This is a genomic window from Bradyrhizobium sp. 21 (assembly GCF_023073335.1).
Classification (GTDB): Bacteria; Pseudomonadota; Alphaproteobacteria; order Rhizobiales; family Xanthobacteraceae; genus Bradyrhizobium.
This window is the reverse complement of record NZ_JADPJG010000035.1, coordinates 314,341-371,436: the sequence shown is the minus strand read 5'-3', so window position 1 is coordinate 371,436 and position 57,096 is coordinate 314,341. Positions and strand designations below refer to the sequence as shown.

51 protein-coding genes, 2 tRNA genes and 1 pseudogene (1 of these 54 only partly in view) are annotated in these 57,096 nt (G+C 64.9%); 27 read left to right on the top strand and 27 right to left on the bottom strand.

The genetic code is table 11. From position 1 onward, the window contains the following. On the bottom strand, positions 1-562 hold the 5' portion of the coding sequence (gene mutM, locus IVB31_RS30430) for a bifunctional DNA-formamidopyrimidine glycosylase/DNA-(apurinic or apyrimidinic site) lyase (RefSeq protein WP_247331526.1). Its footprint begins 320 nt before the window's first position; 562 of the gene's 882 nt are visible here — the first part of the coding sequence; its start codon is at positions 560-562; its stop codon lies off the left edge, out of view. A gap of 80 nt (positions 563-642) precedes the next feature. On the opposite strand from mutM, the gene ubiE reads away from it, so the two are divergent. The 11 genes from ubiE (at position 643) to trxA (ending at position 17,724) form a co-directional block, all read left to right on the top strand. Further along, the gene (ubiE, locus tag IVB31_RS30425; protein ID WP_247331523.1) at positions 643-1,404 is read left to right on the top strand and encodes a bifunctional demethylmenaquinone methyltransferase/2-methoxy-6-polyprenyl-1,4-benzoquinol methylase UbiE; all 762 of its coding nucleotides are present in this window, start codon (positions 643-645) and stop codon (positions 1,402-1,404) included. Then, a complete protein-coding gene (gene ubiB / locus IVB31_RS30420; protein ID WP_247331521.1) occupies positions 1,401-2,975 on the top strand; it encodes a 2-polyprenylphenol 6-hydroxylase in 1,575 nt (524 codons plus the stop codon). Before ubiE ends, ubiB begins: the two co-directional genes overlap by 4 nt. A 71-nt stretch (positions 2,976-3,046) precedes the next feature. Continuing rightward, positions 3,047-4,492, top strand: a complete 1,446-nt coding sequence (gene coaBC, locus IVB31_RS30415; protein ID WP_247331518.1) for a bifunctional phosphopantothenoylcysteine decarboxylase/phosphopantothenate--cysteine ligase CoaBC — start codon at positions 3,047-3,049, stop codon at positions 4,490-4,492. Then, positions 4,489-4,947, top strand: coding sequence for a dUTP diphosphatase (gene dut / locus IVB31_RS30410; RefSeq protein ID WP_247331516.1), 459 nt, complete (start codon positions 4,489-4,491; stop codon positions 4,945-4,947). The genes coaBC and dut overlap by 4 nt, the downstream gene beginning before the upstream one ends. Before the next feature lie 191 nt (positions 4,948-5,138). After that, the gene (locus IVB31_RS30405; protein WP_247331513.1) at positions 5,139-7,652 is read left to right on the top strand and encodes a PAS domain-containing sensor histidine kinase; all 2,514 of its coding nucleotides are present in this window, start codon (positions 5,139-5,141) and stop codon (positions 7,650-7,652) included. Beyond that, on the top strand, positions 7,649-9,193 hold the full coding sequence (tsaE, locus tag IVB31_RS30400) for a tRNA (adenosine(37)-N6)-threonylcarbamoyltransferase complex ATPase subunit type 1 TsaE (protein ID WP_247331511.1): 1,545 nt from the start codon (positions 7,649-7,651) through the stop codon (positions 9,191-9,193). The genes IVB31_RS30405 and tsaE overlap by 4 nt, the downstream gene beginning before the upstream one ends. An 89-nt stretch (positions 9,194-9,282) precedes the next feature. Then, a complete protein-coding gene (locus IVB31_RS30395; RefSeq protein WP_247331508.1) occupies positions 9,283-9,600 on the top strand; it encodes a PilZ domain-containing protein in 318 nt (105 codons plus the stop codon). 139 nt (positions 9,601-9,739) lie between these two features. Then, positions 9,740-10,462, top strand: coding sequence for a nucleotidyltransferase family protein (locus IVB31_RS30390; protein ID WP_247331506.1), 723 nt, complete (start codon positions 9,740-9,742; stop codon positions 10,460-10,462). Positions 10,463-10,689: 227 nt separating this feature from the next. After that, positions 10,690-13,836 carry a double-strand break repair protein AddB gene (gene addB, locus IVB31_RS30385; protein WP_247331504.1) on the top strand — a complete coding sequence of 1,049 codons (3,147 nt, stop codon included), beginning with the start codon at positions 10,690-10,692 and terminating at the stop codon, positions 13,834-13,836. Further along, complete coding sequence (gene addA, locus IVB31_RS30380) at positions 13,830-17,339, top strand: double-strand break repair helicase AddA (protein WP_247331502.1); 3,510 nt, start codon at positions 13,830-13,832, stop codon at positions 17,337-17,339. Before addB ends, addA begins: the two co-directional genes overlap by 7 nt. A gap of 64 nt (positions 17,340-17,403) precedes the next feature. After that, positions 17,404-17,724 (top strand): thioredoxin, encoded by a 321-nt coding sequence (trxA, locus tag IVB31_RS30375; RefSeq protein ID WP_092027458.1) that lies wholly within the window; start codon positions 17,404-17,406, stop codon positions 17,722-17,724. Positions 17,725-17,776: 52 nt separating this feature from the next. Here trxA and IVB31_RS30370 read toward each other — a convergent pair whose 3' ends face one another. Next, on the bottom strand, positions 17,777-18,205 hold the full coding sequence (locus IVB31_RS30370) for an SRPBCC family protein (RefSeq protein ID WP_247331499.1): 429 nt from the start codon (positions 18,203-18,205) through the stop codon (positions 17,777-17,779). Positions 18,206-18,388: 183 nt separating this feature from the next. Between IVB31_RS30370 and IVB31_RS30365 the strand changes: the two genes are divergently transcribed. Further along, positions 18,389-19,396, top strand: a complete 1,008-nt coding sequence (locus IVB31_RS30365; RefSeq protein WP_247331497.1) for an ATP-dependent DNA ligase — start codon at positions 18,389-18,391, stop codon at positions 19,394-19,396. A gap of 133 nt (positions 19,397-19,529) precedes the next feature. On the opposite strand, the gene IVB31_RS30360 is transcribed toward IVB31_RS30365, so the two are convergent. From IVB31_RS30360 to aroA, 12 genes are all read right to left on the bottom strand, one after another. Further along, complete coding sequence (locus IVB31_RS30360; RefSeq protein ID WP_247332321.1) at positions 19,530-20,270, bottom strand: metallophosphoesterase family protein; 741 nt, start codon at positions 20,268-20,270, stop codon at positions 19,530-19,532. A gap of 132 nt (positions 20,271-20,402) precedes the next feature. Continuing rightward, positions 20,403-21,746 carry a folylpolyglutamate synthase/dihydrofolate synthase family protein gene (locus IVB31_RS30355; protein WP_247331494.1) on the bottom strand — a complete coding sequence of 448 codons (1,344 nt, stop codon included), beginning with the start codon at positions 21,744-21,746 and terminating at the stop codon, positions 20,403-20,405. Beyond that, on the bottom strand, positions 21,743-22,684 hold the full coding sequence (gene accD, locus IVB31_RS30350; protein WP_247331492.1) for an acetyl-CoA carboxylase, carboxyltransferase subunit beta: 942 nt from the start codon (positions 22,682-22,684) through the stop codon (positions 21,743-21,745). Before accD ends, IVB31_RS30355 begins: the two co-directional genes overlap by 4 nt. Before the next feature lie 162 nt (positions 22,685-22,846). Beyond that, positions 22,847-23,683 carry a tryptophan synthase subunit alpha gene (gene trpA, locus IVB31_RS30345; protein WP_247331490.1) on the bottom strand — a complete coding sequence of 279 codons (837 nt, stop codon included), beginning with the start codon at positions 23,681-23,683 and terminating at the stop codon, positions 22,847-22,849. After that, positions 23,680-24,897 carry a tryptophan synthase subunit beta gene (gene trpB / locus IVB31_RS30340; protein WP_247331487.1) on the bottom strand — a complete coding sequence of 406 codons (1,218 nt, stop codon included), beginning with the start codon at positions 24,895-24,897 and terminating at the stop codon, positions 23,680-23,682. Before trpB ends, trpA begins: the two co-directional genes overlap by 4 nt. Continuing rightward, a complete protein-coding gene (locus IVB31_RS30335) occupies positions 24,894-25,565 on the bottom strand; it encodes a phosphoribosylanthranilate isomerase (RefSeq protein ID WP_247331485.1) in 672 nt (223 codons plus the stop codon). The genes trpB and IVB31_RS30335 overlap by 4 nt, the downstream gene beginning before the upstream one ends. A 67-nt stretch (positions 25,566-25,632) precedes the next feature. After that, positions 25,633-26,025 (bottom strand): lipopolysaccharide assembly protein LapA domain-containing protein, encoded by a 393-nt coding sequence (locus IVB31_RS30330; protein ID WP_247331483.1) that lies wholly within the window; start codon positions 26,023-26,025, stop codon positions 25,633-25,635. Positions 26,026-26,098: 73 nt separating this feature from the next. After that, on the bottom strand, positions 26,099-26,404 hold the full coding sequence (locus IVB31_RS30325; protein WP_007598410.1) for an integration host factor subunit beta: 306 nt from the start codon (positions 26,402-26,404) through the stop codon (positions 26,099-26,101). Between the two features lie 172 nt (positions 26,405-26,576). Further along, positions 26,577-27,557: a signal peptide peptidase SppA gene (gene sppA / locus IVB31_RS30320; RefSeq protein ID WP_247331481.1), complete on the bottom strand. Its 981-nt coding sequence runs from the start codon at positions 27,555-27,557 to the stop codon at positions 26,577-26,579. Between the two features lie 217 nt (positions 27,558-27,774). Further along, positions 27,775-29,481: a 30S ribosomal protein S1 gene (gene rpsA, locus IVB31_RS30315; protein WP_247331479.1), complete on the bottom strand. Its 1,707-nt coding sequence runs from the start codon at positions 29,479-29,481 to the stop codon at positions 27,775-27,777. Positions 29,482-29,747: 266 nt separating this feature from the next. Then, positions 29,748-30,386, bottom strand: coding sequence for a (d)CMP kinase (gene cmk / locus IVB31_RS30310; RefSeq protein ID WP_247331477.1), 639 nt, complete (start codon positions 30,384-30,386; stop codon positions 29,748-29,750). Continuing rightward, the gene (gene aroA, locus IVB31_RS30305) at positions 30,383-31,720 is read right to left on the bottom strand and encodes a 3-phosphoshikimate 1-carboxyvinyltransferase (protein WP_247331474.1); all 1,338 of its coding nucleotides are present in this window, start codon (positions 31,718-31,720) and stop codon (positions 30,383-30,385) included. The genes cmk and aroA overlap by 4 nt, the downstream gene beginning before the upstream one ends. Positions 31,721-31,892: 172 nt before the next feature. On the opposite strand from aroA, the gene IVB31_RS30300 reads away from it, so the two are divergent. The 3 genes and pseudogenes from IVB31_RS30300 (at position 31,893) to IVB31_RS30290 (ending at position 32,868) form a co-directional block, all read left to right on the top strand. Then, the gene (locus IVB31_RS30300) at positions 31,893-32,303 is read left to right on the top strand and encodes a TIGR02300 family protein (RefSeq protein WP_247331472.1); all 411 of its coding nucleotides are present in this window, start codon (positions 31,893-31,895) and stop codon (positions 32,301-32,303) included. A gap of 95 nt (positions 32,304-32,398) precedes the next feature. Further along, a tRNA-Ala gene (locus IVB31_RS30295) sits at positions 32,399-32,474 on the top strand. A gap of 158 nt (positions 32,475-32,632) precedes the next feature. Beyond that, positions 32,633-32,868: pseudogene (locus IVB31_RS30290) on the top strand (GIY-YIG nuclease family protein). Positions 32,869-32,870: 2 nt separating this feature from the next. On the opposite strand, the gene IVB31_RS30285 reads toward IVB31_RS30290, so the two are convergent. After that, positions 32,871-33,332 carry a MarR family transcriptional regulator gene (locus IVB31_RS30285; RefSeq protein WP_247331469.1) on the bottom strand — a complete coding sequence of 154 codons (462 nt, stop codon included), beginning with the start codon at positions 33,330-33,332 and terminating at the stop codon, positions 32,871-32,873. A 153-nt stretch (positions 33,333-33,485) separates the two neighbouring features. On the opposite strand from IVB31_RS30285, the gene IVB31_RS30280 reads away from it, so the two are divergent. From IVB31_RS30280 to IVB31_RS30245, 8 genes are all read left to right on the top strand, one after another. Next, positions 33,486-33,911, top strand: a complete 426-nt coding sequence (locus IVB31_RS30280) for an organic hydroperoxide resistance protein (protein WP_247331467.1) — start codon at positions 33,486-33,488, stop codon at positions 33,909-33,911. 177 nt (positions 33,912-34,088) lie between these two features. Next, positions 34,089-35,306, top strand: coding sequence for a CaiB/BaiF CoA-transferase family protein (locus tag IVB31_RS30275; RefSeq protein WP_247331464.1), 1,218 nt, complete (start codon positions 34,089-34,091; stop codon positions 35,304-35,306). Positions 35,307-35,689: 383 nt separating this feature from the next. After that, on the top strand, positions 35,690-37,006 hold the full coding sequence (gene ugpB / locus IVB31_RS30270) for a sn-glycerol-3-phosphate ABC transporter substrate-binding protein UgpB (protein WP_247331462.1): 1,317 nt from the start codon (positions 35,690-35,692) through the stop codon (positions 37,004-37,006). 45 nt (positions 37,007-37,051) lie between these two features. After that, positions 37,052-37,933, top strand: a complete 882-nt coding sequence (gene ugpA, locus IVB31_RS30265; RefSeq protein ID WP_247331460.1) for a sn-glycerol-3-phosphate ABC transporter permease UgpA — start codon at positions 37,052-37,054, stop codon at positions 37,931-37,933. Then, complete coding sequence (gene ugpE / locus IVB31_RS30260; protein ID WP_247331457.1) at positions 37,933-38,781, top strand: sn-glycerol-3-phosphate ABC transporter permease UgpE; 849 nt, start codon at positions 37,933-37,935, stop codon at positions 38,779-38,781. Before ugpA ends, ugpE begins: the two co-directional genes overlap by 1 nt. A gap of 34 nt (positions 38,782-38,815) precedes the next feature. Then, entirely contained in the window at positions 38,816-39,895 is a 1,080-nt protein-coding gene (locus IVB31_RS30255) for a sn-glycerol-3-phosphate import ATP-binding protein UgpC (protein WP_247331455.1), read from the top strand. Between the two features lie 294 nt (positions 39,896-40,189). Continuing rightward, positions 40,190-40,615 (top strand): Hsp20 family protein, encoded by a 426-nt coding sequence (locus IVB31_RS30250; protein ID WP_014438749.1) that lies wholly within the window; start codon positions 40,190-40,192, stop codon positions 40,613-40,615. 50 nt (positions 40,616-40,665) lie between these two features. Continuing rightward, positions 40,666-40,938: a DUF1150 domain-containing protein gene (locus IVB31_RS30245; RefSeq protein ID WP_247331453.1), complete on the top strand. Its 273-nt coding sequence runs from the start codon at positions 40,666-40,668 to the stop codon at positions 40,936-40,938. A 381-nt stretch (positions 40,939-41,319) separates the two neighbouring features. Here IVB31_RS30245 and ptsN read toward each other — a convergent pair whose 3' ends face one another. The 10 genes from ptsN to IVB31_RS30195 form a co-directional block, all read right to left on the bottom strand. Continuing rightward, the gene (ptsN, locus tag IVB31_RS30240) at positions 41,320-41,781 is read right to left on the bottom strand and encodes a PTS IIA-like nitrogen regulatory protein PtsN (protein ID WP_027514736.1); all 462 of its coding nucleotides are present in this window, start codon (positions 41,779-41,781) and stop codon (positions 41,320-41,322) included. Between the two features lie 222 nt (positions 41,782-42,003). After that, positions 42,004-42,603 carry a ribosome-associated translation inhibitor RaiA gene (raiA, locus tag IVB31_RS30235; RefSeq protein ID WP_247331451.1) on the bottom strand — a complete coding sequence of 200 codons (600 nt, stop codon included), beginning with the start codon at positions 42,601-42,603 and terminating at the stop codon, positions 42,004-42,006. A gap of 83 nt (positions 42,604-42,686) precedes the next feature. After that, positions 42,687-44,300 carry an RNA polymerase factor sigma-54 gene (gene rpoN / locus IVB31_RS30230; protein WP_247331449.1) on the bottom strand — a complete coding sequence of 538 codons (1,614 nt, stop codon included), beginning with the start codon at positions 44,298-44,300 and terminating at the stop codon, positions 42,687-42,689. A 91-nt stretch (positions 44,301-44,391) separates the two neighbouring features. Next, the gene (gene lptB, locus IVB31_RS30225) at positions 44,392-45,393 is read right to left on the bottom strand and encodes an LPS export ABC transporter ATP-binding protein (protein ID WP_247331446.1); all 1,002 of its coding nucleotides are present in this window, start codon (positions 45,391-45,393) and stop codon (positions 44,392-44,394) included. A gap of 249 nt (positions 45,394-45,642) precedes the next feature. Continuing rightward, complete coding sequence (locus tag IVB31_RS30220; RefSeq protein ID WP_247331444.1) at positions 45,643-46,380, bottom strand: LptA/OstA family protein; 738 nt, start codon at positions 46,378-46,380, stop codon at positions 45,643-45,645. Between the two features lie 5 nt (positions 46,381-46,385). Next, positions 46,386-47,108 (bottom strand): LPS export ABC transporter periplasmic protein LptC, encoded by a 723-nt coding sequence (lptC, locus tag IVB31_RS30215; RefSeq protein ID WP_247331442.1) that lies wholly within the window; start codon positions 47,106-47,108, stop codon positions 46,386-46,388. Between the two features lie 141 nt (positions 47,109-47,249). After that, positions 47,250-47,864 (bottom strand): ribonuclease D, encoded by a 615-nt coding sequence (locus tag IVB31_RS30210; RefSeq protein ID WP_247331439.1) that lies wholly within the window; start codon positions 47,862-47,864, stop codon positions 47,250-47,252. Positions 47,865-48,071: 207 nt separating this feature from the next. Further along, positions 48,072-49,592 (bottom strand): 4-amino-4-deoxy-L-arabinose transferase, encoded by a 1,521-nt coding sequence (locus tag IVB31_RS30205; RefSeq protein ID WP_247331437.1) that lies wholly within the window; start codon positions 49,590-49,592, stop codon positions 48,072-48,074. Then, positions 49,589-51,112 (bottom strand): hypothetical protein, encoded by a 1,524-nt coding sequence (locus IVB31_RS30200; protein WP_247331435.1) that lies wholly within the window; start codon positions 51,110-51,112, stop codon positions 49,589-49,591. Before IVB31_RS30200 ends, IVB31_RS30205 begins: the two co-directional genes overlap by 4 nt. Before the next feature lie 311 nt (positions 51,113-51,423). Further along, positions 51,424-51,510, bottom strand: a tRNA-Leu gene (locus IVB31_RS30195). A 150-nt stretch (positions 51,511-51,660) separates the two neighbouring features. Here IVB31_RS30195 and IVB31_RS30190 point away from each other — a divergent pair. Beyond that, the gene (locus IVB31_RS30190; protein ID WP_247331433.1) at positions 51,661-52,626 is read left to right on the top strand and encodes a complex I NDUFA9 subunit family protein; all 966 of its coding nucleotides are present in this window, start codon (positions 51,661-51,663) and stop codon (positions 52,624-52,626) included. Positions 52,627-52,799: 173 nt separating this feature from the next. On the opposite strand, the gene IVB31_RS30185 is transcribed toward IVB31_RS30190, so the two are convergent. Then, a complete protein-coding gene (locus IVB31_RS30185; protein ID WP_247331431.1) occupies positions 52,800-53,606 on the bottom strand; it encodes an undecaprenyl-diphosphate phosphatase in 807 nt (268 codons plus the stop codon). Between the two features lie 168 nt (positions 53,607-53,774). Here IVB31_RS30185 and IVB31_RS30180 point away from each other — a divergent pair, with 168 nt between their 5' ends. The 3 genes from IVB31_RS30180 to IVB31_RS30170 all read left to right on the top strand — a co-directional run bounded on the left by IVB31_RS30180 (position 53,775) and on the right by IVB31_RS30170 (position 56,573). Further along, the gene (locus IVB31_RS30180; RefSeq protein WP_247331428.1) at positions 53,775-54,467 is read left to right on the top strand and encodes a glutathione S-transferase family protein; all 693 of its coding nucleotides are present in this window, start codon (positions 53,775-53,777) and stop codon (positions 54,465-54,467) included. After that, the gene (queG, locus tag IVB31_RS30175) at positions 54,416-55,591 is read left to right on the top strand and encodes a tRNA epoxyqueuosine(34) reductase QueG (protein WP_247331425.1); all 1,176 of its coding nucleotides are present in this window, start codon (positions 54,416-54,418) and stop codon (positions 55,589-55,591) included. The genes IVB31_RS30180 and queG overlap by 52 nt, the downstream gene beginning before the upstream one ends. A gap of 184 nt (positions 55,592-55,775) precedes the next feature. Then, positions 55,776-56,573, top strand: a complete 798-nt coding sequence (locus IVB31_RS30170) for an acyl-CoA thioesterase domain-containing protein (protein WP_247331423.1) — start codon at positions 55,776-55,778, stop codon at positions 56,571-56,573. A 10-nt stretch (positions 56,574-56,583) separates the two neighbouring features. Here the strand turns inward: IVB31_RS30170 and IVB31_RS30165 are convergent, their stop codons facing one another. Further along, positions 56,584-57,051 (bottom strand): nuclear transport factor 2 family protein, encoded by a 468-nt coding sequence (locus IVB31_RS30165; protein WP_247331421.1) that lies wholly within the window; start codon positions 57,049-57,051, stop codon positions 56,584-56,586. Between the last annotated feature and the right edge of the window lie 45 nt (positions 57,052-57,096).

Below are 57,096 nucleotides of genomic sequence, written 5' to 3'. Positions count from 1 at the left end.
CATAGATGTTGCCAAGTCCCGCGACCACACGCTGGTCGAGTAGCGCAGCTTTCAAATTCGTCTTCTTGCCCGCGCAGGCCCGCGCCAGCATCGCCGCATCGAATTCATTGCCGAGCGGCTCGGGACCGAGCCCCCGCAGCAACGGCTCCTCGTCGAGCGCACTACGCGCGATCACTTTCATGTAACCGAAGCGGCGCGGATCGTTGAACACGATGTCTGCACCCGAGGACATCCGAAACAGCACGTGATCGTGCGTGGAATCCTTGGCCCGCGGATAGTGAAACTCGCCAGGCTGAACGTCGTTGTCCGGCTTGATGACGCGAAACGAGCCCGACATGCCCAGATGCATCAGCAGCACGTCACCGGAGGCGAGATCGGCCATGAGATATTTTGCACGGCGGCCGAGCCCGGTGACGATCTGTCCCTGCAGCCGGGCCACGAAATCCGGCTGGAAGGGAAAGCGCAAATCGGGCCTGCGGGCCTCCGCAACCAGGATTTTCGCACCCTCCATGACCGGCTGAAGGCCGCGGCGGACGGTCTCGACTTCGGGCAATTCGGGCATGGTCAGGCATTCACCTTATCAGGGCGGTGTGATAGCGCCATTGCGGCGGGCGCGCTATGGTCGCCTCGTGGAGTAGAGTAATGGATCGGCCGGGCGAAACCACGCATTTTGGCTTCAGGGACGTCCCCCTGGGGGACAAGCAGACGCTGGTGAACGATGTATTTCACAGCGTGGCGTCGCGCTATGACTTGATGAACGATTTGATGTCCGGAGGCCTGCACCGGGTCTGGAAGGACATCATGATCACCGCGCTCGACCCGCCCAAGGGGGAGCGGCCGTTCGCGCTGCTCGACGTTGCCGGCGGCACCGGCGACATCTCGTTCCGTGCGGCCAAGGCGGCGGGCTCCGGCTTCCATGCCACCGTCTGCGACATCAATTCCGGCATGCTCGAGGTAGGCCGAGAGCGCGCCGCCAAGCGCCATCTCGAAACCCAGGTCGATTTCGTCGAGGGCAATGCCGAAGCGCTCGCCTTTGCCGACAGAAGCTTCGACGCCTATACGATCGCTTTCGGTATTCGCAATGTGCCTCGCATCGATCTGGCGCTGCATGAGGCCTATCGCGTGCTGAAGCCCGGCAGCCGTTTCCTGTGCCTGGAATTCTCCACTGTCGAGATGCCCGGCCTCGATCGGCTCTATGACCTGTTCTCGTTCAAGGTGATCCCGCCGCTTGGCCGCATGATCACCGACGACGCCGAGTCCTACCAATATCTCGTCGAATCGATTCGGAAGTTTCCGAAACCCAACGCCTTCGCTGACATGATCCGCGACGCCGGCTTCGCCCGCGTGAACTGGCAGACATTGTCCGGCGGCATCGTGGCACTGCATTCGGGCTGGCGTTTGTGATCTCTGCGTTCACCCACATTGCGCGCCTGATCCGCGCCGCGCTCGTGTTTGCGCGCGAGGGCGTGTTCGGCGCGGTCGATCCGAGCCTGGTGCCGCCGCCGGGACAACTTGCGTTGAAGCTTGCGCGCATCGTCGAGCGGCGCGGTCCGAAGCACGGCCCGCGGCTGTCGCGCGCGCTGACCCGGATGGGCCCCGCCTATCTCAAGCTCGGACAATTTTTGGCGACCCGCCCCGACGTCGTCGGCGTCGTCATGGCGCGCGACCTCGAAAGCCTCCAGGACCGCCTGCCGCCATTCTCGCAAACCGAGGCGGAAGCAGTGATCGCGACCTCGCTGGAACGGCCGCTGACGGATGTGTTCGCGAGCCTCGGGCCTCCGGTCGCGGCCGCCTCGATCGCGCAGGTGCATCGCGCGGAAGTCGTGCGCGACGGCATCCGCAAGGCAGTCGCCGTGAAGGTGCTGCGACCCAACGTGGCCGCGCGTTTCCGCCGCGACCTCTCCGATTTCTTCTTCGTCGCGCACAAGGCCGAGGCCCATTCTTCCGAGGCGCGGCGGCTCCGCCTCGTCGAGGTCATCAACACCATGTCACGCTCGGTCGCGATGGAGATGGATCTCCGGCTCGAGGCCGCCGCGATGTCGGAGATGGCGGAGAACACGCGCGACGATCCTGATTTCCGCGTGCCGACCGTCGATTGGGATCGCACCACCCACAATGTGCTGACGATGGAGTGGATCGACGGCATCGCGCTGAACGACCACAAGCGCCTGGCGGAGTCACAGGTCGATTTGCCCGACCTTGGCCGCAAGGTGATCCAGAGTTTTCTGCGCCATGCACTGCGCGACGGCTTCTTCCACGCCGACATGCATCCGGGCAATCTGTTCCTCGACGACGCCGGTCGTCTCGTCGCGGTCGATTTCGGCATCATGGGCCGGCTCGGGATGAAGGAGCGGCGCTTCCTCGCCGAAATCCTGCTCGGCTTCATCACCCGCGATTATCGCCGCGTCGCCGAGGTGCATTTCGAGGCGGGCTATGTGCCTGCGCACCACTCGGTCGAGAATTTCGCGCAAGCCATCCGCGCCATCGGCGAGCCGATCCACAACCGCACGGCCGAAGAAATCTCGATGGCGCGGCTGCTGACGCTGCTGCTCGAGGTCACCGGCCTGTTCGACATGACGACGCGGCCCGAGCTGATCCTGCTGCAGAAGACCATGGTGGTGGTCGAGGGCGTGGCGCGCGCCTTCGATCCCAGGCTCGACATCTGGAAGGTTGCCGACCCCGTGGTGCGCGAATGGATCGAGCGCAACCTCGGGCCGATCGGCCGGGTTCAGGGCGCGATTTCCGGCGGCGGCGATCTCGCGCGCGTGCTGATGCGCCTGCCCGACATCGCGCAGCGCTCGGTCGCGGTGCTCGAACAGCTCGAGACCATGACCCGTGAGGGCATCCGGCTGTCGCCCGAGAGCATCGCGGCAATGGGCCGCAGCGAGGGCCGCAAGAACCGTTGGCGCACCGTCGCGCTCTGGATCATCGCCGCGACCTTCATCGGTATCCTGATCGCCGTCCGGAATCTTTGACTGCTAAAGACTTGATTGCACTGCAATCATACGAGTGATAGCATCGCTATCATTTCGTGCTGGAGGGCGTCGTGGCAAGCCTGACCATCCGCAAGCTCGACGAGGGCGTCAAAACCTATCTGCGCCTCCGCTCTGCCAAGAACCGCAGATCGGTCGAGGAAGAGGTCCGGGTCATCCTGGGCGAGCTGATCGAGGGCCGTGAGGAGCCGCTGACGCCGTTCGCGGTTCCGTCGTCGGCGCCCATAGCCCAGCGCAGCGGCGCCCTGCCCGAGGCCGGCGTGACCCTGATCATCGGCGGCGGGATCGCGGCCTACAAGTCGTTGGATCTGATCCGAAGGCTCAAGGAGCGCCGCATCGAGGTCCGCTGCGTGCTGACCAAGGCGGCGCAGCAATTCGTCACGCCGCTGGCGGTGAGCGCACTCTCGCATGAGCGCGTCTACAGCGACCTGTTCGATCCCCAGAGCGAGTTCGACGCCGGCCATATCCGCCTGGCGCGCGAATGCGACCTGATCGTGGTGGCCCCCGCCACCGCCGATCTGATGGCCAAGATGGCCAATGGCCACGCCGACGACCTCGCCAGCGCCATCCTGCTCGCGACCAATCGCAAGGTGCTGCTGGCGCCGGCGATGAACCCGCTGATGTGGAACAACGCGGCGACGCGGCGCAATGTCGCGCAGCTTCAGCGCGACGGCATGGTGCTGATCGGACCAAATTCCGGCGAGATGGCCGAGGCGGGCGAAGCCGGTGTCGGCCGCATGTCGGAAGCCATCGAGATCGCCACCGCCGCCGAACGCTTGCTGCGGCCGCCGGTGCCGCGCCCGCTCGCCGGCAAGCGCGTGCTGATCACCGCAGGTCCCACCCACGAGCCGATCGATCCGGTGCGCTACATCGCCAACCGATCCTCCGGCAAGCAGGGCTTTGCCATCGCTGCCGCCGCACAGGCCGCAGGCGCCGAGGTGATTTTGGTCAGCGGCCCGGTCGATCTGAGCGATCCCCCGGGCGTGACGGTGAAGCATGTGGAATCGGCCCGGCAGATGCTGGAGCAGGTGCAGGCGGCGCTTCCCGCCGATATCGCGATCTTCGCCGCGGCGGTCGCCGACTGGCGCGTCGCCAATGAAGGCGTGCAGAAGCTGAAGAAGACCTCGGCCGGCATGCCGCCGCTCCAGCTGGTCGAGAACCCGGACATCCTCGCGACGATCTCCAAACTGACCGACCAGCGCCCGCCACTGGTCATCGGCTTTGCCGCCGAGACCGAGCACCTCATCGACAACGCCAAATCAAAGCTTGCCCGCAAGGGCTGCGACTGGATCGTCGCCAACGACGTCTCGCCCGCCACCGGCGTGATGGGCGGGGACCGCAACACCGTGCACCTGATAAGCCGCAAGGATAACGAGATCGAGGTTGATTCCTGGCCAGCGATGACCAAGGAACAGGTCGCCATCGAACTGGTCGCGCATGTCGCTAGAAGCGTGACCGACAAATCCTTGAACGACAAAGCCCCGGAGCCCGCATCTTGAGCACGAACGTCACGGTCGAACTGCAGCGCCTGCCCCATGCGGAGAGCCTGCCGCTGCCGGCCTATCAGACCAGTGATGCCGCCGGTCTCGACCTGATGGCCGCGGTCGCCGAGAACGAGCCGCTGACGCTCGTCCCCGGCCAATATGCGCTGGTGCCGACGGGCCTCGCGATCGCGCTGCCGCCCGGGTACGAGGCCCAGGTGCGGCCGCGCTCGGGGCTTGCCGCCAAGCACGGCGTCACCGTGCTGAACTCGCCGGGCACGATAGACGCGGACTATCGCGGCGAGATCAAGGTGATCCTGATCAATCACGGCCAGGCCGCCTTCGTGATCCAGCGCGGCGAGCGCATCGCGCAGATGGTGATCGCGCCCATGGTGCAGGCCACGCTGATTCCCGTGGCCACATTGTCGGCGACCGACCGCGGTGCCGGCGGATTCGGCTCGACCGGCCGCTAACGCTCGGCATATCCCGCCGAATCATCCCGAACAACTACGTGAGTTGGAACACTCGGCCCGGCATTTTTTTGGGGTCGCCTTTGCGTTCACGATCTGGACTCTTACCGGTGGAGTCGCGGTGAGGGTATTGTCGTTTGATTCGCACGCGACGGGGGTCGTCGCGCGTAAATCCGTGCGGTCTTGGGGCAACTATGTCAGGCGTGATCGTGTCGATGCGTCGGACGCTGCTGTCGTGCACATCGCTCGTGCGCAACGGCGTGTTGGGAAGCGCTCTCGCGGCGCTGCTGCCGGCTGTGCCGGCCAAGGCAGCCGAGAAGGCCGATCTCGTCGACACACTCTCAATATTGCTGGATTTCAACCGGCAGGAGCTCGCGGTGCTGGCCACCGCGCTGGCCCTGCTCGGCTTCTCCGTGGTCGCCGCGATCCTCTTGATGCGCACGCGCGTGCGCACGGCGAAGAACGAGGCGCGGCTGCGCGCACGCATCGGGGAACTCCAGCTCCAGGCCGACCGCTTCGGCGCACTGCTGTTCGCAGAGCCGCAAATCCTGATCTCCTGGCCCGCCGGGGACAATCGCGCGCAGATCTCCGGTGACATCTCGATGGTGCTGCCGCGCGACTCCTCTCCGCAACGCGTGCTCGCATTCGGAACCTGGCTGCCCCCGGAACCGGCGCTCCAGATGGATCACGCGGTCGACGCGCTGCGCGACCGCGGCGACGGGTTCCAGCTGACGCTGACCACCGCGCATGGCCACACGCTCGAGGCCATCGGCCGCGCCATCGGCGGCCAGGCCATCGTCAGAATACGGGAACTCTCCGGGCTCCGCCGCGATCTGGCCGAAACCAATCTGCGCTACAAGGCCCTTTCCGACGAGACGGAAATGCTGCGCGGCTTCGCCACTGCCGCACCTTGGCCAATCTGGGCCAAGGCCGAGAACGGCGCGCTGACCTACGCCAACCCCGCCTATGTCCGTGCGACCGAGGCGGCCAGCATCGCCGACGCCCAGGAGCGCAAGCTCGAGCTGCTCGACAGCGCCGACCGCACCGCGATGGAGCGAGGACTGAAGGAGGTGGCCAATTTCACCTCGCGGCTGCCGATCGTGATCGGCGGCGAGCGGCGCATCTATGACGTCCGTGCCGTCAATGTCGGCAGCGGCAATGTCGGCGTCGCCATCGATGCCAGCGAAGCGGATGGGCTGAGTTCGGCACTGGTGCGGATGGCGGAGGCGCATCGCCGCACGCTCGACCAGCTCTCCTCCGGCGTCGCCGTGTTCGACGGCCAGCGCCGGCTCGCCTTCTACAACGATTCCTACCGCCGGCTGTGGGACCTCGACCGCACCTTCCTCGACGCCAACCCTGATGATTCGAGCGTGCTCGACCAGCTCCGCGCCGGGCGCAAGCTGCCGGAGCAGCCGGACTTCCGCGCCTGGAAGGCCAAGCTGCACGAGGCCTATCGCGCTGTCGAGACCGCCAAGGACACCTGGTACCTGCCCGACGGCCGCGCGCTCTCCGTCGTCACCACGCCGAATCCGGAAGGCGGCGTCACCTATCTGTTCGACGACGTCACCGAGAGCCTCGAGCTCGCCCGCCGCTTCGACGGCATGATCCGCGTCCAGCGCGAGACGCTGGACAGCCTCGCCGAAGGCGTCGCGGTGTTCGGCAGCAACGGCAAGGCGCAGCTGTTCAACCCGGCCTTCGTCCGGATGTGGAAGCTGTCCGCTGATGCCATGCGCGACGAGCCGCACATCCAGACGGTCGAAGGCTGGTGTCATCAGCTGTTCGACGACCCGGTCGTCTGGCGGCAGATCCGCGAGGCCGTCACCTCGATCGAGAGCCGCGCCGACGTGCCGCTGAAGCTCGAGCGCAAGGACGGCAGCGTGCTCGACGGCATGATCCGGCCACTGCACGACGGCGCGACCATGCTGACGTTCCAGGACATCACCGACACCGAGAACGTCGAGCGCGCGCTGCGCGAGCGCAACGAGGCGCTGGAGGCGGCCGACCAGATGAAGGTGGATTTCGTCCACCACGTCTCCTACGAGCTGCGCTCGCCGCTCACCACCATCATCGGCTTCGCGCATTTCCTCAGCGATCCCTCGACCGGGCCGCTGACGCCGAAACAGGCCGAATATCTCGACTACGTCACCAAATCCACCAATGCGCTGCTGGCGCTGACCAATAACATCCTGGATCTTGCCACCATCGACGCTGGCGCCATGAAGCTGGAACTCGGCCCGGTCGACGTCAGCAAGACCATCGAGCTCGCCGCCGAGGGTCTCCAGGACCGGCTCGCCACCGACCGCATCCGTCTCAAGGTCGAGATCGCGCCGGATGTCGGCAGCTTCACCGGCGACGAGAAGCGCGTGGTGCAGGTGCTCTATAACCTCCTCGCCAATGCCGTCGGGTTTTCTCCACAGGATTCCGCCGTCGGCATCAGCGCCCGCCGCACCGAACGCAGCGTGGTCTTCACTGTGACAGATTCCGGGCCTGGAATACCTGCCGACATGAAAGACAAGGTGTTCAACTGGTTCGAAAGCCGCTCGCAGGGCTCGCGCCACCGCGGCGCCGGGCTCGGCCTGTCGCTGGTGCGCTCCTTCGTCGAGCTGCATGGCGGCAAGGTGCGGGTGGATTCGATCGTGGGCAGGGGCACGGTCGTGATCTGCGACTTCCCGACCGACCAGGCGGCGCATCGCGACGCCGCCGAATGACTGGACCTACCACATTCTCCGTCGCGCTTCACAACGAGACGGCGACTGCGCAACTGATGGCCGACCTCGCGCTGCTGGTCGGCCCCGGCGACGTCATCACGCTCACCGGCGATCTCGGCGCCGGCAAGACCGCGGCGGCGCGGGCCATGATCCGCTATCTCGCCGGCGACGAGGCGTTGGAAGTGCCGAGCCCGACCTTCACGCTGGTGCAGGGCTACGAGCTGCCGCCATTCGCGGTGGTGCATGCCGACCTCTACCGCGTCGAGGACGAGAGCGAGCTCGAGGAGATCGGCCTGTCGCCGCTGCCCGATGCCATGCTCGTCCTGATCGAATGGCCGGAGCGCGCGCCGTCGGCGATGCCGCAAGACCGCATCGACATCGCGCTGACGCATCGGCCGGCATTGGGCTCGAATGCACGCGCCGCCGACATCACCGGCCATGGCACGGCTACCGCCACCGTCGCGCGGCTGCAGGCGCTGCGCGAATTCCTCGATGCATCCGGCTACATGGAGGCAACGCGCAAACGGATGGCGGGCGACGCCTCGACGCGCTCCTATGCGCGGCTGCTGCGCGACGACGAGATCGTCATCCTCATGAACTCTCCGCAGCGCCCGGATGGCGCTGCGATGTACAACGGAAAATCCTACAGCGCCGCGGTGCATCTCGCCGAAAACATCAAACCCTTCGTCGCCATCGACGAGGGCCTGCGCGCGCAAGGAATCTCCGCGCCGGAAATCCATCATTGCGATCTCGACCACGGCTTCCTGATCAGCGAGGATTTCGGCAGCGAAGGCGTGGTCGAAGGCGACCCGCCGCGGCCGATTGCCGAACGCTACGAAGCCGCTGCCGATTTGCTGGCCCTGCTGCACGGCAGGACGCTGCCGGAGAAAGTGCCGCTGGCGGATCAGACCTACGCCATTCCCGTCTTCGATACCGACGCGCTGCTCATCGAGATCGGGTTGATGCCGGAGTGGTATTTGCCCGACCGCAACGCGCCGCTGAGCGACGAGAAGCGCGCGGAATTCTTCGCGATGTGGCGCGAGCTGCTGAAGAAGCCGCAGGCCTCGCCGAAGACCTGGATCATCCGCGACTACCACTCGCCCAATCTGATCTGGCTCGCTGAGCGTACCGGCATCGCGCGCGTCGGCGTCATCGACTTCCAGGACACCGTGCTCGGACCGCAATCCTACGACGTGGTGTCGCTGCTCCAGGACGCCCGCATCGACGTGCCTGAAACCCTCGAGCTGACGCTGCTGTCGCGCTACATCAAGGCCCGCCGCACTGATGATGCAGGCTTCGACGCGGCCGGCTTCGCCGAGCTCTACGCCATCATGTCGGCGCAGCGGAACACGCGCCTGCTCGGCACCTTCGCGCGCCTGAACCGCCGCGACGGCAAGCCGCACTATCTGCGCCACCAGCCGCGGATCTGGACCTATCTGCAGCGCTCGCTGGCGCATCCGGCGCTCACCCCTCTGCGCGACTGGTATCTCGCCAACGTCCCGCCGCCCCAAGAGCCGCTCCAAGAGCCCCTCCGAGCCTGATTCGCGGGCCCATTTACCGGCTGTTAGCCATCGAATCGGTATCATTGCCCGCAGGCCGCCGGACAAAAGCGGGGCTGGAGCATGGTCAGATGGCGGTGAAGACGGACCATCGTGGGAACAGCCGCGTTGTTTTCGAACGCGGGATCGCGGCCCAGATGATGGGAATCGACGGCACCTGGCGGCGCGACTGCATCATGGAGGACGTCTCCGAGAGCGGCGCCAAGCTGACCATCGACGGCTCGATCGAGGGCCTGCATCTGAAGGAATTTTTTCTCCTGCTGTCGTCCACCGGGTTGGCGTACCGGCGCTGCGAACTGGCCTGGGTCAATGGCGACCAGATCGGCGTCAATTTTCTCAAGCTCGGCGACAGGAAGAAAAAGACGCGTTCCACAGCCGTCCGGGCGTGACGGCAACACCCGTCGTACAAGCGTCACGGCAGGTGGCTAAGGCGATTAAGACGCGGTGCGGTCGGTCGAACCTCGTGTTAGGCTTGCTGCGAACGCCACATCAATGGGTCTGAGAAAGCCAAGTCTGAGAAAGCCGAGGATGTCCGTCAAACCGACCAAAGCCATGGTGCTCGCCGCAGGCTTCGGCCTGCGCATGCGTCCGTTGACGGATACGATGCCGAAGCCGCTGGTCCCCGTGGCCGGCCAACCGCTGCTCGACCACGTGCTCGACAAGCTCGGCCAGGCCGGCGTGAGCGAGGCGGTGGTCAACGTGCACTATCTGCCGGACCAGATCATCGATCACACCGCATCCCGCCAGCATCCGCGCGTGACCATCTCGGACGAGCGCGACCAGGTGCTCGGCACCGGCGGCGGCGTGGTCAAGGCGCTGCCGCTGCTCGGCGATGCGCCGTTCTTCCACGTCAATTCCGACACGCTGTGGATCGACGGCGTGCGCTCCAATCTGGCGCGGCTGGCCGAAAACTTCGATCCTGCACGCATGGACATCCTGCTGCTGATGGCGCCGACGGCAACCAGCATCGGCTACAGCGGCCGCGGCGATTACGGCATGCTGCCCGACGGCGCCCTGCGCAAGCGCAAGGAAAAGGAGATCGTTCCGTTCGTCTATGCCGGCGCGGCGATCCTGTCGCCATCGATCTTCACCGATGCCCCCCAGGGCGAGTTCTCGCTGACCAAGATGTTCGACCGCGCCAACGAGCAGGAGCGGCTGTTTGGCCTCCGCCTCGACGGCGTCTGGATGCATGTCGGCACTCCCGACGCCGTGCATGCGGCGGAAGAGGCGTTTCTGGAGAGCGTGGCGTAGGGCTGCGCTATTGTACCGGAGGCGGTGCCGTAGGGTGGGCAAAGCGAAGCGTGCCCACCATCTAAGCTGACGCTCGGTGATGCACGGTGGGCACGGCGCAAGTGCGCCTTTGCCCACCCTACGAGACCTGTCCCAGTCCGGCGAACAGCGGGGACTATCTCGCCTCCACCCATGACCAATTGAGTCCGCCTCCCTATATTGGCGCCTGATCCCGAATCAGGCAGCTCATGCGCGTCTTCAGCGTTCCCGTCTCAGTTCCGTTCCTGCGCACGGTCGTCTCGGCCCTGTTGGACGGCCGGCTGGTCAATGGATTCGAGGCGCGCAAGGAGCCGGCGCGACTCGCCGACGCCACGCTCTACCTCCCCACCCGACGCGCCATGCGCGTCGTCCGCGAGATCTTCCTCGACGAGATGAAGGCGGATGCCGTCGTGCTGCCGCGCATCGTCGCGCTCGGTGACATCGACGAGGACGAGCTCGCCTTCGCCGATGAGGGCGAGCAATTCTCCGGCGCAACGCCGCTCGACATTCCGCCGCGGCTTGGCGAGCTTGACCGGCGGCTGACGCTGGCGCAGCTCGTCGCGGCCTGGGCCAAGGGGCCGGTGCTGTCTCCGCTGGTCGTCGGCGGTCCCGCTTCAACGCTGGCGCTCGCGGGCGATCTCGCCCGCCTGATCGACGACATGGTCACGCGCGGCGTCGACTGGAGCGCGCTCGACGGCCTCGTGCCTGATATGCTCGACCGCTATTGGCAGCACTCGCTGGAATTTTTGCGCATCGCCCGCATCGCGTGGCCCGGTCATCTCGCCGAGATCAACCGGATCGAACCGGCGGCGCGGCGCGATCTGCTGATCGCGGCCGAAGCCAGGCGGCTGACCGCGCATCCCCACGGCCCCGTGATCGCGGCCGGCTCGACCGGCTCGATGCCGGCCACGGCAAAATTCCTCCATGCGGTCGCCTCGCTACCGCACGGCGCCGTGGTGCTGCCGGGCCTGGACACCGATCTCGATGAGGACGCCTGGCGCAGCATCGGCGGCGTGCGCGATTCGCTCGGCAAATTCGCGGAGCATCCGGCGTCGAACCACCCGCAATATGCCCTGCATGCGCTGCTGGATCGCTTTGGCATCAAGCGCAGCGATGTCGATATCCTCCGGCCGCCCGCGGAAGGCGGACGCGATCTGCTCGCGTCGGAATCGATGCGGCCCTCGGCCAAGACCGAGATCTGGCACGACCGCCTCAAGCAGCCGGACATCGCCGCGAAGATCGCCGCCGGCATGAACAATCTCGCGGTTGTCGAAGCCCCCAATCCCGAGATGGAAGCGCTCGCGATTGCGATTGCAATGCGCGAGGCCCGGCATCTCGACAAATCGGCGGCACTGGTGACGCCCGACCGCGCACTGGCGCGGCGGGTGATGGCCGCGCTGACCCGATGGGATCTCGCATTCGACGATTCCGGCGGCGACGTCCTGATGGAGACGTCCGCCGGCGTCTTTGCGCGGCTCACAGCGGAGGCAGCGACCAGGGGATTGGAGCCGCCGACGCTGCTGGCGATGCTGAAGCATCCGCTGTGCCGGCTCGGCCGCGCCCCTGGCGCGTGGAGGGCGGCGATCGAAAGCCTGGAGCTCGCCCTCTTGCGCGGCACGCGCCCGCCTGCGGGCACCGCCGGCCTGCTGCGTGAATTCAACCGCTTCCGCGAGGAGCTGGCGAAGCTGTGGCGCAGCGAGGTCTCCGCGCTGCATAAGGCCGAGCCCCGCGCCCGTCTCAAGGCCGAGGATCTCGATCGCATCCAGTCCCTGATCGATGCCTTGCGACAAGCCTTGGCGCCGATCGAGAGCCTGGCGTCGTCGAAGCCATTTGATTTCGCCGAGCTGGCACATCGCCACCGCGAGATCATGATCGAGCTGTCGCGCGACGAGCAGGGCATCCCGCTGGCCTTCGAGGAACGCGAGGGCCTCGCGCTCGCGAGCGCCTTCGACGATCTCCTGCGCGGCGGCACCACCAGCGGATTGATGGTGACGCTGCCCGACTACGCGGACGTGTTCCAGACCGCGTTCAGTGATCGCGCGGTGCGGCGGCGGGACAGACCGGGCGCGCGGTTGCAGATCTACGGTCCGCTGGAATCGCGCCTGATGCAGGCAGATCGCATCATCATCGGCGGGCTGATCGAAGGCGTCTGGCCGCCGGCGCCGCGGATCGATCCCTGGCTCAGCCGGCCGATGCGGCACCAGCTTGGTCTCGATTTGCCTGAGCGCCGTATCGGCCTTTCCGCGCATGATTTTGCGCAGTTGCTCGGTGGCGACGAGGTCATCCTCACCCATTCCGCCAAGGCCGGCGGCGCGCCGGCGGTGGCGTCGCGCTTCCTGCATCGGCTGGAGGCGGTCGCGGGCGACGATCTCTGGAGGGCAGCGACTCGCGCCGGCGAGAAATACGTGCAATTCGCAGGCGCGCTGGACCAGCCAGCCGAGGTCAAGCCGATCAAGCAGCCCGAGCCGCGGCCGCCGCGCGCGACCCGGCCGCTCAGGATGTCCGTGACCGCGATCGAGGACTGGCTGCGCGATCCCTACACGATTTACGCAAAGCACATCTTGCGGCTCGACGCGCTCGATCCCGTCGACATGCCGCTCTCGGCCGCCGATCGCGGCTCGGCGATCCACGATGCGCTCGGCGAGTTCACCGAAACCTATGCGACGCATCTGCCCGACGATCCCGCCCGCGTGCTGCGCGCGATCGGCGAGAAGTATTTTGCGCCACTGATGGAGCGCCCCGAGGCGCGGGCGTTGTGGTGGCCGCGCTTCCAGCGCATCGCGCGCTGGTTCGGAGAGTGGGAGACGGCGCGGCGCGATGTGATCGAGGCGATCACCGCGGAAACGCGTGGCGAGATCTCGATCCGGCTCGACAGTGAACGCAGCTTCAAGCTCTCCGCGCGCGCCGACCGCATCGAGCGGCGCCAAGGCGGCGGCTACGCGATCCTCGACTACAAGACGGGCCAGCCGCCGACCGGCAAGCAGGTCCGCATGGGCCTGTCGCCGCAGCTCACGCTGGAGGCCGCGATTCTGCGCGAGGGCGGTTTTCCTGATATCGACGCCGGTGCGTCCGTGAGCCAGCTCGTCTATGTTCGCCTGAGCGGCAACAATCCGCCGGGCGAGGAGCGCATCCTCGAGCTCAAATATAGGCAAGGCGACGAACCGCAGCCGCCAGATACTGCCGCCGCCGAAGCGAGAGCAAAGCTGGAGGCGCTGATCCGCGCCTTCGACGACGAGAACCAGCCCTACACCTCCTTGAACCTTCCGATGTGGACCAATCGCTACGGCACTTATGACGACCTCGCCCGGATCAAGGAATGGTCCGCGGCCGGCGGATTGGGGATCGAGGAATGGTGAGAGCGCCGCGCCCCATTCCCGAAGCGGTGCGTGAGACACAAAGGCGCGCATCCGATCCTACCGCGTCGGCGTTCGTGTCGGCCAATGCCGGCTCGGGCAAGACGCACGTGCTGGTGCAGCGGGTGATCCGCCTGCTGCTCTCGGGCGTGCCACCGGAAAAGATCCTCTGCATCACCTTCACCAAGGCCGCCGCCGCCAACATGGCCGAGCGCGTGTTCACCACGCTCGGGCATTGGGTCACGCTCGACGACACCGCACTCGACGCGGCGATCAAGGCGGTCGGCATTCCCCATCCCGATCGCGATTTGCGGCGCAAGGCGCGAAAGCTGTTCGCTTGCGCCTTGGAGACGCCCGGCGGACTGAAAGTCCAGACCATCCACGCGCTCTGTACCCGCCTGCTCCAGCAGTTTCCGTTCGAGGCCAATGTTCCCGCGCGCTTCGCCGTGATCGACGAGCGCGACCAGACCGACATGATGGAGCGCGCCAATCTGAAGGTGCTGCTGGAGGCCGCGCGCGATGCTGAAAGCGTCACCGGCCGCGCGCTGCTGACCGCGATGGCGAGCGCCGCCGACGTCACGTTCAAGGAGGTCGTGCGCGAGGCTTGTCTGAGCCGCGACCATTTCATGGCCTGGACCGATGAGGCCGGCAACGCCGAGTTAGCCGCCGAGCAGATGGCGGCGGCGCTGGGCGTGGACGCGAGCGACCGCATCGAAGACGTCGAGACGGAGATTCTCGATGGTCCATTCCTGCCGCGATCGCGCTGGGACGACATCGCCTTCGCGCTGGAGGGCGGCAGCAAGTCGGACAATGACCAGGCGGGTCGCCTTCGCGAAGCAAAGGTTTTTTCCGGCGCTGCGCAAGTTGAAGCCTATTTGGGCGTCTTCCTCACCGACGACAAGCAGCCGCGCAAGGCGGTGCTGACCAAGAAGTTTTGCGATCACAACCCCTCCGTGGCCCGTCTGTTCGAGAATGAGGCGCAGCGCATCAGCGGACTGATCGAAAAGCGCCGCGCGGTGACCATGCGCGACCGCACCGCGGCACTTCTGCATATCGCGACCGCGGCGGCCGCAAACTACCGCCGCGAGAAGCAGGAGCGCGGGCTGCTCGACTACGACGATTTGATCGACAAGACGCTGGCGATGCTGGACCGCGTCTCCTCGGGCTGGGTGCATTACAAGCTCGACCGCGGCGTCGATCACGTGCTGATCGACGAAGCCCAGGATACCAGTCCGCGGCAATGGGACATCGTCGCGCATATCATCTCGGAATTCACCGCGGGTGCAGGCGCGCGCGAGGGCCTGAACCGCACCGTCTTCGCGGTCGGCGACGAGAAGCAGTCGATCTTCTCGTTCCAGGGCGCCGATCCCCATGAATTCGACGCGCGCAAGCGGGAGCTGCACCGCAAGTTCACCGCGGCCGGGCTGAAGTTCGATCCCGTCGCCTTCACCTATTCGTTCCGCTCGGGCGCCGCGATCCTGCACTCGGTCGATCATGTCTTCCGTGAGCCCACGATCTACAAGAGCATCCATTCGGTCGAGATCGGCCATCCCCTGCATAACGCGCTCACTGACGCCGGTCCCAGCGTGATCGAACTGTGGGATCTCGCCGTAGCCGATGACAGGCAGGAGATCGAAGGCTGGCGCGCGCCGTTCGATGGCGTCGCCGCTACCAGCCCCGAGGTCAAGCTTGCCCGCCGCATCCAAGTCGAGATCAAGCGGCTGGTCGAGAGCGGCACGCTGACGGGACACGAAGGCGAGCGGCGCCCCCTGCGCTATGGCGACATGCTGATTCTGGTGCGGCGGCGCGGCAATGCGTTCGACGCCGTGATCCAGGCCCTGAAGCACGCCAATGTCCCGGTCGCCGGCGCTGATAGGCTCAAGCTTACCGAACACATCGGCATCATCGATCTGATGAACCTCGCCGACGCGCTGCTGCTGCCGCAGGACGACCTCGCGCTCGCGGTGGCGCTCAAGAGCCCCTTGTTCGGACTTGATGACGACGATTTGTTTCAGTTGGCTCATGACCGCAAGGGGTCGCTGCGCCGGGCGCTCGGCGAGCATGCGGGCACCAGCGAGAAGTTCGCCACGGCGCTGCGGCGCCTGGAAGCCTGCGAGGTGCGGTCGCGCGAGGAGACGCCGTTTGCCTTCTATGCCTGGCTGCTTGGCGGCGACGGCGGACGCGCGCGCATCCTGCGCCGCCTCGGCCACGAGGCCAATGACGCGCTCGACGAATTCCTGGAGCTGGCGCTGAACTACGAGCGCAAGGCGCCGGCCTCGCTGCAGGGCTTCATGGCCTGGCTGCGCTCGGCCGACACAGAGGTGAAGCGCGACATGGAGATCTCGCGCGACGAGGTGCGGGTGATGACCGTGCACGGCGCCAAGGGCCTGGAAGCTTCCGTCGTGTTCATGGTCGATACGACGACGTCGCCCGCGGACTCGCAGCGGCTGCGGTTGATCCACGTGCCGCGCGGCAATGGCGGCGAGGTCGTGGTCTGGGCCGGCCGCAAGGCGGATGATCCCAAGCCCGTCGCCGACGCACGCAAGGCGATGATCGAAGAGACCGAGGACGAATACCGCCGGCTGCTCTACGTCGCGATGACGCGCGCCGCCGACCGGCTGATCGTCGGAGGCTGCTTGCCCGGCAACATGAAGACGGTTCGCAAGCTGAGCTGGTACGATCTGGTCGACACCGGGCTCGCCGGCTCGGGCCTGGAAAAACAGACGATCGAGACGCCGCTTGGCAAGGTGACGCGATTCGCGCGGCCCGGGGATGCCGAGGCACTGGGGACGCCGGCGATGTCCGCCGACCAGACGACCGCGCTCCCGGACTGGCTGCGGGAGCCGGCACCAAGCGAGACTGCCGACGACGATCCGGTCCGCCCTTCCGGCCAGTCGGCCGAGGAGGGCCGCGCGGTGCGGTCAGGCGAATCAGTGCAGTCCCGCGCGGTCGCGCTGCAACGCGGCACGCTTGTGCACCGGCTGCTGCAATCGCTCCCCGACATCGCCATTGAGCGCCGGCGCGAGGCCGCGCTCGGCTTCATGGCGCGCAATGCCTCGGACTGGAGCGAGATCGATCGCGTCGCGCTGGCCGACAAGGTGCTCTCTTTGATCGCCGAACCGCGCTTCGCGCCGGTGTTTGGCGCCGGCAGCCGGGCGGAGGTCGCCATCGTCGGCCGACTGGAGCGGCCGGGCCGCACCCCAGCGCTGGTGTCGGGGCAGATCGACCGGCTGGTCGTTCGTCCGGATGAAGTTTTGATCGTCGATTTCAAGACCAACCAAGCCGCGCCCAGGAGCGCGGCCGAAGCGCCGGCGGCCTATGTCCGGCAGCTTGCGCTGTACCGGGCGGTGCTGGCGCGGCTTTATCCCCAAAAGCCTGTTCGAGCCGTCCTGCTCTGGACCGAGGCCCTTGAATATATGGAGATTTCAGCCCCCGCGCTGGACGCGGCGCTGGCATCCCTTCATCTCCGTGTGAGCGTCCTTGACCCGGCAAGGGGCCGTTCATAGGTTGACGCCATGATCTCGGGTGCGATTCCCCGTCGCACCCCTCTCTCAGGTACGAGGTATTCCCATGGCCGTTGGCAAAGTTTCTGACACCGATTTCGAAGCCGAAGTGCTCAAGGCGGACGGTCCTGTGGTTGTCGATTTCTGGGCCGAATGGTGCGGTCCCTGCCGCATGATCGCACCCGCCCTCGACGAGATCGCCGGCGCGATGGGCGACAAGGTCAAGATCGTGAAGCTCAACGTCGACGAGAGCCCGAAGACCGCTTCGAAGTATGGCGTGATGTCGATTCCGACCCTGATGATCTTCAAGGGCGGCGAGATGGCCTCCCGCCAGGTCGGCGCCGCGCCGAAGGCGAAGCTGCAGCAGTGGATCACCTCGGCGGTCTGATCCGCCCAACGACTGATTGTTTTCAGAGCGGCCGGCGCCATGCCGGCCGCTTTTATTTGTGGCCACCTTCGGCGAGTTTAGCGAGACTGGCGAGAACATCGGGAAAGTCTGATGCGACAGCGGGACCGATCTCGGACGCCTGGGGTCCGCTGGCGTCGACGGCGTAAACGATACGCGTACGCGTCGGCCCGAGCCGCTCGATGCGGTGGGTGACGGTGACAACGAGGCTCCCGAGCCGCGTTTCATCCACGAAGCACTCGTTCTCGCGAACCGCGATCAGTTGCGAGCGCAACGTATCCTCACCGGCAGGCTTCATCGTGAACCAAGTCCCGGCGGAGAACGGCCCTTCAATGTCGATATGTTCGATGCCCGCATTCCAGGTTTTCCAGCCAGCGACATCGCGGAAAATGCTCCAGATAACGTCCACGGTTGCGGATGTCTCGATCGCGTATTGCCCTTGCCAAGCCTCTTCGCGATTCATGGCTCACTCCCCTGTCTAGGTCAGATGCTTACAGTAGGCGCGCATATAGTTGTCAAGCCAGCCGAGCCAACGGAGCATTTGGCAGCCGGCCGCGTTGAGATGATATGCCTCAACGCTGAAGAGTTTCCCACTGTGCCGTCCCCTCCCGCGAAATCCCCCCGAAAAAGCGCCGCGCCGGCGGCGATGGAAGCACGCTCGGTCGACACGATCCCGCGCGGCAAGGAGTGGCAATACGAGCCGAAATGGGATGGCTTCCGCTGCCTGCTGTCGCGCAACGGCGGCAATGTTGATCTGCGCTCGAAATCCGGCGAGGACCTCGCGCGTTATTTCCCCGAGATCGTGGCCGCCGCATTGAAGCTGAAGGCGGATCGCTTCACGCTCGACGGTGAAATCGTCGTACCGCAAGGCAAGAGCTTTTCCTTCGACGCCCTCCTGCAGCGCATTCACCCCGCGGCGAGCCGCGTGAACAAGCTCGCTCAGGAAACGCCGGCGCTGTATCTCGTCTTCGATCTGCTTGCGACGGCCAGGGAGAAGCAGCTCGCCAAAGAGCCGCTCGGTGAGCGGCGGCCGGCGCTGGAGGCCTTCGCGAAAGCCAATCTGAAAAGCAGCATCTTCCGCCTCTCACCGGCGACGACGAGCTATGCCACCGCGAAAAAATGGCTGGCGCAATCCGGAGGCGGCTCCGACGGCGTCATCGCCAAGCGCATCGACCTGCCCTATCAGGCCGGCAATCGCGACGGCATGCAGAAGATCAAGAAATTCCGCAGCGCCGATTGCGTCGTCGGCGGCTTCCGCTATGCCACCAACAAGCTCGCCGGCCGGAGCGTGGTCGGCTCGCTGCTGCTCGGGCTCTACGATGACGAAGGCCTCCTGCATCATGTCGGCTTCACCTCGGCGATCAAGGCGACGGAAAAGCCTGATCTGACCGATCGGATCGAGGCGCTGATTGCAGAACCCGGCTTCACCGGCAACGCGCCGGGCGGGCCCAGCCGCTGGTCCACCGAGCGGTCGGCAAAATGGTGTCCGCTCAAGCCGAAGCTCGTGATCGAAGTGTGTTACGACCATTTCAGCGGCGAGCGCTTTCGCCACGGCACCTCGATCCTGCGCTGGCGCCCCGACAAGGCGCCGCGACAATGCAGCTTCGAGCAGTTGAAGCAGAAGGTGGCCGATCCGATGAAGCTCCTGAAGTAATGGTCGCGTGCCCCGGACGCAGCGCGAAGCGCTGCAGAGCCGGGGCCCAGGAGCCGCAGGTCTGGGTCCCGGCTCTGCGGAGCAGCGCTTCGCGCCGCACCGCGTCCGGGACGCGAACCTGCTACTTGCCTAGCTACTTGATCCAACCCGTCGCCAGCGCGTTCGCCAATTCCGGCTGACCGTTGCGGCATGCGAGCGCGGCCATCGCCTCGTGATCGTAGGCGATCTGGCGGAACGTCACCTGCCAGGCGCCGTCGACGCGCTCGAGAATCGCATAACGCGCGTGCGGCGTACCGGCTTCGACGACATGCGGGAATGGATGCACATCGCGATAGCCGGGACCACCGACGCTGCCGGGATTGACGATCAGCCGGCCGTCGCCCAAGCGCACCGCGCGGGCGAGATGGGTGTGGGCGCAAAGAATCAATGATTGTGTGATGCCTTGCGCGAGCTGCTCGATCCGATCGAGCGGAGATAACGCCACCGTGCCGTCAGGATGCACGGTGTCCAGCCAGTAGACTTCGTCATTCCCGGGCGTCGCATGGCAGAGGAAGACGTGGTCGCGAAACACGCGCGTCATCGGCTGAGCGCGCAGCCAGTCGAGTTGCGCGGCATTGAGCGCTGCATGGGCCGGGCGATCCCACGAGCCCATCTTCTCCGGAGGGCGGTCGAGCAGATAGCGGTCGTGATTGCCGAGCACGTGCACGGCATCGAGTTTCATCAGAATCTCGATGGTGCGGCGCGCATCGAGCGGGCCGCTCAGCATGTCGCCGAGGTTGATGATGTCGATGATACCCTGCGCACGGATGTCGGCGAGCACCGCTTCCAGCGCGAGGTGGTTTCCGTGGACGTCGGCAATGGCGGCAAAACGCATTGGCATGCTCTCTATCGTGCCCCGGACGCAGCGGAGCGCTTCTTCAGCGGTGCACTGCAGAGCCGGGGCCCATGTGGCCTCTGGGTCCCGGATCGGCGCTTCGTTTCGCTGCGCTTGTTCGGGACACGAGACTCATGCAGGAGGCGTGCCGTTGATGGCGAGCACATGGCCGGCGAGATAGAGCGAGCCGGTGATCAGGATGCGCGGCGGCACTTCGTAGGCGAGCTTCGCCAATGCGCGTAGCGCGGCCTCGATGCCGGGCGCGGTCTCGACGCGCATGCCGAGGCTGCGCGCGGCGTCCGTGAGAGTGTCGACGGGCATTGCGGCGTCGGTGTCGGGAATCGGCACCGCGATGATGTGACGGGTCAGACCGGCGAAATTGGCGAGAAAAGCCTGCGCATCCTTGTTGGCCATCATGCCGGCGATGACGACCAACGGCCGCGACACCCGCTCTTCGAGATCGCCGAGCGCCGCCGCGGCGACGCGGCCGCCTTCGGCATTGTGGCCGCCGTCGAGCCAGATATCCGACCCCTGCGGCCCCCAGGAAAGCAGTGCGCCCGAAGTGATGCGTTGCATCCGCGCCGGCCATTCCGCGCCGACGATCCCGGCCTCGAACGCGGCTTGGCTGATCTTGAAGACGCTGATGGCCCGCAACGTCGCGATGGCGAGACCGGCATTGTCGAACTGGTGGCGACCGAACAGGCGCGGCGCGGTGAGATCCATCAAGCCGCGCTCGTCGGAATAAACCAGCCGCCCGTTCTCGACATTGACGTGCCAGCTCTCGCCCGCGGCAAACAACGGCGCGCGCATTTTCTTGGCCTGCGCCTCGATCACGGCCATCGCCTCAGCCGGCTGTTCGGCGCAAACCACGGGCACGCCGCGCTTGATGATCGCCGCCTTCTCGCCGGCGATCGACGTCAGCGTATCGCCGAGGAAATCCATGTGGTCCATGCTGACAGGCGTGATCACGCAGGCCGCCGGCGTATCGATCACGTTGGTCGAATCGAGCCGGCCGCCGAGACCGACTTCGAGCAGCACGACATCGGCCGGGTTCTGCGCGAACAGATGAAACGCCGCCGCAGTCTTGAGCTCGAACAAGGTCGCAGCCTCGCCGGCATTGACACGCTCGACCTCTTCCAGCGCGGCGCGCAATTCGTCGTCACCGACCAGCACGCCGCCACCGACGCGGCCGAGCCGAAAACATTCGTTGATGCGAACGAGATAGGGCGACGTGTAGGCGTGGACGCGGAGGCCGGCTGCCTCCAGCGTCGCGCGCAGATAGGCGAGCGTCGAGCCCTTGCCGTTGGTGCCGGCGATATGGATGACCGGCGGCAGCTTGCGCTCGGGATGACCGAGCCGCTCGAGCAGGCGATGCATCCGCTCGAGCCCGAGATCGATGCGCTTCTGATGCAGGACCGACAGCCGCCCGATCAATTCGCCGAGCGGCGGCTTTGCGCTGTCGGAGGACGCGTTCACGCGTGCGGCGCGGCCGGCGCCGTCTCGGGAGCCGACACGATCTGCGCCGGGCTGACGACCGGCTGCACCGGTTTCGAGGCGCTCTCCAGCGCCGGCGCCCTGGTCAACAGGCGGCAGAGCCGCGCCAAGGTCGGACGCAATTCGTGGCGATGCACGACCATGTCGACCATGCCGTGCTCCTTGAGGTATTCGGCGCGCTGAAAACCCTCGGGGAGCTTTTCGCGAATGGTCTGCTCGATCACGCGCGCGCCGGCAAAACCGATCAGCGCGCCGGGCTCGGCGATCTGCACGTCGCCGAGCATCGCATAGGACGCAGTGACGCCGCCGGTGGTCGGGTTGGTCAGCACGACGATGTAGGGCTGTTTTGCCTCACGCAGCATCTGCACCGCGACCGTGGTGCGTGGCATCTGCATCAGCGACAGGATGCCTTCCTGCATGCGCGCGCCGCCGGACGCCGCAAACACGATGAAGGGTGACTTCTTCTCGACCGCAAGCTCCAGCCCGCGCACGATGGCCTCGCCCGCGGCCATGCCGAGCGAGCCGCCCATGAAATCGAAATCCTGCACGGCGACGACGACGGCCGCGCCTTCGAGCTTGCCATAGCCGACCTTGATCGCATCGTTGAGGTTAGTTCGCGCGCGGGCATCCTTGATGCGATCGACGTATTTCTTCTCGTCACGGAACTTGAGCGGATCGGGCGTGACGTCGGGCAGCGCGACGTCGTACCAGGTCTCGTTGTCGAAGATCGACTTCAGACGCGCCACCGAGTTCATGCGCATGTGATAGTTCGAGCCGGGGATGACGAACTGGTTGGCCTCGACGTCCTTGTAGAACACGAGCTGTCCGGAATCCGGGCACTTGATCCACAGATTCTCCGGCGTCTCCCGCCGCAGCATGTTGCGGATCTTCGGCCGGACCACATTGGTAAGCCAGTTCATGGTTTGCTCCGATGTCGAGCCCGCGAGGGGTTCGCCTGAAGGGATATATGGCGGTCGGGCCCCTGCCCGGCAAGTCGCCGTGTCGTCCGCCTTGCTGGCAAGACCTGCTCACAAGACCCGCTCACAAGACTTGCTCGTCGGACTTGGCAGCGGAATTATGGCCTATTCCGCCGCCTGTTGCGCGCCCTTGACGCCCTGGGCCAGGGCCGCCGTCAACTCGGCGACGGCTTTAACGGTTTGGCCGGTGGCGCGGCCCTCGGCATCGAGGCTGTTCTTGAGGGCATCGACCAGGGCGGTGCCGACCACCGAACCGTCGGCCTTCTCGGCAATGGCGCGTGCCGCCTCCGGTGTGCGGATGCCAAAACCAACACAGATCGGCAGCTTGGTATGCCGTTTGATGCGCGCGACAGCTTCACCGACGGCATTCGCGTCCGCCGCTGCCGCGCCGGTGATGCCGGCGATAGAGACGTAATAGACAAAGCCCGATGTGTTCGCGAGCACCGCAGGCAGGCGCTTGTCGTCGGTGGTCGGGGTCGCGAGGCGAATGAAGTTCAGCCCCGCTTTCAGCGCGGGAATGCAGAGCTCGTCGTCTTCCTCTGGCGGCAAATCGACGATAATCAGACCGTCAACGCCGGCCGTCTTGGCATCAGCCAAAAACTTGTCGACGCCGTAAATGTAGATCGGATTGTAATAGCCCATCAGCACCAGCGGCGTGACGTTGTCGTCCTTGCGGAAGCCGCGCACCAGATCGAGCGTCTTCTTCAGTGTCATGCCGACCTTGAGCGCGCGGAGCCCGGCGGCTTGGATCGACGGACCGTCCGCCATCGGATCGGTGAAGGGAATGCCGAGTTCGATGACGTCCGCGCCTGATTTCGAGAGCGCCTTGACGATCTCGAGCGACGTCGCCGGATCGGGATCGCCGGCCATCACGTAGGTAACGAAGGCCGCGCGGCCCTGTTTTTTCAACTCGGCAAAACGGGTGTCGATACGCGTGGTCACTTGCTCTTGCCCCTCAGGATGTCGCCGACCTGCGGGACGTCCTTGTCGCCGCGACCGGAGAGGTTGACGACCATCAGGTGATCTTTTGGCCGCTTCGGCGCGAGCTCCATCACCTTGGCGATGGCATGTGCAGGCTCGAGCGCGGGGATGATGCCTTCCAGCTTTGACAGCAACTGGAACGCGGCGAGCGCCTCGTCGTCGGTCGCGGAGAGATAGTTCACGCGGCCGATCTCGTGCAGCCAGGAATGCTCGGGGCCGATGCCGGGATAGTCGAGGCCGGCGGAGATCGAATGCGCGTCCTGGATCTGGCCGTCGGCGTCCATCAGGAGATAGGTGCGGTTGCCGTGCAGCACACCGGGACGGCCGCCAGCGATCGAGGCCGCATGCAGCTGCGTCAGCCCATGACCCGCGGCTTCGACGCCGAAGATTTCGACGGTGGAATCATCGAGGAACGGATGGAACAGGCCCATCGCGTTCGAGCCGCCCCCGATGCAGGCGACCAGCGAATCCGGCAGGCGGCCTTCGATCTCCTGCATCTGCACCTTGGTCTCGTTGCCGATGATCGACTGGAAGTCGCGCACCAGCGTCGGATAGGGATGGGGGCCGGCGACGGTGCCGATGCAGTAGAAAGTATCGTGCACGTTGGTCACCCAGTCGCGCAGCGCCTCGTTCATGGCGTCCTTCAGCGTGCGCGTGCCCGACTGCACGGGGACCACCTTCGCGCCCAGCATCTCCATGCGGATGACGTTGGGCTGCTGCCGCTCGACGTCGACGGCGCCCATATAGACCACGCAGTCGAGACCGAAGCGCGCGCACAGCGTCGCGGTGGCGACACCGTGCTGGCCGGCGCCGGTCTCGGCGATGATGCGCTTCTTGCCCATCCGCCGCGCCAGCATGATCTGGCCGAGCACGTTGTTCACCTTGTGCGAGCCGGTGTGGTTGAGCTCCTCGCGCTTGAGATAGATTTTCGCACCACCGAGATGCTCGGTGAGACGCTCGGCGAAATAGAGCGGCGAGGGCCGGCCGACATAGTTCTTGAGGTAGCCGTTCATCTCGGCCTGGAAGGCCGGATCGGCCTTGGCCGCGGTATACGCCTTCTCCAGATCGAGGATCAGCGGCATCAGGGTTTCGGCGACGAAGCGTCCGCCGAAAATGCCGAAATGGCCGCGCTCGTCGGGGCCGCTGCGGTAGGAATTGGGTTTTACAACATTCATCGGACGCTCAATTCTTGACTTGCATCTTGGCTTGCGCGCGCGGCGCGGATGAAGGCCTTGATCAGCTCGGGATCCTTCACGCCGGGGGCGTTCTCGACACCGGAGGAGACGTCGACACCACCGGCCCGCGTGACGCGAACGGCTTCGGCGACGTTCCCTGCATGCAGCCCGCCCGAAACCATATACGGTAGCGCGAGCTCCAGGTTTCCGAGCAGGTGCCAATCGAACGGTGCACCGAGGCCGCCCGGCCGGGTCGCGTCCTTCGGTGGGCGCGCGTCGAACAGGATGCGTTCGGCAACCTCTGCGTAACCGGGCAGCACTGCGAGATCGGCTGAAATTGCGACCGGCACGACCTTCATCACGGGGCGACCGAACCGCTGCCTGATGTCGCGCACCCGCGCCACGCTCTCCGTGCCGTGAAGCTGGAAGATATCAGGCGACAGCGCGTCCATGATGTTGTCGAGCGTGGCATCGTCGGCATCGACGGTGAGCGCGACCTTGAGCGCGCGCCGCTTCACCTGCCGGCCAAGGTCACGGCCCGCTTCCAGCGACAAATGCCGCGGCGACGGCGGGAAGAACACGAACCCCACCATGTCGGCACCCGCGTCGAGCGCCACATCGAGCGTCTCCGGCGTGGACAGGCCACAGATTTTAACGAGCAGGGACATGGGCTCAAAAAGCGGTAGAGGCCGCGGGTCTGCGGCCGGAAAACAGGGTTTTCGGTTGCGGCCGCTTCTACAACGTCGCGCGCTGCTTGTCTCGCCCGACGGGCCCGTAAAGGCCCACCCCGGAGGGAACGGGGAGGCGCTGGGGCTCGGACTTCACGGCCGCCGCCTGGGCCCGCAGATCGGCCAGTTCGCCCCGGGCAGCCCTTGCGTCCGCATCGTTCCGCCGCGCCGCGCGCCGCCAGTGCCGCTGGCCGAACCAGACCGCACAGCCACCCGCGAGGACGCCGAGGGCGGCCGCCAGGATCAGAAGCAGAAACAGCGGCATCGTGACCGAGAACGACGGGTCATCCGACACGAAGGGATCGAACGAGACCGTGACGATATGCCTGTTGGCGACGGCAAAGACCACCAGGATCAGGCCCAGCGGAATCACGATCAGCGCGGTCAGGAACTTTCGCATCTCGCTTCGCTCGCGCTTTGAATCAAGCTTGTGGCCGCATCTCTCGCGACCGCGGGAAACCCTGACGCCGGCCTCAGTCCGGCGCGCCTGGATCCGGATGGTCGCGATTCAGCCGCTCGCGCATTTCCTTGCCGGTCTTGAAGAACGGAACGCTCTTCTGGTCGACGGGCACATGAGCGCCGGTGCGCGGATTACGCCCTGCGCGCGCAGGGCGATGCTTGACCGAGAAGGCACCGAAGCCGCGCAGCTCGACGCGGTCACCGCGCGCGAGAGCCGCTACGATCTCTTCGAGAATCGCATTCACAATGTTCTCGACATCCCGCTGGTACAGATGCGGGTTGTGCTCGGCGATACGCTGAACAAGTTCGGATTTGATCATCGAGAGATAGGACCCGGGAGCGTGCGGATGACCATTTCCGTGAAAATACCGTGATCTGTCAAGACGCTAAATCAAGGTTGAGCGTCGTGAAAATGCGTGACAAATGCCGAAAAAGCGGGCTGGCCCGGCACGCGTCCAACGGGAAAAACCTCGAAAGCTCGCTCGGTTCCGGCTAGTTCGACGCCGCCGGTTGCCATAAGGCCAGCATTCCATCCATTCCGAGCCGATCGACCGCCTGCGCGACGCCGGTTTGCCCGATTTGATGCGCAATCGAGCCCAAACCCAGTGCTTCCAGCGTCACTGCGGCCGCCGTCTTGAGAAACGGCAGATCGCTGAAGCGCGGCTGCAGCTTGTAATCGCGCACGGAAAGCCCCTTCTTCACGCCCTTCTGCTCGACCAGCCAGGTCACGGCGGTCTTCTCGTCGCCGATCTGGTCGATCAGCTTGAGATCGATCGCCTGGCGTCCGGTGAAGACACGGCCATCAACCACTTTCTCGAGCTGCGTGTCATCCATGCCACGCCGTTCCTTCACCAGGCCCTTGAACCAGGCGTAGGAATCCTTCACCAGCGCGTCCAGCGCGGCACGTGCTTCGGGACTGGTCGGCTCAAATCCGTTGGGCGCGGCCTTCAGCGGCGAGGACTTCACCTCCTCGACCTTGACGCCGACGGTCTTCAGCAGCTCGGTGAAATTGGGAAACTGAAACAGCACGCCGATCGAACCGACCAGCGAGCTCTGCTGGGCGATGATGTGATCGCTGGCGATCGCGGTGATGTAGCCGCCGGAGGCGGCGAGGCCTTCGACCACGACGACGAGAGGCTTCTTTGCCTTCAGGCTCACAAGCGAATCGTAAAGCTGCTCGGAGCCGGCGGTGGTGCCGCCCGGCGAGTTGATGTGAACGATGACGGCGGCGGCCTGCGAATTCTCCAGCCGCTCCAGCGCCTGGGTGCGATCGGAATCGCTGCGGATCAGGCCGTCGATCTGGACCCGCGCGATCGAGCCGGCGGACGCGAACGTGCCGCGCGCACCCGGCGTCGCGACCAGCGCGAAGCCTGCAATCGCCGCAATCGCGATCAGCGCGGCCATCACGCGCCAGAACGTCAGCTTACGGCGGATCCTGCGGCGATCGACGATGATGTCCGAATCGAGCGACATCGGAATATCTCCAAAATGAAGGGCCACGCGCGTTGTGCCGTTACAGCGTGACCATTGGCTTATCTGGATACATCAATTGCGGCGTAATTTGAAGAAAACAAGACCTGAAGCGATAAGACCGAGACGCTGCCACATACTCATGTGTCGTCCCGGCGATTGAAAACAAAAAAGCCCCGGCTCGCGCCGGGGCTTTGATGCCAGCGAAACGTGGTTTCGCTTACTTGCTGTCGCGGTTCTTGAGCGCGGTGCCGAGGATGTCGCCGAGCGTCGCCCCCGAATCGGAGGAGCCGTACTGCGCGATGGCTTCCTTCTCTTCGGCGACTTCGAGCGCCTTGATCGACACCTGGACCTTGCGGGCCTTCTTGTCGAACTGGATCACGCGGGCATCGACCTTCTCGCCGACGGCGAAGCGTTCGGCGCGCTGATCGTTGCGGTCACGGGCGAGCTCCGAGCGTTTCACGAACGTGGTGAAGTCGGTACCGGTGATTTTCACCTCGATGCCGCTCTCCTTCACGTCGATCACTTCACAGGTCACGACCGCGCCCTTCTTGACATCGCCCGGCTCGGCGAAGGGGTCGCCTTCGAGCTGCTTGATGCCGAGCGAGATGCGCTCCTTCTCGACGTCCACATCGAGCACCACGGCCTTGACCATGTCGCCCTTCTTGTAGTTGTCGATCACCTGCTCGCCCGGCTGCTTCCAGTCGAGGTCGGAGAGATGGACCATGCCGTCGACGTCGCCCTCGAGGCCCAGGAACAGACCGAACTCGGTCTTGTTCTTGACCTCGCCCTCGACCGTCGAACCGGTCGGGTGACCTTCGACGAAGACCTCCCACGGGTTGCGCATGGTCTGCTTGAGGCCGAGCGAAATGCGGCGCTTGACGGAATCGACTTCCAGCACCTGCACTTCGACTTCCTGCGAGGTCGAAACGATCTTGCCGGGGTGCATGTTCTTCTTGGTCCACGACATCTCGGAGACGTGGATCAGGCCTTCGATGCCCGGCTCGAGCTCGACGAACGCGCCGTAGTCGGTGATGTTGGTGACGCGACCGGTGAAGCGGGCACCCAGCGGGTACTTGGCTTCGATGCCCTGCCACGGATCGTCCAACAACTGCTTCATGCCCAGCGAGATGCGGTGCGTCTCGTGGTTGATCTTGATGATCTTGACCTTCACGGTCTGGCCGATCGAGAGCACCTCGGTCGGATGGTTGACGCGGCGCCACGCGATGTCGGTGACGTGCAGCAGGCCGTCGATGCCGCCGAGATCAACGAACGCACCGTAATCGGTGATGTTCTTGACCACGCCGTCGATGACCTGACCCTCTTCGAGGTTCTGCACCAGCTCCTGACGCTGCTCGGCGCGGGTCTCTTCGAGAACCGTGCGGCGGGAGACGACGATGTTGCCGCGGCGGCGGTCCATCTTGAGGATCTGGAACGGCTGCGAATTGTTCATCAGCGGCGCAACGTCGCGGATCGGACGGATGTCGACCTGCGAACGCGGCAGGAAGGCCACGGCACCGTCGAGGTCGACGGTGAAGCCGCCCTTGACCTGGTTGAAGATGACGCCGTTGACCTTCTCGTTGTTCTGGAACGCCTTCTCGAGCTTGCCCCAGCTCTCTTCGCGGCGCGCCTTGTCGCGCGACAGCACGGCTTCGCCGAGGGCATTTTCGATGCGATCGAGGAACACTTCCACCTCGTCGCCGACCTTGAGCTCGCTGTCACGGCCGGGGCCGGAAAATTCGCGCAGGGCGACGCGGCCCTCGGTCTTCAGGCCGACGTCGATGACGGCCATGTCCTTTTCGATTGCAACAACCTTGCCCTTGATGACTGAGCTTTCCTGCAGGTTGCCGCCTGCGAAGGACTCGTCGAGCATCGCGGCGAAATCGTCGCGCGACGGGCTATAGGTATCAGCAGAAGTCGAAGCCATTTGTTCTCCAGTTGCGGATGTCGTGCCGGCCGTTGGGTTCATGGGCGCATCGCACGCGCAGTGTCGGAAGGTCCGCAAGACCTTCGAGCGACCGCTCACTGCTCCAGCCTGCGAGGCAGAACAGCGGAAGCGGGCCGGCTGAGGCCCGCGCGTTCAATGCGTGAAATCTTTTGTCCGGAGCCTGGATCGCGCCGATCCCGAGATGGGGACCGGAGTATCGACCTCAAAGAGCGGGAGCGGGCGCTTCCTCCAATGACGGCAGCGGCTTAACCCCGCGACCGGCCCGCTCGGACGGCCTCGATAATGTCGATGGCGGCCCGGACGCCGCCTTCTATATCCAGTTGGGAGTTATCTAGCAAGTAAGCATCCGGGGCCGGTTTCAAGGGCGCAATCGGCCGGTTCTTGTCGCGTTCGTCGCGCTGGATGATGTCGGCCAGCACGGCCGCCTCGTCGGCCTCCTCGCCCCTCGCCTTGGCCTCCATGGTCCGGCGGCGGGCACGGACCCTGGGATCGGCAACGACGAAGATCTTCACGTCGGCATGCGGGCAGATCACGGTTCCAATGTCCCGGCCGTCCAGCACTGCGCCGGGCGGATCGGCGGCGAACTGCCGCTGGAAGTTGACCAGAGCCTCGCGAACCCTGGGGATCGCCGAGACGATGGAAGCGCCCTCGCCGGCCTTCTGGGTCTTCAGGGCGGGATTGCCGAACTTTTCGGGATCGAGTTCCAGCGCCGCCGCGACTGCCGCCGCCTCGTCCCGGAGATCATGCCCGGACTGCATCAGCGAATAGGCCACCGCGCGATAGATCACGCCGGTATCGAGGTGACGATAGCCGTAGTGATGGGCGAGGCGCTTGCCGAGGGTCCCTTTGCCCGAGGCCGCGGGCCCGTCGATGGCGATGATCATGAAAACTCGGCTCCCAGCGAACGCATCATCGGGATGAAGTCGGGGAAACTGGTGGCGATGAAGGCGGTGTCGTCGACGGTTACGGGTCGGTCGGAGGCGCAGCCCATCACCAGCGCGGACATCGCGATGCGATGGTCCATGTGGGTGGCGACCAGGCCGCCGCCGGGAACATGGCCGCGGCCTTCGACGATCAGATCGTCGCCGGAGACCTCGACCTTGACGCCGTTGACGCGGAGCATGGCAGCGGTGGCCTCCAAGCGGTCCGATTCCTTGACGCGCAGCTCCTGGAGGCCGCGCATGATGGTCGTGCCCTCGGCGAAGGCAGCCGCCACCGCCAGCACCAGATATTCGTCGATCATCGACGGTGCGCGCTCCGGCGGCACCTCGACACCGCGCAGTTTCGAGGCGCGCACGCGCAGCTTCGCCATTGGCTCACCGGCATCGCCGCGAACTTCGCTTTCCTCGATCGAGGCACCCATTTCGCGCAGCGTGGTGAACAGCCCGGTGCGCAGCGGATTGGTCATGACATCGGACAGGACGATTTCGGAGCCTTCGACGATCAGCGCAGCAACGATGGGGAACGCCGCGGAGGAGGGATCCGCGGGCACGACGACATTGGCGCCATGCAGCTCAGGCTGACCCGTGAGCGTGATGCGGCGGCCGTGCTGACCTTCCTGCGCAGAGGTGATCTCGGCGCCGAAATGCTTGAGCATCAGCTCGGTGTGATCGCGACTGGCCTCGGTTTCGATGACCGTGGTGGTGCCCGGCGCGGCCAGGCCCGCGAGCAGCACGGCGGATTTGATCTGGGCCGAGGCGACCGGGGTTTTGTAGGTGATCGGCAGCGGATCGCGCGCGCCCTGGACGGTGAGCGGCAACCGGCCGCCCTCGCCACCGGAAACCACCTTCGCACCCATCTTTTCGAGTGGGTCCAGAATCCGGCGCATGGGCCGGCTGCGCAGCGAGGCATCGCCATCAAAAACCGCGGAGATCGGGCAGCCGGCGACGGCGCCCATGACGAGCCGGCAACCGGTGCCGGAGTTGCCGAAATCCAGCGGCGCCCTGGGTTCGGCAAAGCCCGCGACCCCCACGCCGTCTACCTTCCAGGCGAAATCGCCGGTGCGCTCGACCCGGGCGCCAAGCGCCTGCATGGCTTTGGCGGTGTTGAGAACGTCCTCGCCCTCCAGGAGGCCCGAAATCCGGGTCTCTCCAACCGCGAGCGCGCCCAGGATGAGGGCGCGGTGGGAAATCGACTTGTCCCCCGGCACCCGTACTTTTCCGGTCAGGGGACCGCTGGCGCGCGACTGGAGCGGCGTCGGCTTGTCGGAATCGGTCACGTTTGTGTCCTTGGATAGGCCCGAAACATCCCTGCGGGGCTCGCGGGGCAGGTACCACATGGTCTCCCCGCCGTCACGGGCATGTCGTTCTCCCGCAATGCGCTATTGACAGCGGGCCGCCAACTAGCCAAGTGAAACACCGCTTTTCCGACATTTCCAGGATTCCTCTGCCGTGGCCAAGTCCGAACTCGGAACCAAACGTATTTGCCCCACGACGGGCAAGAAGTTCTATGACCTCAACAAGTCTCCGGTGATCTCGCCCTATACCGGCGAAGTCGTGCCGATCGCACCGATAGCGCCGGCCCGCGTACCGCGCGGCGCCGAAGCCCGCCACGCTGCAGCAGCCGCCGACACCACGCCGGAGCCGGCCGAGGTCGAGGAGGTCTCGCTCGAGGAGGCCGATGCCGAGGAGAACACCGGCAAGGTCAAGGCCGTCGTGCCCGAATCCGAGGACGACATCGAGGTCGACGAGACCATCGAGGACGATGACGACGATGATTCGACCTTTATCGCCGACGACGAAGAGGGCGATGAGGACGTGACCGACATCATTGGTGATGTCGGCGGTGATGAAGAGACTTGAGATAAGCCCTGATCTGTGAAAAAGGGTGCACCGCGCGAGTCACCAGGCTCGCCGGTCAGGAGTGATCCGCCAGGATTATTCCATTTAAGGACTACGGGGCCATAGCTCAGCTGGGAGAGCGCTTGCATGGCATGCAAGAGGTCGGCGGTTCGATCCCGCCTGGCTCCACCAGCCTTCGCTGGCTTCGCCAGCTACGGCTCGGCAAGCCAGCTCCGCTCCATCGTAGCGAAGCTAGCGAAGGCTGCCGCGGCGTAGCCCGAAGGGCGAAGCCGGGCTTCAGCAGATCAAAAGCGGATGTAAGCTGTCCCTCGACAACTGGGGAGCGTGCCGTGAAGTACGTCTACATCCTTGAAAGCCTTAATTCGCTCCACTTCTACGTCGGGATTACCGACGATCTGCGTGCCCGACTGACAAAGCACAATGCTGGTGAGGTGCCCACACCTCGAAATACGGGCCTTGGCGTCTTAAGACTTACGTTGCATTCAGCAACGAGAAGCAAGCCGTAGCATTCGAGAAGTATCTGAAGTCAGCATCCGGTCGCGCCTTCGCCAAGAAACGGCTCTAACCCTACTCCCCGATCACCGCATTCAGCCGATCGCGCAGCGCGACGATTTCATCCTTCATCGCGACCAGTTCCGAGACCGAGCAGTCCGACGCCGCCAGGATCGATTGCGGCACGGCGCGCGCCTTTTCTTTCAGAGCGTGGCCCTGCGCCGTCAGCGCGATCAGCACCTGACGCTCGTCCTCGCTCGAGCGCGTGCGCTTGACGAGATGGGCGGCCTCGAGCCGCTTGAGCAGCGGCGTCAGCGTGCCCGAATCCAGGAACAGCCTTTCGCCGATGTCCTTGACCGGAACGTCGTCGCGCTCCCACAGCACCAGCATCACCAGATATTGCGGATAGGTCAGGCCGAGCCGGTCCAACAGCGGCTTGTAGACGCGGTTGAAGGCATGCGCGGCGGAATAGACCGCGAAGCAGATCTGGTTGTCGAGGCGCAGCGGCTGGTCCGCCGCCGAATGTTTTCGAGGCATGGAGAATCTCACGAGGCTTTCCTCATTCTGGGCCCGGGCGGCGGCATATTCAATTGCGAACAATTAAATGTGAGGCGCCATAATTTCAATTGCGCACAATCTAATTGCCTGCGATAAGGATCCACCCCAACCCAGACACCCAGGGAGATGACAATGTCCGTGAACGTCCTCTACAAGACCAGCGCAAAAGCCACCGGCGGCCGCGACGGCCATGCTGCGACCCTCGACGGCGCGCTCGACGTCAAGCTCACCACGCCGAAGGAACTCGGCGGCGGCGGCGGCGAAGGCAACAATCCGGAGCAGCTGTTTGCGGCCGGCTATGCCGCCTGCTTCATCGGCGCGATGAAGTTCGTGGCCTCGCAGGGCGGGCCGAAGGTCCCGGCTGACGCCTCGGTCACCTCCACCGTCGGCATCGGCCCGCGCGCGGCCGGCGGCTTCGGTCTCGACATCGACCTCGCCGTCTCGTTGCCGGGCCTCGCCCGCGCGGAAGCCGAGGCGCTGGTCGAGAAGGCGCACCAGGTGTGCCCGTATTCCAACGCGACGCGCGGCAATGTCGACGTCCGCCTGACGGTCGTCTGATCGGAAGTTAAGGATTGGCTGGCCCGGGATCCCGCTCGGGCCGGCCGCTTCCGTTTGATTTGCCATCCTGCGGGACAGCAGCTTCCCCCTGCATGACGCCCTACGCGGGAAGCCATTGCTGGCTCGGACGAACCTCGCTAGGCCTGTGACCAATATCGACACAGGGGAAGCGAAGGCATGACTGAAGCCGCCAGTTCTGGAGCCGCCACGGGCGCAATGAGCGGCCTGCGCGTCATCGATCTCACGCGCGTGCTCGGCGGTCCTTATTGCACCCAGATCCTCGCCGACCATGGCGCCGACGTCATCAAGGTCGAACCGCCCGCGGGCGACGAGGTGCGCGACTGGGGCCCTCCCTTCCACGACGAAGACGCGGCCTATTTCATCGGCATCAACCGCAACAAGCGCTCGATCGGTCTCGACCTCGCCTCCGAGGGCGGCCGCATCGTGCTGCTCAAGATGCTGGAGAGCGCCGACGTCCTGATCGAGAATTTCAAGCCGGGCACGCTGGAGAAATGGGGCATCGGCAACGAGGTCTTGCGCGAAAAATTCCCGCGCCTCGTGCATTGCCGGATCTGCGGCTTCGGCGCCGACGGCCCGCGCGGCGGCAATCCCGGTTATGACGCCATCATCCAGGCGATGACCGGCATGATCGCGGCGACCGGCTCGCCCGAGAGCGGACCGATGCGGATCGGCGTGCCGCTGGTCGACATCGGCACCGGCCTCTATGCGGCGATCGGCATTTTGATGGCGCTGTCGGAGCGGCAGCGTTCGGGCCAGGGTCAGTTCCTGGAGACGACGCTGTACGAGACCGGCCTTGCCATCATGCATCCGCACACAGCGAATTATTTCATGCATGGCAAGCCGCCGTCGCTCACCGGCAACGAGCATCCCAACCTCGTGCCTTACGCGATCTTCCCGACCAAGACCGACGACATCTTCATCGGCGTCGGCAATGACGGCACCTTCCGCAAGCTCGCCAAGGAGATCGGCAAGCCCGAGCTCGGCACCGATTCACGATTCGCCCGCAACAAGGATCGCATCGCCAATCGCGAGGCGCTGCGCGCCGAGCTCGCCGCCGTGTTCAGCCAGCACGAAGCCGAGCCGCTGTGCAATCGCCTGCTTGCCGCGGGCCTGCCCGCCGGCCCCGTGCAGAAGATCGACCAGGCGCTGACCAACCCGCACACGATCGCGCGCGGCGATATCATCGAGAAGGACTGGTACAAGGGCGTGGCGTCGCCGATCCGGCTCGATCGCAGCAAGCCGAGCCTGCGCCGCCTGCCGCCGAAATTCAGCCAGCACGCCCAGGAGGTGTTGGGCGAGTTCGGCTACTCCAAATCCGAGATCGACGCGATGGTCGCGCAAGGTACGGTCTGCGGACCCGAGCGCAAGCGCTAGCGGCTCAGAAATAATCGAGCGACAGCGCAGGTGCGCGCCCTCCCCCGCTCGCGGGGGAGGGTTGGGGAGAGGGTGTCTCCGCAGAGAGATTCCCAATGAGGATAGAACCCTCACCCGGCGCTGCGCGCCGACCTCTCCCGCGGGCGGGAGAGGTTTTCGAACCCGCGGCGCGATCGTCTGCCTCACACAAGTAATGCCGCACTGCGATGCGGGCGCTCTGTGCACCGCGAACGGAGGACGCTGCGCGCGCGGCATTCGCCTATTTGACGGCTTCCCTTTTCCCGCGCTTGCCGCTTTCGTTTGGGCCGCTTACACAGTCATGTGAACGTCATACGTCGCTGCTAGCGCAAGCGATCTTTTTGACGGCCAAGGGAGGTTACTTGATGGCTCTTCGACATTTTGGGGCGGCTGCCGCTGTTGCAATCGCAGTTGGCATGACGGCTTCACCGGCCCTGGCCGTGACCGAGATCCAGTGGTGGCATGCGATGACCGGCGCCAACAACGACGTCATCGTCAAGCTCGCCACCGACTTCAACGCGTCGCAGACCGACTACAAGGTCGTCCCGACCTACAAGGGCAACTATCCCGATACGATGAACGCCGGCATCGCCGCGTTCCGCGCCGGCAACGCCCCGCACATCATGCAGGTGTTCGAAGTCGGCACCGCGACCATGATGGCCGCGACCGGCGCCGTGAAGCCGGTCTACAAGCTGATGACCGAGGCCGGCGAGAAGTTCGATCCCAAGATCTACCTGCCTGCCATCACCGGCTACTACTCGACCTCGAAGGGCGAGATGCTGTCCTTCCCGTTCAACTCGTCGTCGACCGTGATGTGGGTCAACCTCGACGAACTGAAGAAGGCCAACGTCGAGATCCCGAAGACCTGGCCCGAAACGTTCGAGGCCGCCAAGAAGCTGAAGGCCGCGGGTCATGACACCTGCGGCTTCTCCGGCTCCTGGGTCACCTGGGTCAATCTCGAGCAGCTCTCCGCCTGGCACAATGTGCCGCTGGCCAGCAAGGCCAACGGCCTCGACGGCTTCGACACCGTGCTGGAGTTCAACGGCCCGCTCCAGGTCAAGCATCTCGAAACCCTGGTCGAGCTGCAGAAGACCAAGACCTACGACTATGCCGGCCGCACCAACACCGGCGAAGGCCGCTTCACCTCGGGCGAGTGCCCGATCTATCTGACCTCGTCGGCGTTCTTCGGCAACGTCAAGGCGCAGGCCAAGTTCGCCTTCACCGCCGTGCCGATGCCTTATTATCCGGACGTCAAGGGCGCGCCGCAGAACTCGATCATCGGCGGCGCCTCGCTCTGGGTCATGGGCGGCAAATCGGCCGACGAATACAAGGGCGTCGCGAAATTCCTGACTTTCCTCTCGGACACCGATCGCCAGGTCTACATCCACAAGGCCTCGGGTTATCTGCCGATCACCAAGGCGGCATACGCCAAGGCGAAGGAAGAAGGCTTCTACAAGGACCAGCCCTACCTCGAGACCCCGCTGCTCGAGCTGACCAACAAGGAGCCAACCGAGAATTCGCGCGGCTTGCGCCTCGGCAACATGGTTCAGCTCCGTGACGTCTGGTCGGAAGAGATCGAGCAGGCGCTGGCCGGCAAGAAGACCGCCAAGCAGGCGCTCGACGCCGCCGTCGAGCGCGGCAACACCATGCTGCGTCAGTTCGAAAAGACCGCCGTAAAATAAGGCGAAGGCGCCGGCAGGCCGCACGGCCTGCCGGCGTCGCCCATCATGCAGAAGCAAGCCATTTTCCAATCAAGGCTATTGCCTTACGCGCTGGTTGCGCCGCAGCTCGCGATCGTCCTGATTTTCTTCTATTGGCCGGCCCTTCAGGCGGTCGTCCAGTCGTTCCTGCTCCAGGACGCCTTCGGTCTGTCGACCACCTTCGTCTGGTTCGATAATTACATCGAGCTGTTCAGGGACCGCGCCTATTTCGAGGCGATCGTCCGGACTTTCTTGTTCTCGTTCGCCATCGCGCTGTCGTCACTGTCCTTCGCGCTGCTGCTCGCCGTGATGGCGGACAAGCCGTTGCGCGGCTCGATGCTCTACCGCACGCTGCTGATCTGGCCCTATGCGGTGGCGCCGCCCGTCGTCGGCGTGCTCTGGATCTTCATGCTGCATCCTTCGCTCGGCGTGCTCGCCCGCTATCTGCGCGCGATGGGCATCGACTGGAATCCGCTGCTCGACGGCGACCAGGCCGCAGCGCTGATCATCCTCGCCGCGGCGTGGAAGCAGATCTCCTATAATTTCCTGTTCTTCCTCGCCGGCCTGCAAGCCATCCCGCGATCCGTGTTCGAGGCCGCCGCGATCGACGGCGCCCGTCCGATGCGGCGGTTCTGGACCGTGACCTTCCCACTGCTGTCGCCGACGATCTTCTTCCTGCTGGTCGTCAACATCGTCTACGCTTTCTTCGACACCTTCGGCATCATCGACACCATGACCCGCGGCGGGCCGGGAACATCGACGGTCACGCTGGTCTACAAGGTCTATTCCGACGGCCTGCTCGGCGGCAATCTCGGCAGCTCCGCGGCGCAATCGGTGATCCTGATGGTCATGGTCATCGTGCTCACCGGAATCCAGTTCCGCTTCGTCGAACGCAAGGTGACCTACTGATGGTCGAGGAAGAGGGTTTTCGACGCTACGTCGCGCACGCCATCCTGTGGATCGGGATCGCGATCGTCGCGTTCCCCGTCTACATCGCCATCGTCGCCTCGACCCAGGACAACGCGCTGATCGCGAACGGGCAGATGTCGCTGCTGCCGGGCGGGCACTTCTTCGAGGTCTACTACCAGACCATCTTCGTCGGCACGAGCGGCTCGACCCGCGAGCCCGTCGGCAACATGATGCTGAACTCGCTGGTGATGGCGCTGCTGATCGCGGTCGGCAAGATCGCGATCTCGATCATCTCCGCCTATGCGATCGTGTATTTCCGCTTTCCGTTCCGGATGCCGATCTTCTGGATCATCTTCATCACGCTGATGCTGCCGGTCGAGGTGCGCATCTATCCGACCTACAAGATCGTCGCCGATCTGCACATGCTCGACAGCTATGCGGGCCTCGCGCTGCCGCTGATCGCGTCGGCGACCGCGACGCTGCTGTTCCGCCAGTTCTTCATGACCGTGCCGGACGAGCTGCTGGAGGCGTCACGCATCGACGGCGCCGGTCCGCTCCGCTTCTTCTGGGATACGCTCTTGCCGCTGTCGCGCACCAACATGGCGGCGCTGTTCGTGATCCTCTTCATTCTCGGCTGGAATCAATATCTCTGGCCGCTGCTGATCACCACGCGCGACGACATGCAGACCATCCAGGTCGGCATCCGCAAGATGATCACCACCACCGACGCGCTGACAGAATGGCCGGTCGTGATGGCGACCGCCGTGCTGGCGATGCTGCCGCCGGTGTTCGTCGTTGTCGCCATGCAGAAATTGTTCGTGCGCGGCCTGGTCGAGACGGAGAAGTAGGTTCTTGGAAGTAGGTTTTCAGAAGTGAGTTTTCATGGCTAACGTCACCCTGCGCAACGTCCGCAAGACCTATCCCGGCGGCTTCGAGGCCATCAAGGGCGTCAACGTCGATGTCGCCGACGGCCAGTTCTGCGTGCTGGTCGGTCCCTCCGGCTGCGGCAAGTCGACCCTGCTGCGCATGGTCGCGGGGCTCGAGACCGTCACCGGCGGCGAGATCGACATCGGCGGCCGTGTCGTCAACCAGGTCGAGCCCGCCGACCGCGACATCGCGATGGTGTTCCAGAACTACGCGCTCTATCCGCATATGAGCGTTTTCAACAACATGGCCTACGGCTTGCGCAACCGCGGCATGAAGGAGGCCGAGGTCAAGACCCGCGTCGACGAAGCCGCGCGCGTGCTCGAGCTGACGCCGATGCTGGAGCGCAAGCCGCGCCAGCTCTCCGGCGGCCAGCGCCAGCGCGTCGCCATGGGCCGCGCCATCGTGCGCCAGCCAAAGGTGTTCCTATTCGACGAGCCGCTGTCGAATCTCGACGCAAAGCTGCGCATCGCGATGCGCGTCGAGATCCGCAAATTGCAGCGCCGGCTCAACACCACGTCGATCTATGTCACCCACGACCAGCTCGAGGCAATGACGCTCGCCGACGTGCTGGTGGTGATGAACGGCGGCGAGGTCGAGCAGATCGGCAATCCCTTGGCGATCTACGAGAAGCCGGCGACGACCTTCGTCGCCTCCTTCATCGGCGCACCGCCGATGAATCTGATGCCGACCCGCGCCGACGAGATCAAATCGCAGCTCGGCAGCACCGAGGCCGGTATCCTCGGCATCCGCCCCGAGGATTTCGTCATCACCGACCAGACCCCGGCCGGCGGGATCGCACTGCCGCTGACCGTGGAAGCGATCGAGCGCGTCGGCGCGGAGACCTTCGTCTACGGCGCGCGCGATCAGGACGAGCAGCGCGTCGCCGCCACGCCCGGCGAGCTGCCGCCGGGCGAGGTCATCGTCCGGATTCCGGGCTCCGAGGCGCCACCGATCGGTGCGAGGATCCGTGTCGCAGCGCTGCGCCAAAAGCTGCATCTTTTCAGCGGCGACGGACGGACGCGGCTCGAGGCCTGACCGGTTCCGAAGGGCCAGCCAACAAAAAGCGCGAAAACAACCCCATGCACAGTAGAAGGGGGGTTGTTTTCATTGAGATAAATCGCCCGCAGATTCGTTGTGCCGGGCTTGTCGCAGGCGTTCATGTTCTCGATGCCGCAAGACAGCTTGTGCATGGCCGGGACGCACGCGTGCGGGCCCCGGCACTCCCGCTACCTGCTTGAACCGACACAGTGTTATGCCCATATTGCTGATCAAGGGGTGCCTTGACGGGCCCTGATGCACCAAAGTCGCTTCGAGAGGACTTTGTAAACTATGTCTCGTGTTCCCACGCTTTCCAGTCCGTTCCTTCTGGGCTTCGACGAGATCGAGCGCGTGCTCGACCGCGTCGTCAAAGGCGCCGACGGTTACCCTCCCTACAATATCGAGAGGTGCGACCGGTCCGACGGCCAACCCGAGCGGCTGCGGATCACGCTGGCGGTCGCCGGATTCACCCGCGACCAACTCGATGTAACCATTGAGGAAAACCAGCTCGTGATTCGCGGGCGGCAGCAGGACGACAAGACCCGGCAATACATCCATCGCGGCATCGCCGCGCGCCACTTCCAGCGCACCTTCGTGCTGGCGGAGGGGATGCTGGTGCTGGGTGCGGATCTGAAAAACGGGCTGTTGTCGGTCGATCTTGCCCGGCCTGAACCGGAGAGGATCGTTAAGACAATCGCTATCAATGAGCACGAATAATGGAACGAGTAGCGGACTCGACCGCTTAGTGTTCCAGAGGAGTCGAGACCATGAGTGAAGGTCACGTTGCGTTCGAATACGAAGCCAAGAGCGTCTCGCCCGAGACGCTGGCAAGCCTCGGCGAAGGTCATATCGCCTATGTGAAGCAGATCCGTTCCGAAGACGTGCCGGGCCTGTTTCCCGAAGCGCCGAAGATCGCGCCGGGCCTCAAGCTCTTCGCGCTCCACGCCGCCGACGGCACGCCGATCATGCTGACCGACAGCCGCGAAGCCGCGATAGCCAACGCCTGGAGCAACGAGCTGCAAGCGATGAGCGTGCACTGAGCGCACGCGCTTTGCGCACGAATAGAGTTTCAAGCGGGCACGCCCTCGAAGGAAGGCGTGCCCGTTTTATTTTGTGCGATGATGTTTCCGCATCGTCGTTGCGAGTGTAGCGAAGCAATCCAGAGTCCCTCCGCGGAAAGATTCTGGATTGCTTCGCTGCGCTCGCAATGACGGAGTGTGAAGCTACGGCGTGCTAAACTCTGTCCCGGACGCGCTGCAGCGTGCAACGCTGCCGCGCAGAGCCGGGACCCAGACAGCAACAGGCACAATGTGGCGACATGGGCCCCGGCTCTGCAGCGCATCGTCGAAGAGACGCTGCGCTGCGTCCGGGGCACGAGAGCGAGTTACGACGCGCGCTCTCTCGCAGTCAGCAATGACGGATTACGCCGCGGTCGCCGGCGGCAGCGCCAGCACCGAATAGATCGCCTGGGCATCGCGCGAGGCGCGGAGCTTCTTGGCGATGTCCTGGTCGCGCAGCAGGCGGGCGATGCGGGCGAGCGCCTTGAGGTGATCGGCGCCGGCGCCCTCGGGGGCGAGCAGCAGGAAGACGAGATCGACCGGCTGGCCGTCCATCGATTCGAAATCGATCGGGCGATCGAGACGCGCGAACAGGCCGAAGATCTTTTCCAGCTTGGGCAGCTTGCCGTGGGGAATGGCGACGCCGTAGCCGACCGCGGTGGTGCCGAGCTTCTCACGCTGCAGCAGCACCTCGAACACGGAGCGCTCGTTCTGGCCGGTCAGCTCGGCCGCCTTGGCGGCGAGCTCCTGGAGCGCCTGCTTCTTGCTGTTGACCTTCAATGCCGGGAGAATCGCCTCGGGTGCGACCAGATCGGTAATCGGCATGGAAGGTTTCCGAGGTGAATTAAACCGTCAGGTTCCGAATTGGCCTTCTTGGTAGACCAAGTTGGGCCGGCGTCAATAACATGAAGCAGGAGGCGGACTTAGCCCCGGTCCTGATGTGGGGCGCTTCTACTCCAACGCAATCCCGGTGCCAACTCCCGCGTGCGGCTTTGCCACGGTCATTGTTAAGACCTGCGGATGCTACGGGGGATCGCTTGCGCGGGCCTAACCGCCCGATTTGCCGCCGGGCGGGTCGATCCAGCCCACATTGCCGTCGGCCCGGCGGTAGATGATGTTCACCCGGCCCGAAGAACCATGCTGGAATACCAAGCAGGGTGCCCCGCTGAGGTCGAGTTCCATGACGGCCTCGCTCACCGAAAGCTGCTTCAGGGAAGTGGTGGCTTCGGCGATGATCACGGGGCTGTAGCCGGTGACCTCGTCCTCGTCCTCACCCTCGCCCGGCGCTTCCAGCACGTAGCTCGTGGCATCCATGGCGGCGAGCGCGGCGGAGGCGACATGGGCCTTGCGGGCGGAGCGGTCCTTGAGCCGGCTCTTGTAGCGCTTGAGCCGCTTCTCGATCATCACCAGCGCCTGGTCGGCGCTGGCATAGGCGTCCGGCGCGTTCGAATCGGCCTCCAGCGTAATTCCCGAATCGAGGTGCAGCGCACAGTCGGTGCGGAAGCCGAAGCCGTCCTTGCTGAGCGTGATGTGCCCGGAATAGTTGCCGTCGAAATATTTACGCAGGACCTCTTCGGTCCGGTCGGAAACGCGGCCGCGCAGGGCCTCGCCGACGCTGACGCTCTTTCCCGAGATTCTGAGAGTCATGTGATGCCTCGCTTGGTTCAAGTGCCTAGCTTGGATCGGCCTCGATAAGAGATCGAGACTAGCGCGATTTCGCGCCAGCGCAATCAGGCCAGCTCGGTGTTGCGGGAGCGATCGGACATTGCGGTGGAGATGACGTTACCAAGAGCGCTCTGCTTGTCGCGGCGGCGTTGCACCGAGGACGGAATGCGCATGGCTTCGCGGTACTTCGCGACCGTGCGGCGGGCAATGTCAATGCCCGAGGCGCGCAAGCGTTCCACGATGGTGTCGTCCGACAGGATCGCAGCCGGCGCTTCCGAATCGATCAGCTGCTTGATGTGGTGACGCACGGCTTCGGCGGAATGCGCCTCGCCGCCGTCGGCCGAGGCGATCGAGGCCGTGAAGAAATATTTCAGCTCGAACGTGCCGCGATTGGTCGCCATGTATTTGTTGGCGGTGACGCGCGACACCGTGGATTCATGCATCTGGATGGCGTCGGCGACGGCTTTCAGATTCAGCGGCCGCAGATGCGCCACGCCATGGGTGAAGAAGCCGTCCTGCTGGCGCACGATCTCGGTCGCGACTTTCAGGATGGTGCGGGCGCGCTGATCGAGCGCGCGCACCAGCCAGGTCGCGTTCTGCAGCGCGTCGGTGAAATACGACTTGTCGCCGTCCTTGCCGATCTTCTTCGACAGTTGCGAATAGTAGGTCTGGTTGACCAGCACGCGCGGCAAGGTGTCGCTGTTGAGCTCGACATGCCAGCCGCCGTCCGGGCCCGGGCGGACATAGACGTCCGGCACCATGGTCTGCATACGCGCCGAGCCGAATTTCATGCCGGGCTTGGGATTGAGCCGGCGGATCTCGCCGATCATGTCGGCGATGTCCTCGTCGTCGACGCCGCAGAGCTTGCGCAAGGCCCCGACGTCGCGCCTGGCCAGCAGATCGAGATGCTCGACCAAGGCCTGCATCGCGGGATCGTAGCGGTCGAGTTCGCGGAGCTGGATCGCCAGGCATTCGCTCAAATTGCGCGCGCAGACGCCGGGCGGATCGAATTTTTGCAGCACGGCAAGGACGTTCTCGACGTCCGCTTGCGATGCGCCAAGCCGTTCGGCGGCCTGGCCGAGATCCGGCGGCAGATAGCCGGCCTCGTCGACCAGATCGATCAAATACTGGCCGATCATGCGCTGCGCCGGCCCGGTGAAGGCAACCGAGAGCTGCTCGGCGAGATGGTCGCCGAGCGTGGTTTCCGCAGCGACGAAGGCTTCGAGATTGTAGTCCTCGTCGCTGGAGGCGCCGCCACCCCATTCGGTATAGGTGGTCGGCGCCACATCCTGTGCGTTGCGCGCGGCCGCCTCGGCGGGTTCCTCGGAGAAGACGTTGTCCAGGCCCGTGTCCAGGGTCTGCTCGATCTCGGCGCGGCTGCCGAGATCCTTGCTCATCCATTCTTCCTGGCCCGGCTCGAACGCCTCGCCCGGACCGCCGCCCGGCTCATCGTTGTGGCCACCGTCGGAATCGCCGTACGGGCCGGCCTCGGCCGGGCCCTCGCCCGCCGGCGGCTCGTCGTTAGCCCGCTCCAGCAGCGGGTTCCGCTCCAGTTCCTCTTCCACGAAGGTCGTGAGATCGAGATTGGACAATTGCAGCAGCTTGATCGCCTGCATCAACTGCGGCGTCATGACCAGCGACTGCGATTGTCGGAACTCTAATCTCTGCGTGAGCGCCATGAAGCAAGAACCGATCCCAAAAAGTTGGTCCGATTTTTGCTTATCCTACTCTCAGACTGATGTACACGGCTTGACGAATGGGAAAAAAGGGCTAGAGGCGGAATTCCTCGCCAAGGTAAAGCCGGCGAACGTCGGGATCGGCGACGATCTCATCCGGGCTCCCCTCCGTCAAGATTTCACCGGCATAGACGATGTAGGCGCGATCGGTGAGGCCCAGCGTCTCCCGAACGTTGTGGTCGGTGATCAGCACGCCGATGCCGCGATTGGTGAGATGGCGGACGAGGTCCTGGATGTCGCCGACCGCGATCGGATCGATGCCGGCAAAGGGCTCGTCGAGCAGCATGTAGTTCGGACGCGTCGCCAGCGCGCGCGCGATCTCGACGCGGCGGCGCTCACCGCCTGACAGCGCGATCGACGGCGATTTTCGCAGGCGCGTGATGTTGAATTCGTCGAGCAGCGAGTCCAGCTGCTGCTCGCGCTTCTTGCGCGAGGGTTCCACCACTTCGAGCACGGCGCGGATGTTCTGCTCGACGGTGAGGCCGCGGAAGATCGAGGCCTCCTGCGGCAGATAGCCGATGCCGAGGCGCGCGCGCTGATACATCGGCAGCTTGGTGACGTCGTGGCCGTCGAGCTCGATCGCGCCGCGGTCGGCCTTGATCAGGCCGGTGATCATGTAGAACACGGTGGTCTTGCCGGCGCCGTTCGGACCCAGCAGACCGACGGCTTCGCCGCGGCGCACATAGATGCTGACCCCGCGCACGACCTGGCGGCTGCCGAAACTCTTTTCCACGCTATGCACAGCCAGGAAGCCCGGCCGCTTCAGAAGCTGGGGCCCGCCGGCGCCATTGGGCCTGGCTGTGGCGACAGCTTTGGGCGGCTGAGCCGCCGCCTGCCGCGGCCGCTGGGGAGCCTCGAGGCCGTACGGGTCAGAGGCCTGCATGGGCTGGTCACGGGCAATCGGCGGCGCATCCCGCACCGGGCTGGTCACCAGACCGCCGACGCTGTCACCGAGCGCGGTGATGTCCTGACGCGCAAATCCTGGCCGGCCGCGCTTGGCGGGGCGCCGACGGAACATGCTGAAGAGATCGACCATCCCCGCCTTCTAGCCTTCCAAGGTGATCCTGCGCGATACCCGCGCGATCTGCCGCACCGGCTTTTCGATTCGCCGACACAGCATGAGTGAAGGGATGTCTCATGCCCAGTGAAACACGCCCGAAAAGCGGCGGACCCCGCTTCGAAAGCCCTTTTCGAAAGCCCTTGGCGCTAGATACAGTCTCGCCAGGCAAGCTTCAACCTCGGATCGGGAGCATCCAGCTCAAGCCGTTGAAATCGCGCCTGGAAGTTACTTTTTACCGACACCGGGCAATTGCAGCGGCGAGCCTATGCCGGGCTTGGCCGGAGCGGCGGGACTACCCGATCCGCAATCGTTGCCGGCGCCCTGCGGCAGCAGGACCTGAACCCGGCCGGTGTCGGATTCCACCCGCGACACGCCGGTCGTCATGTCGACTTTCAGCCGGTCGCCACGCATGACGTTCTTGCACTGCGTCAGAACCACTTGGCCCGAGCCACCGCCGAGCATGGTGATGAGGTTGGTTTTGGTGTCGAACACGGCGGTCTCGCCTGTCACCACCTGGTCCTTCTGGGTGACCACGACATTGCCGTGCGCTTCCAGCCGCTTGATCGACGAGCTGCCGCCCGGCCCCGGCTGCGCCGACTGCATCGGCGCCGACTTAGCGCCCTTGGCTGGCGCGGGCTGCGGCGTTGCCGGCTTGTCGCCGCCACCCGATTCGTAGAACACCACCAGCGTCTTCGAGGTCATGGTGGTGTCCCCCTGGATGACCTTCACATTGCCGGAGAAGGTCGCCTCCTTCTTCTTGTCGCGCATCTCGAGCGAGGCAGCCTCGATCTGGATCGGCTGATCGCGATTCTGCGAGAAGCCTTGCATTGCGTTGGGCACGCCCTGCGTCACGGCTTGCGCGAGTCCCGAAGCCGTTGTGACCAGCGTGATCCCCAGGACAAGCAAGGCCGCACCGAGGAAGGCGCGCCACTTGGCATCGTTACGCGGAAAAAACCTGATCATGAAAATCACTTTGAATTGGCAGATTTGTTCTTGGACTTCGGCGGCGGCGGTGCGGGCTCGACCGGCGCAGGCTGAGCGGCGACAGGGTCGTCCAGCTTGTCGAGATGCATCACCACATTGCCCTCGAAGCGGATGACGTCGCCGCCTTCCGTGATGCGCAGCCGATCGGCCGTGAGCGTGCCGTTGGTCAGCTTGACGTCGACATGCTCGTCCGACGAGACCGTGCCCTTGCCCATGTCGACGAAGGCCGAGTTCAGCCGCGCCTCGTAACCGGTCGAGGTGCGCAGGAAGATGTCCTTGTGCAGGTCGAGCTGCTGCTGCTTGTTGTCGAACCTTCCGGTGCGGGCATCGAGGAACAGGAGCGATTGGTCTTCCATCAGCACTTTCGCGCGCAAATCATGGAGATCGACATGATCGGGGTCGGTGATGTCCTGCGTCGCGGTCTTGGCCCAGAGCTCGTAGGGCCGTTGATCCGGGGTGAAGCCGGACATATGCGGCGATTCCATCGTGATCTTGGTGCCCGTCACCACGAGATTTCCGGCGTCGAGTTTTACGGGAATCTGGAACGGATTGAGGAAGGTCGAGACGGCGACGATCGCAGCCATGGCCACGGCCACCGTCGCCGGCACCGCGATGCGCAGAATCCGCACCAGCCGGCTGTGGCGTGCCGCGCCGGCGAACTTCGCCGCAAGCGCGGCGTCATAGGTGGGATTCTGGGCCGAATTCACCTGGGCTCCTGAGGTGTCGCCTTGTCCGGTCGAAGGTGGCCCCATTGTAGCCGGCAACGCCAAAATATGCAGCCAGCGACAGGCCGTTACGAAAGTGTCCGAAACGGGGCGATCGCCGTAACCTGGCCGCCGGCCGACACCCTACGAATGCGCAAAAATGTCCTCTTCGGCCCAGCCCTGGAGGTCGAGCAGGGCGCGGGTCGGCAGGAAGTCGAAACAGGCTTTTGCCAGCGCGGTGCGGCCTTCCCGCGCCAGCATGGCATCGAGCCGCTCGCGCAAGGCATGCAGATGCAGCACGTCGGAAGCGGCGTAGGCGAGCTGCGGCTCGGTCAGGCTGTCGGAACCCCAATCGCTCGATTGCTGCTGCTTGGAGAGATCGACATTGAGCACCTCGCGCACGAGGTCCTTGAGGCCATGGCGGTCGGTATAGGTGCGGATCAGGCGGGAAGCGATCTTGGTGCAGTAGATCGGCCCGGTCATGACACCAAACGTCTGGTACAGCACCGCGACGTCGAACCGCGCAAAGTGGAAGATCTTCGTGATCGCGGGATTGGCCAGCAGGGCCTTCAGGTTCGGCGCGTCGGTATGCCCCTTCGGGATCTGCACCACGTCGGCGCTGCCGTCGCCGGGCGAGAGCTGCACCACGCAGAGCCGGTCGCGATGCGGGTTCAGGCCCATGGTCTCGGTGTCGATCGCCACCGCTCCGGTGTAGCGGGACAGGTCGGGCAGGTCGCCGCGGTGCAGGCGTACGGTCATGGCGTTTCAAACCTCAATCGAATCGGTGCGCTTCGGCAGGCTAATACCCGGGACAGACGCTGGCGAGGGCCGGCCGCGATGTATCCGCTGGCAGCCGCCGGCGCAAGCATTGGGCGCGGCTAGAGCCTTTCCGAATCGGAAAGGCTCTAGATTCTTGTTTTCGCGTTTTCTTAACGCGAACCGGTAGCCACTTCGCTCGAAAACGCTCTAGTAGTTCAGGCGCATCAGCACGTCGTTGATGCCGAAGGGGCTGCTGCCCGCCTCGCACGCGCCGCGCCGCACGAAGACGCAGGCTGGCTTCGCATCGCTCATCATCGCGCAACTGCGTTGCGAGAAGTCCGCCGGCAATTCGCCTGCCAGATTCACCGGGCTGATGATGCGGTTGAACTCGGCCTGGTGCGTTTTCACCAGAGCCGAAAGTCGTCCCTTGGCCAGAGGGTCGTCCGGATAAAAGGAATAGACGGGACGGCGGGCCGCGAGCTGCCCGCGCCCGGGCAAGAACGGGTCGTGCGTATTGTACAGGGCCAGACCGCAGGCGTCTGGATCGGCCTCGAGCGCCGCCGCCAACTGGGCCTCGCCCGTGCCGCGCATCCAATTGTCACGCATGATGAGCGTCGCGCCCGACAGACCGAGCGAGAGCAGCAGCCAGCCGCCACAGACGACGGGAAGCGCCCGGGAGCGCCACGCGCTGTGCCGGCGCATCATCTGCACCCAATCGGCGGAGCCGAGTGACGCCGCGATGATCAGCAGGGCGATCGACAGGAAAATGAAACGGTATTCCTTGTGCACGATCATGCTGTGAAACGCGACGTTCACGACGGCCGCGACGATCAGCAGGGGGACATGCCGCCAGCCGCGCCAGAGCGCCAACAACAGCAGCAGCGTCGTGCCCGACCACACGATAGAAGCCTGCAGGATGTAAGCGGCCGGCGGCGCGACACCGAATTCCGATGCGCGGTCATGCAGGAGGTTTAGCTGGATGTTCCGGACGAGCCACGCAAACGGCAATGAGCCGTGGATCACGTCGACGGCGCCAGACAGCACCAGGACGACGCATCCGCCCGCGACCAGGACCATCGCGTTTCGCGGATCGCGCCAGCACGCGGCCAGCGCAAACACCGCACAAGCCGGCACATATTGGAAGCGCCAGACACAGGCGAGAGCGAGCAATGCGCCTGCGGAGAACAGCCGGTTTCGCGTGGGTTCGCCCGTCAGCAGATAAGCCGCCGGCAGGATCACGGCCGTCGCCAGCGGTTCGCTCAGCGTGTGCGGCGCGTAGTAGACCAGCTCGAACCACACCGCGGCGGCAAACGCCGCAACGACGGCATGCGACCTGGAGATGCGTTCGCCGAAATGCCAGGCGGTCATGACGATGGACAGCGAGGCGAGCCCGACCATCAGGCGCGGCACGACGAAGGCGCCCCACCCGCCCGGCGCAAGCCAGTCTCCGAGCGCGACCGGCCCTGCGAACAAGGTCGGCAGAAACCAGCTCCGAATGCCGTCGCGCCATTCCCAGGTCACGACGCCCTGATGGCCAAGCAGGCGCCAGGCCGGCTCCAGATATTGATAGATCTCGTCGTTGTGAACGATGTTCGGCCAGAACGCGAGCGGCAGCCGGACCGCCGCAGCCAGCAGCAGCACTGCGCACAGGGTGCCGTAGCGTGCCGCAAAGCCTTCGGCCTCGCGGGCGGGCGCGGTGGCGGGCAGGGCTGCGGCGCTGATCGTCATTGTCTGTTGGCTTCGCCGGCAGGAACGGATTGGGGCCTGACATACACGGTCTCGTAAGCGCCGGTGTATTGCTCGCGCCAGCCTCGCCGCTCCACGAGAAACCGCCGCAGCTGTTCGTGCGTCCTGACCCACAGCACGGCGTCGATCCGGTATTTGGCGAGCACCATGTCCCACGCGGCGTCGTCGACCTCCCAGCTCACCAGCTTGAAATAGTCGCGCAGCAGATCGTCCGGATAGGCGGTCGCGGCGCGGCCGTCGACGAACGGAGGAACGGTGCCGTGCGTCCCAAAAATCAAATAGCCGCCGACGTTCCAATTGTTCACGAGCCGCGCACCGGCAAAATGCTTCTGCAGATATCCGGCGTCTTCAGCCGACAGCATCTCCGGCAGTGCGAGCGCCGGCGCGACACGCAGATAAGCCATCGGCAGCGTGCACAGACCGACGATGCCGGCGGCCAGCAAGGGTCCCCGCACGTCGAGATCGGCGAGGCGCCGAGGCAGCAGGCGGCTGAGGTGAAGCGCCATCGGCGCGGTCGAGAAGATGAAGAACAAGGCGATGTACCTGAACTGATACATTCCCAGGATCAGGAACAGCCACGACATCAATCGCGCTTCGAGCGGGATCGGTTTCGAATTCCTGAAGCGAAGCTCGAGCGCGACGAAGGCCAGCATGTACAAAATGCCGGGAAGGCTGCCCGGCATTTCCATGTTGTAATAGTAGGACTTCCATTCGCCGATATTGGCCTGGACGAAGTGCCCCATCGTCGCGGCGGCACCGGCATAGAGCGTCCAGCCGAGCGGATTGACGAATGTCGCGGCAAGGCAGCCGATTCCCGCGAGCGCAAAAATCCTGAGGTCGGCCCAGGCCGCTCTCAGCAGGGCGACGGCGAAGAAGACGCCGATCACGAAAAAGCCGAGCAGAAAACCGCCGTGCAGATTGGCCCAGAGCGCCATCAGCACGGGAAGCACGAACCATCGCGTTCGTCGCAGGCATTCCCGGTAGAAGACGACGCAGAACAGCATCGTGCATGTATTCGGCGACACCGCGAGATACATGTTCGGCGAAGCCTCGTAGGCGGGATAGAGCAGGCAGGCGAAGAAGACCGAAATGCAAACCGCGATCGCCGACGCGCCGGTGCCAAGCGAGATCGCCGTCAGGGTGCCGACAATCGCTGCGCCACAGGCCACCGTCAGCAGGACGAGGCCGCCAAAGCCCGCGTATTGAAACGTCGCACTGGCAAGTGCGTCCCACAGCCAGGACAGATTGAACCACGGCTTGTCGCCATGGGTGAGCGACCAGGGGTCCTGCAGCGGGATCGCGCTGCGTTCCCGGATCACATCTCCGGCCGTCAGATGCCAGCCCAGATCGTAGTGACCGAGCAGAAGCGGCGCGTTCAAGACGTAGAACAGGCAAATGAACGAGATCAGGAACAGATAAACTCCCGATCTCAGGAAGAACGGGCTGATCGCGTTCGCAACCTTGTCGAATGCCGGCTCGTGCCAGACCTGGTGCTGATCCACCGCTTCCCTCACGACAAAGCGAGCCCGATGGCTCCCGCGTGCCCGCCGATCGCCGGATGCGAGCCTGGCCGCTGACTTAGGGCAGTTTGTCTAAAGTGGAGTAAATTCGGATCGTGCAATCGAGGGGGTTTGGCCGGATGAAACCGGGCGGCCCCGGACGGTCAAAACCGTAATTGGCCGCCGCTCAAGAGCGTTTGGTCCGCTCGGAGAAGGAAGGGGGCGCAGAGCGCGCCGGCGCCAGAGACAGGACGGCAACGAAGCGCCGGCCTGGCGCCGATTCCGCCGTCACATCAAAGAGCTGCTGAAAAAGATGGTGCCCAGGAAAGGACTCGAACCTTCACGGCCGTTAAGCCACTGGCACCTGAAGCCAGCGCGTCTACCAATTCCACCACCTGGGCATGCCGTTTGGGGCACGGAGGCGGTTACTACGGTTCGGTGACGCGGTTGTCAATTCATGCTTGAGCCCTGCTCGGGATGCCGATTGCGCATCGCAAACCGGCCCGATACAAGCCTGATAACACGCACTCTTCCCGCAGGAATGGACTCCCATGGCATCGAATCTGGAAACTCTCGTCACGGTTTTCGGCGGATCGGGGTTTTTGGGCCGGAATGTCGTCCGCGCGCTGTGCCGGCGCGATTACCGGGTCCGGGTCGCGGTGCGGCGGCCGGAGCTGGCCGGATACCTCCAGCCCTCCGGCAAGGTCGGCCAGGTCCACACCGTGCAAGCCAATGTGCGCTATCCGGCCTCGGTCGAGGCGGCACTGCGTGATTCGGATGTCGTGATCAATCTGGTCGGCATCCTTGCCGAGGGCGGCGCGCAGACGTTCGACGCCGTCCAGGCCAACGGCGCCGAGACGATCGCCAAGGCAGCGGCCGCCGCCGGTGCCACGATGGTGCATGTCTCAGCGATCGGCGCCGACCCGGAATCGCCCTCGCGCTACGCCAAGGCCAAGGCGGCCGGCGAAGCCGCGGTCCTGGCCGCGGTGCCCTCGGCGACGATCTTCCGCCCCTCCGTGATGTTCGGTCCCGAGGACCAGTTCACCAACCGCTTCGCCGCGCTGGCGCGGATGTCGCCGGTGATGCCCCTGATCGGCGCGAGTACCCGGATGCAGCCGGTCTATGTCGGCGACGTCGCCACCGCGATCGCGGATGCCGTCGACGGCAAGGCGAGGGCGGGCGCGACCTACGAACTCGGCGGGCCGGAAGTGCTGACCATGCGCGAGATCATCGAGGCCATTCTCTCGATCGCCGAGCGCAAGCCGATGCTGGTGCCGCTGCCGTTCGGGCTGGCCCGCTTCAAGGCCAACTTCCTGCAATTCGCGCCGGGCGCGCTGAAGCTGACGCCGGACCAGGTCACGCTGCTCGCGCGCGACAATGTGGTTTCGGACGCGGCGAAGGCCGCCGGGCTAACGCTGGAAGGCCTGGGCGTCGCCGCCGACTCGCTGGAAGCGATCGCCCCGCAATATCTCTGGCGCTTCCGCGCGGCGGGTCAGTTCCAGCGCAAGAGCGCGTAACGCTCTTTTTCACCTCTCCCGCTTGCGGGAGAGGTCGATCGCGAAGCGATCGGGTGAGGGCTTTCTCCTCTTGGGGAGTCCCTTCGCGGAGGCACCCCCACCCCAACCCTCCCCCGCAAGCGGGAGAGGGAGCGCAGCACCGCCCGGGTTCACTTCAAAAGTTGAGCAGCGCCCTACCGCCCCAGCGCCAGCGCGATCAGGCCCAGCGTGCCGACGATGACGCGCCACCAGGCGAACACCACGAAGCCGTGCCGGGTGACATATCCGAGGAACGCCTTCACCACGATGATCGCGGTGATGAACGACACCACGAAGCCGATCGCCACGATGCCCATGTGGTCCATCGTCATCTCGGAGCGGTTCTTGTAGAAATCGTAGGCGAACGCGCCGATCATGGTCGGAATGGCGAGGAAGAACGAGAACTCCGCCGCCGCGCGCTTGTCGGCCCCCAGGAACATCGCCGCCACGATGCTCGCACCGGAGCGCGACACGCCCGGGATCATCGCGAGGCACTGCGCGATGCCGATGTAGAGATACATCAGCAGCGGAAACCGGGTGGCGTCGTGCTCGCGCGCCTTGAGATCGAGCTTGTCAACCCAGAGCAGGATGGCGCCGCCGACGATCAGCGAAAAGCACACCACCCACGGATTGAACAGCATGCTCTTGATGTATTTTCCGGCGACGAGACCGACGACGACAGCGGGCAGGAACGCCACCAGCACGCCGATCACGAAGCGACGCGCATAGGGATCGCCTGTGAACATGCCGATCGCGACGTCCCACAATTTCTTGAAGTACAACACGACGATCGCAAGGATCGCGCCGAGCTGGATCAGAACCGTAAACGAATCCCAGAACGCACCTTCGCCGAGATGGAAGAAGCGCTCCGCGAGGAGCAGGTGGCCCGTCGAGGACACGGGAAGGAACTCGGTCACACCCTCGATGATGCCGAGGATCACTGCCCGTATTGCATCTGACATATTACGGTCCATTTCCGCTGGAAAAGCGGGGCTCTTCTCGCCTATTCCCCCCCATGCCGCAATCGCAAAATGCGGCGTCGCACCCTTGCCTCGCGGTTTTGAAGGACTAGTGTGGCGCCGCACAAACATTGATGGATTCTTAAGCACCATCAAATAGTCAAAGGCTTCATGTTTACGTTGTTTCATCATCCGTTCTGTCCGCATTCGCGGTTCATCCGCCTGATCGCGGGAGAATACGGGCTCGACCTGAAGCTGGTCGAAGAACGCAGCTGGGAGCGGCGTGAGGCATTTCTGCTGCTCAATGCGGCGGGCACGACGCCCGTCCTGGTGGACGACGAGCAGCCGCCGATCCCGGGCGCGGCGATCATCTCCGAATATGTCGACGAGGCCTATGGCGCCGAGATGGGACCCAAGCGCCTGATGCCCGACACGATCGGCGAGCGCGTCGAGGTGCGCCGGCTGATGGCCTGGTTCAACGAAAAATTCTTCGAGGAAGTCTCCCACCCGCTCGTCACCGAGCGCATCTACAAGCGGTTCATGAGCGAGGACAATGGCGGTGGCCCGCCCTCGGCCGACGTGATGCGCGCCGCCAAGGCCAACGTGCGCTATCATCTGGCCTATATCGGCTGGCTGGCGCAGACGCGTAATTTCCTCGCCGGCGACCGGCTCACCTACGCGGATCTCGCCGCCGCGGCGCATCTCTCGGCGATCGACTATCTGGGCGACGTGCCATGGAGCGAGGACGACGCGGCAAAGGCGTGGTACGCGCGAGTGAAATCCCGCCCGTCGTTCCGTCCGCTCCTGAGCGAATGGCTGGCGGGCGTGCCGGCGTCGCGGACCTACGTGGATTTGGATTTCTGAACTCCGATCCGACCGGACTGAAGACGGCGCTTGCGCACCAAGCACGCGCGCTCGGCTTCGACTGCATCGGCATCACCGAGCCGGGCACGATCGAAAGCGCCGGCAAGCATTTCCTCGAATTCATCGCCTCCGGCGGCCATGGCGACATGGACTGGCTCGCCGCGCAGCCGGAGCGCCGGGTCGATCCGCGCGGGCTGTGGCGGGACGTACGCAGCGTCATCATGCTCGGCGTCAATTACGGCCCCGACCAGGATCCGCTCGCGATCCTGCAACAGCGCACGCGCGCGGCGATCTCGGTCTATGCGCAGGGCGACGACTATCACGACATCATCAAGAAGCGCCTCAAGGCGCTGGCGCGCTGGCTGGTGGCGACCGCACCATCGGAAGTCAAAGTGTTCGTCGACACCGCGGCGGTGATGGAGAAGCCTCTCGCACAAGCCGCGCATCTGGGCTGGCAGGGCAAGCACACCAATCTGGTCTCGCGCGAATTCGGCTCGTGGCTGTTTCTCGGCGCGATCTACACCACGCTGGAGCTGCCGCGCGACGGCGTCGAGATCGATCATTGCGGCACGTGCCGGGCCTGTCTCGACATCTGCCCGACTGCGGCCTTTCCCGCGCCCTACAAGCTCGATGCGCGGCGCTGCATCTCGTACCTCACCATCGAGAACAAGGGACCGATTCCGCGCGAATTTCGCAAAAGCATCGGCAACCGCATCTATGGCTGCGACGATTGTCTCGCGGCGTGCCCCTGGAACAAGTTCGCGCAGGAGGGCCGCGAGGCGAAGCTTGCTGCGCGCGACGAGCTGCGCGCGCCATCGCTTGCGGAGTTGTCACGGCTCGACGATGCGGCGTTTCGGGCGCTGTTCACGAAGTCGCCGGTGAAGCGCATCGGCCGCGATCGTTTTTTGCGCAACGTGCTGATTGCGATCGGCAACTCCGGCGAGGCGGAGTTGGCGGCGGAGGCGCTACGATTGCTGGATGATGCGAGCCCGCTGGTGCGGGGTGCGGCGGTGTGGGCAATGGGGCGGTTGATGTCGCGCGAAGAGTTTGAGGCTGCGAAGGCATCAGCAATGGGCAACGAGCACGACGACAGCGTGCGAGAGGAGTGGCAATCAGCCTCCTAACATTGCGCTGTCATGCCCCGCGAAGGCGGGGCATCCAGTACGCCGCGGCCCATCGGTTCAATCACTGCCGTCTCGGAATACTGGATCGCCCGGTCAAGCCGGGCGATGACAGCTGTTGTCGTGGCGAGCAGGCACGCTCTCGCCACCCTTGCTTTCCCCGCACGTTCCTTCAATCTCGCGCGTCATGACAAACATGCCTTTCTTCACCCGCGACGGCGATACATTCCATCCGACGGAAGTCGCCAACGGTCCGTGGGATCCGAAATCGCTGCACGGACGCGTCATCATCGGCCTGCTCGGCTTCGCCATCGAGGAGCGCCATTCCGGCCCTGAATTCGTGCCGGCCCGGCTCACCGTCGACATGTTTCGGCTGCCGACGATCGACAAGCCGATTGAAGTGACGACGCGGCTCGTGCGCGACGGAATGCGTATCCGTGTCGTGGAAGCAGAGTTCTTCTCCGGCGGCGTCGGCATGGCGCGCGCCTCGTGCCAGCTCCTGCGGCGAACGCAGAACCCTGAAGGCAATGTCTGGTCGCCGCCGAACTGGGACGTGCCGAAGCCCGCCGACATTCCCAAGCCGACCGATCCGCGGTTAGGAATGAACGGCAAATGGACGACGCGCCCGATCGTAGGCCACATGGGCTCGCTCGGACCGCGCCGACTGTGGATGAGCGAGGTGCGCGAGCTCGTCGCCGGCGTGCCGATGACGCCATTCGTCCGTGTCGCCACCGGCGCGGATTTCGCCAGCCCGTTCGCGAACGCCGGCGACAAGGGGCTCGGTTACATCAACAGCGACGTCACGATCTATCTGCACCGCCTGCCGGTGACGAACTGGATCGGCTTTGATGTGGTGAACCACCAGGCCACCGACGGCGTCGCGATCGGCGAATGCTGGCTCTACGACGAAGCGGGCCCGATCGGTACCGCCACGGTCGCGGCGCTGGCGCAGCGCAAGCCGATGGCGAAGCCCACGCCGCCGTAGCGCAAGGCCGTCAGGCCAAATGCCGCGTCATCTCCGGCCGCGCCTTCAATTCCGCGCCCTGCCTGGCGACAATCTTGGCGATGCGCTCGGGCGCAAACTTCAGATCGACAAAGGCCGGCGCGGTGTTGGCGACCTCGTGATAGCTGACGATCTTGCCGTCGCGAAGCGTCATGATCGCCACGCCCTCGAACATCGCCCGCGCGCCATTCGCCTCCGGCAAGGTCGAGCGATAGCTGAACGTGTAGCGCGCATAGAGCGTGGTGCCGTCGGTGACGGGATCGTGCATGTCCCAGCGGAAATCGGTCGCCGTGCGATAGAACCAGTCGTCGATCATCGCGGCGATCTTTTCGCGACCGGCGAAGGCGCCGTAGAAGACGTCGTGATAGACGCCGTCCTCGGTGAAGAGGTCGGCGAAGGCCTTTCCGTTGCGCTGCTCGACCGCGTCGCAGAAGGCACGCAGCATGGCGGTGTTGGTCATCGGCGATTCTCCCCTCCCATTCTCAGTCATGCCCCGGCTTGACCG

What these genes read in the sequence shown, in the direction of transcription:
- IVB31_RS30170 (WP_247331423.1), top strand. Translation starts at nt 55,776, where the DNA reads ATGACAAACATGCCTTTCTTCACCCGCGACGGCGATACATTCCATCCG.
- IVB31_RS30360 (WP_247332321.1), bottom strand. Translation starts at nt 20,270, where the DNA reads ATGCGTTTTGCCGCCATTGCCGACGTCCACGGAAACCACCTCGCGCTG.
- IVB31_RS30210 (WP_247331439.1), bottom strand. Translation starts at nt 47,864, where the DNA reads ATGACCGTACGCCTGCACCGCGGCGACCTGCCCGACCTGTCCCGCTAC.
- ptsN (WP_027514736.1), bottom strand. Translation starts at nt 41,781, where the DNA reads ATGCCGATTACCGATCTGGTCGCACCCGAGGCGATTCTCCCGGCATTG.
- IVB31_RS30390 (WP_247331506.1), top strand. Translation starts at nt 9,740, where the DNA reads ATGTCCGTCAAACCGACCAAAGCCATGGTGCTCGCCGCAGGCTTCGGC.
- IVB31_RS30255 (WP_247331455.1), top strand. Translation starts at nt 38,816, where the DNA reads ATGGCTAACGTCACCCTGCGCAACGTCCGCAAGACCTATCCCGGCGGC.
- IVB31_RS30205 (WP_247331437.1), bottom strand. Translation starts at nt 49,592, where the DNA reads ATGACGATCAGCGCCGCAGCCCTGCCCGCCACCGCGCCCGCCCGCGAG.
- queG (WP_247331425.1), top strand. Translation starts at nt 54,416, where the DNA reads ATGGCTGGCGGGCGTGCCGGCGTCGCGGACCTACGTGGATTTGGATTT.
- IVB31_RS30250 (WP_014438749.1), top strand. Translation starts at nt 40,190, where the DNA reads ATGTCTCGTGTTCCCACGCTTTCCAGTCCGTTCCTTCTGGGCTTCGAC.
- rpoN (WP_247331449.1), bottom strand. Translation starts at nt 44,300, where the DNA reads ATGGCGCTCACGCAGAGATTAGAGTTCCGACAATCGCAGTCGCTGGTC.
- tsaE (WP_247331511.1), top strand. Translation starts at nt 7,649, where the DNA reads ATGACTGGACCTACCACATTCTCCGTCGCGCTTCACAACGAGACGGCG.
- IVB31_RS30405 (WP_247331513.1), top strand. Translation starts at nt 5,139, where the DNA reads ATGTCAGGCGTGATCGTGTCGATGCGTCGGACGCTGCTGTCGTGCACA.
- IVB31_RS30275 (WP_247331464.1), top strand. Translation starts at nt 34,089, where the DNA reads ATGACTGAAGCCGCCAGTTCTGGAGCCGCCACGGGCGCAATGAGCGGC.
- ubiE (WP_247331523.1), top strand. Translation starts at nt 643, where the DNA reads ATGGATCGGCCGGGCGAAACCACGCATTTTGGCTTCAGGGACGTCCCC.
- addA (WP_247331502.1), top strand. Translation starts at nt 13,830, where the DNA reads ATGGTGAGAGCGCCGCGCCCCATTCCCGAAGCGGTGCGTGAGACACAA.
- IVB31_RS30245 (WP_247331453.1), top strand. Translation starts at nt 40,666, where the DNA reads ATGAGTGAAGGTCACGTTGCGTTCGAATACGAAGCCAAGAGCGTCTCG.
- ugpA (WP_247331460.1), top strand. Translation starts at nt 37,052, where the DNA reads ATGCAGAAGCAAGCCATTTTCCAATCAAGGCTATTGCCTTACGCGCTG.
- IVB31_RS30185 (WP_247331431.1), bottom strand. Translation starts at nt 53,606, where the DNA reads ATGTCAGATGCAATACGGGCAGTGATCCTCGGCATCATCGAGGGTGTG.
- IVB31_RS30280 (WP_247331467.1), top strand. Translation starts at nt 33,486, where the DNA reads ATGTCCGTGAACGTCCTCTACAAGACCAGCGCAAAAGCCACCGGCGGC.
- IVB31_RS30165 (WP_247331421.1), bottom strand. Translation starts at nt 57,051, where the DNA reads ATGACCAACACCGCCATGCTGCGTGCCTTCTGCGACGCGGTCGAGCAG.
- IVB31_RS30220 (WP_247331444.1), bottom strand. Translation starts at nt 46,380, where the DNA reads ATGATCAGGTTTTTTCCGCGTAACGATGCCAAGTGGCGCGCCTTCCTC.
- sppA (WP_247331481.1), bottom strand. Translation starts at nt 27,557, where the DNA reads ATGTCGCTCGATTCGGACATCATCGTCGATCGCCGCAGGATCCGCCGT.
- ugpB (WP_247331462.1), top strand. Translation starts at nt 35,690, where the DNA reads ATGGCTCTTCGACATTTTGGGGCGGCTGCCGCTGTTGCAATCGCAGTT.
- ugpE (WP_247331457.1), top strand. Translation starts at nt 37,933, where the DNA reads ATGGTCGAGGAAGAGGGTTTTCGACGCTACGTCGCGCACGCCATCCTG.
- IVB31_RS30335 (WP_247331485.1), bottom strand. Translation starts at nt 25,565, where the DNA reads ATGTCCCTGCTCGTTAAAATCTGTGGCCTGTCCACGCCGGAGACGCTC.
- IVB31_RS30330 (WP_247331483.1), bottom strand. Translation starts at nt 26,025, where the DNA reads ATGCGAAAGTTCCTGACCGCGCTGATCGTGATTCCGCTGGGCCTGATC.
- accD (WP_247331492.1), bottom strand. Translation starts at nt 22,684, where the DNA reads ATGAACTGGCTTACCAATGTGGTCCGGCCGAAGATCCGCAACATGCTG.
- addB (WP_247331504.1), top strand. Translation starts at nt 10,690, where the DNA reads ATGCGCGTCTTCAGCGTTCCCGTCTCAGTTCCGTTCCTGCGCACGGTC.
- trpB (WP_247331487.1), bottom strand. Translation starts at nt 24,897, where the DNA reads ATGAATGTTGTAAAACCCAATTCCTACCGCAGCGGCCCCGACGAGCGC.
- IVB31_RS30190 (WP_247331433.1), top strand. Translation starts at nt 51,661, where the DNA reads ATGGCATCGAATCTGGAAACTCTCGTCACGGTTTTCGGCGGATCGGGG.
- rpsA (WP_247331479.1), bottom strand. Translation starts at nt 29,481, where the DNA reads ATGGCTTCGACTTCTGCTGATACCTATAGCCCGTCGCGCGACGATTTC.
- IVB31_RS30285 (WP_247331469.1), bottom strand. Translation starts at nt 33,332, where the DNA reads ATGCCTCGAAAACATTCGGCGGCGGACCAGCCGCTGCGCCTCGACAAC.
- IVB31_RS30370 (WP_247331499.1), bottom strand. Translation starts at nt 18,205, where the DNA reads ATGAATCGCGAAGAGGCTTGGCAAGGGCAATACGCGATCGAGACATCC.
- lptB (WP_247331446.1), bottom strand. Translation starts at nt 45,393, where the DNA reads ATGGTCGATCTCTTCAGCATGTTCCGTCGGCGCCCCGCCAAGCGCGGC.
- raiA (WP_247331451.1), bottom strand. Translation starts at nt 42,603, where the DNA reads ATGACTCTCAGAATCTCGGGAAAGAGCGTCAGCGTCGGCGAGGCCCTG.
- cmk (WP_247331477.1), bottom strand. Translation starts at nt 30,386, where the DNA reads ATGATCATCGCCATCGACGGGCCCGCGGCCTCGGGCAAAGGGACCCTC.
- IVB31_RS30325 (WP_007598410.1), bottom strand. Translation starts at nt 26,404, where the DNA reads ATGATCAAATCCGAACTTGTTCAGCGTATCGCCGAGCACAACCCGCAT.
- trxA (WP_092027458.1), top strand. Translation starts at nt 17,404, where the DNA reads ATGGCCGTTGGCAAAGTTTCTGACACCGATTTCGAAGCCGAAGTGCTC.
- IVB31_RS30365 (WP_247331497.1), top strand. Translation starts at nt 18,389, where the DNA reads ATGGAAGCACGCTCGGTCGACACGATCCCGCGCGGCAAGGAGTGGCAA.
- IVB31_RS30395 (WP_247331508.1), top strand. Translation starts at nt 9,283, where the DNA reads ATGGCGGTGAAGACGGACCATCGTGGGAACAGCCGCGTTGTTTTCGAA.
- IVB31_RS30180 (WP_247331428.1), top strand. Translation starts at nt 53,775, where the DNA reads ATGTTTACGTTGTTTCATCATCCGTTCTGTCCGCATTCGCGGTTCATC.